Genomic DNA, 46,894 nt, shown 5'->3' with positions numbered 1-46,894 from the left:
CCCCGCCCGGTTCCCGCCGATCCCCGCGGATTTCCGTGGGGATCGGCGGGGTCTGCCTCCGGGCCCCGGCGGGTCGGTCCCTCAGCCCTTCTCCGGGGCCACGGGGTAGGGGACGAAGGTGCTGCTGTTCTCGTCGACCGCCAGGACGCGGCCGAGCGGCGGCACCGCCCGCTGGGGGCAGTCGAGCCGTTCGCACAGGCGGCAGCCCATGCCGATGGGGGTCGCGGCGGAGGCGTTGCCGAGGTCGAGGCCGTCGGAGTAGACCAGCCGCGAGGCGTGCCGGATCTCGCAGCCGAGGCCGATCGAGAAGGTCTTGCCGGGCTCGCCCCACCCGCCGCGGTGGCGGGTCACGGCGCGCGCGGTCCACAGGTACCGCTGCCCGTCGGGCATGGCGGCGACCTGGACGTGGACACGGCCGGGCGCGACGAAGGCCTCGTAGACGTTCCACAGCGGGCAGGTGCCGCCCGCCCGGGAGAAGTGGAATCCGGTGGCGGACTGCCGCTTGGACATGTTCCCCGCCCGGTCGACGCGTACGAAGGAGAAGGGCACCCCCCGCAGCCTGGGACGTTGCAGGGTGCTGAGGCGGTGGCAGACGGTCTCGTAGCCGAGGCCGAAGTGGTCCGCGAGCCGCTCGATGTCGTACCGGAACTCCTCGGCGGTCGTGTGGAAGGTGCCGTACGGAAGGACCAGCGCCGCCGCGAAGTAGTTCGCGATGCCGATCCGGGCCAGGCCGTGGGCGGGGGAGTCCTGCGGGAAGTCCTCGGCGGCCAGCCGGTCCAGCTCCGCCCCGTACTCCAGCAGGGCGAGCTGGGTGGCCATCCGGAACGCCTGCTGGCCCGGCCGCAGCCGCCCGGACAGGTGCAGGACACGCGCCCTCGCGTCGAAACGGTGGAGGCGGTCGGAGCCGGCCGCCAGCCGGACCCCGTGCCGGCCGGCGAGCCGGTCCGCCAGCACGCGCAGCACGTCGCCCCGCCGGATGCCGATCTCCCGGGCGAGGTCCTCGGCGGCCAGGTCGGTGTCGTGCAGGTAGTTCTGCCGCCGGTAGAAGAACTCGCGGATCTCCTCGTGGGGCGAGCGCGGTGCCCCACCGTCGGCTCCGTCCCTGCCGTCCGCCGTCTCCGCCAGCCGCTCCGCGAGCAGTTGGCTGCGCCGGCCCAGCTCCAGGAGCACGGACGCGACGGCCGGCATCCGCCGGGCCAGCTCCGCGAGGTCCGAGGGCGACACGCGGGCCTCGGCGACCTCTCCGGCGAGGGCCTCGCGCAGGTCGGCCACGAGCCGGCCGGTGTCGCGCTCGGAGAAGAAGCCGGGGTCGACGCCGAAGGCCTCGGTCAGCCGGAGCAGCACGGGGACCGTCAGCGGACGCGACTCGTGCTCCATCTGGTTGAGGTAGCTGGGCGAGATGCCGAGGACCCTGGCCAGTTCCGCCTGGCTCATCCGGCGCTCCTCGCGCAGCCGCCGCAGGCGCGCCCCCGCGTACGTCTTGCCCACCCGCACCCCTCCCCTCACACGGCCCCCTCGGCCGGGCTCCACAGTACGCGCCACCGCACCGTCGACGACCTTTGCAAACGTGGCAGAAGACCGCCGGAAGATTCGCAGAACTTGGCAAACGGCACTCCTTGATGGCACGGGGTGCCAGTGACAGAGTCGTCGTGCGGCCCGCCGGACCCAGGTGGCCGAGACGGACGGTCGGGGCGCGATTCACGCCCTGATGTCGGAGATCCCGGCAGCCCGAACTCGACTGCCCGGCGCATTGCTCAGCTCCACCCCACGGTGGGATCCGGCGGCCGCTACCCAAGACTCAGGCACACAGTGCCAATGCCCTGCCGTGCCCGGCGACAGCATTGGCAGCTCAGGCGACTCACGGAGACGGTGACGGTCATGGCAGACGCGAAAGCGACCACGGCAGCGGCACAGCAGCTCGAGCAGCGCTGGTCCGGCGACCCGCGATGGGCGGGCATCGAGCGCACCTACACCGCCGAGGACGTGGTGCGGCTCTCCGGCAGTGTCCGGGAGGAGCACACCCTGGCCCGACGCGGCGCCGAGCGGCTGTGGAGGCAGCTCCACGAACTGGACTACGTCCACGCCCTCGGCGCGCTGACCGGCGGGCAGGCCGTGCAGCAGGTCCGCGCGGGCCTCCAGGCCGTCTACCTCTCCGGCTGGCAGGTGGCTGCGGATGCCAACCAGGCCGGCCACACCTACCCCGACCAGAGCCTGTACCCCGTCAACTCCGTCCCGCAGGTGGTCCGCCGCATCAACAACGCCCTGCTGCGCGCCGACCAGATCGCCACCGCCGAGGGCGGCGGCGACGCGACGGACTGGCTGGCGCCGATCGTCGCGGACGCCGAGGCCGGCTTCGGCGGCCCGCTCAACGCCTTCGAGCTGACGAAGGCGATGATCGCGGCGGGCGCGGCCGGCATCCACTACGAGGACCAGCTCGCCTCCGAGAAGAAGTGCGGCCACCTCGGCGGCAAGGTCCTCGTCCCGACCTCGCAGCACGTCCGCACCCTCAACGCGGCCCGCCTCGCCGCCGACATCGCGGACACCCCGACGCTGATCATCGCCCGCACGGACGCGTTGGCGGCCACCCTGCTGACGAGCGACGTCGACGAACGGGACGCGCGGTTCACCACCGGGGAGCGCACCGCCGAGGGCTTCTACCGCGTACGCAACGGCATGGCCCCGGTCATCGCCCGCGGCCTCGCCTACGCCCCGTACGCCGACCTCATCTGGGTGGAGACCGGCACCCCGGACCTCGCCCAGGCCCGCGAGTTCGCCGAGGCCCTCCACGCGGAGTTCCCGGAGAAGATGCTGGCCTACAACTGCTCGCCCTCCTTCAACTGGAAGGCCGCCCTCGACGACGACCGGATCGCCAAGTTCCAGCGCGAACTCGGCGCCATGGGCTACAAGTTCCAGTTCATCACCCTGGCCGGCTTCCACTCCCTCAACCACGGCATGTTCGACCTGGCCCGCGGTTACGCCGACCACGGCATGACGGCCTATGTCGACCTCCAGGAGCGCGAGTTCGCCGCCCAGCAGCACGGGTTCACCGCGGTCAGGCACCAGCGGGAGGTCGGCACGGGCTACTTCGACCTCGTCGCCACCGCCGTCAACCCGGCCTCCTCCACCACTGCCCTCGCCGGCTCCACCGAGGAAGAGCAGTTCCACTAGCCGGTCGGCCCGGACGCCGTGGCCGCCCTCGCCGAATCCCGTCCACGACGGGTTCAAGGGACCCTTCTACGCCCCGCCCCGCTGCTGTCGCGGGGGGCGCGGGCGGGACTGCTGGGCCGCAGGAGCGGCCGCGGGTTCCCCACATACGGCCGGGCCGATGAGGGGCCCGGTCCGCCGCCGGGCTGAGGGGCCCGGGGGCGCGCGGTGAGCGGGGGTGCGGCGGGGTAGTGTCCGCCGCACCCCCGTCCGGGGCGTCGGCGCGTCGGAGGAGCCCGTGCTCAGGGGGCGCGTAGGGGCGCGCGGTCAGGGGCGCGCGGTCAGGTATCCGCCCATGGAGGTGAAGTACTCGGCCGCGGGCAGCTCGCGGCCGTCCTCGGTCCGCACCCGGGTGATGGCCAGCCCGTGGTTGCGGCCGTAACGGGCGTCGGCGCCCGCGACGATCACCACGCCGTCGCCCTCGCGGTAGAAGACGCGGCCGGGTGTGCCGCCGTACCGGCCCTGGGACACGAAGGCGGCCAGGACCTCGATCCGCCTGCCCCGGTGGAAGGTGAAGGCGCTCGGGTACGGCTCGGACTGGGCGCGGACCAGGCGGTCCAGCTCCTGCGCGGACCAGTTCCAGTCGATGCGGCTGTCCTCGACGGAGCGCTTGTGGAAGAAGCTGGCCTGCGAGCGGTCCTGGCGGACGAACTCCCGCCGGCCGGAGGCGATGATGTCGAGCGCGCCGACCGTGACCGGAGCGATGAGGTCGACGGTGCGGTGGAAGAGGTCGGTGGCGGTGTCCTTCGGCCCGACCGGCACGACCTCCTGCCGCACGATGTCGCCGGCGTCGAGCTCGTCGTTCATCATGTGCGCGGTGACACCCACCTCGGTCTCGCCGTTGATCAGTGCCCAGATCAGGGGCGAGAAGCCGGCGTACTTCGGCAGCAGCGAGTCGTGCACGTTCAGGGTGCCGTGGCGCGGGAGGTTGAAGACGCGCGGCGGGAGCCAGGTCCGCCAGTTGTTCGCCACGATGATGTCCGGGTCCGCCTCCTTCAGGCGCGCCGACAACTCGTCGTCGTCGGGCCGGTTGCGCAGCAGTACCGGGACCCCGTGCTCCTGCGCGAGGTCGGCGACGGAGTCGCTCCAGATCTTCTCGTAGACGTGCTCGCTCTTGGGGTGCGTCACGACCAGGACCACGTCGTGCTCGGAGTCCAGGAGGGCTTGCAGGGTGCGGTGGCCCCAGGTCTGGTAACCGAACATGACGACCCGCATGGGGTTCCTCCTCGGGGCAGGCGGTTGGCCATGTCGAGTAAAGCAAGGCTTGCCTAAGCGTGCAATGACCCCTATTTGCAAGGGAGTTGGAGATCACCCAGACGGGTGACCGTCCGCTTTGCCTATCGACAGCCTCCTCCGAATGAGCTTAGCCTTGCCTAAGTCTCATGGTCGCGGCTTCGTCGCCATGCCCGATTTGCGTGCTCGGCGGTCGCGCGACCCACGGCCGCGCGTCCCCACGGCGCGGCGGCCGCCCTCGCAGGATGGGAGTGACATGGCACAGGTTCGTCCTGGCGAAGCCCCGGCGGTCCACGACCTCATCGGAATCGGCTTCGGGCCGTCCAACGTGGCCATGGCCATCGCGGTCAGCGAGCACAACTCACGCGTCGGCGGACAGGAAGCGGTCAGCGCCCACTTCTTCGAACAGCAGCCGCGCTTCGGCTGGCACCGCGGGATGCTCATCGACGACGCGACCATGCAGGTGAGCTTCCTCAAGGACCTGGTGACGCTGCGGAACCCGGCGAGCGAGTTCAGCTTCCTGTGCTACCTCAAGAGCAAGGGACGGCTGATCGACTTCATCAACCACAAGAACCTCTTCCCGCTGCGCGTGGAGTTCCACGACTACTTCGAATGGGCCGCGGGCAAGGTCGACGGCATGGTCTCCTACGGCCACGAGGTCGTCGGCGTCACGCCCGTCGTCCGTGACGCGGTGGTGGAACACCTGGACGTCACGGTCCGGTCCGGGGAGGGGCTCGCCCTCCACCGGGCCCGCAACGTCGTCATAGGCACGGGCCTGCGCCCCGTCATGCCGGACGGTGTCGAGCGCACCGACCGCGTCTGGCACAACTGCGACCTGCTGACGAAGGTCGAGGGCCTGGACGCCGCCGCCCCCTCCCGGTTCGTCGTCGTCGGCGCCGGGCAGAGCGCCGCCGAGAACGTCGCCTACCTGCACCGCCGTTTCCCGAAGGCCGAGGTCTGCGCCGTCTTCTCCCGCTACGGGTACAGCCCCGCCGACGACAGCGGCTTCGCCAACCGGATCTTCGACCCGGATGCCGTGGGCGAGTTCTTCGCCGCGCCCGAGGACGTCAAGCGCCGGCTCATGGACTACCACGGCAACACCAACTACTCCGTGGTGGACATCGACCTGATCGACGACCTGTACCGCCAGATGTACCAGGAGAAGGTCCTGGGCACCGAGCGCCTCCGCTTCCTCAACGTCTCCCGGCTGACCGGCGTCCGGGAGACCCCGGCGGGTGTCCGCGCGACCGTGCAGTCCCTCGTCACGGGTGAGGAGACCCCGCTGGACGCGGACGTCGTGGTCTTCGCGACCGGGTACCGCCCCGCCGACCCCCTCGGCCTGCTCGGTGAGGCCGCCGAGCGGTGCCTGCGCGACGACGAGGGGCGCGTGCGGGTCCGGCGCGACTACCGCGTCGCGACCGACCCCGCCCTGCGCTGTGGGATCTACGTGCAGGGCGGGACGGAGCACACCCACGGCATCACCTCCTCCCTGCTGTCCAACACCGCTGTCAGGGTCGGCGAGATCCTCGACTCGCTCCTCGGGCGCGGCCTGAAGTCCGGTTCCGACGAGGCCCGTTCGCTCGCCGGGGACGCCGGCAGCGCGGCCGCCCGCTGACCGGCGCCGATGCCACCGGCTCCGTCCACCGGTGTTCCGAAGGGATGACGTACGGCGACATGGTCACGATTGCAGTGGAACGCCCCGCGCCCCTGGGCACGGCGCGGGTGCGCAAGCGGCGCGTCGTCGGTTCGATCGCGCTGGTGTCGATCCTCCTGGCCGCGATGGTGGTGTCGTTGGGCGTCGGTGCGCGCGGGCTCAGCCCGTCCGAGGTCTGGTACGGGCTGACGGCCGGGCCGAGCGCCGACCACCGGCTGACGGAGATCCGGCTCATCGTGCAGACGGTACGGGTCCCCCGCACGGTGCTCGCCACCGTGGCCGGGGCTGCCCTCGGGGTCGCGGGGGCGCTGATCCAGGGGTACACGCGCAACCCGATCGCCGACACCGGCCTGCTGGGAGTGAACGCGGGCGCCTCCTTCGCCGTCGTCTCGGTGATCGCCGTCCTCGGCTTCGCGAACCCGTTCCAGTACGTCTGGTTCGCCTTCGCCGGGGCGGCGGTCGCGGGCGTCCTCGTGTTCGGGCTCGCCAGCATCGGCCGCGGAGCCGGCAACCCGCTGACCCTCGCGCTGGCCGGACAGGGGGTCACCGTGTTCCTCGCCGCCATGACGACGGCGGTCGCGCTGTCCGACAAGGCGTCGCTGAACGCGCTGCGCTTCTGGAACGCGGGCTCGGTGGCCGGCGTCGGATTCGGCGTCATCTGGCCGGTGACCGCTTTCGTCGCGGCCGGCCTGCTGCTGGCGCTGACCACGCTGCCCGCCCTCAACCTCCTCAACCTGGGCGACGACGTCGCCCGGGGCCTCGGCGTCAACATCGCCCTGCACCGGACCCTCGGCATCGTCGCCATCACCCTGCTGGCGGGCGCCGCGACGGCGGCGTGCGGCTCCATCGCGTTCCTGGGCCTCATGGTGGCCCACATGGCCCGCCACCTGACCGGGCCGGACTACCGCTGGCTCGTGCCCTGCGCAGGTTTCCTCGGCGCCGTCGTGCTGCTGGTCTGCGACATCGTCGGGCGCCTGGTGGTGCGGCCGGGCGAGCTGGACGCGGGTGTCGTCGTGGCGCTCCTCGGCGCCCCCTTCTTCGCGGCCCTGGTGTGGCGTGGGAAGTTCAAGAGCGCATGAACGGGGCCGACATGGACGGGACCGGCGTGAACGTGACCGGCGTGAACGTGACCGCAGCGGACGTGAGCGACGTGGAGCGGGCCCGGGGGAAGCCGTCGGTGGCCCCGGGCGTCCGGCTCGGCCGGGTGTCGTTCGTCTGGCGGCCGTGGCTCGCCGGCGTCACGCTCCTGCTGGCGGCGGCGGCGTTCCTCGCCTTCTGCCTGTCCATCGGCGTCGGGGACTTCCCCATCGCCCTGCCCCAGGTGATCTCCACGATCCTGGGCCGGGGCGAGCAGGTCGACGAGTTCGTGATCATGGACCTGCGGATGCCCCGCGCCCTGGCCGGGTGCGTCGTGGGCGTCGCCCTGGGCGTGTCGGGGGCGATCACCCAGTCCATCGCGCGCAACCCGCTGGCCAGCCCCGACATCCTTGGGATCACCTGGGGCGCCGGCGCGGTCGCGGTGTTCCTGGTGACGGTGTCGGGCGGGACCGCCACGGCCGTCGTCAACTCCGTGGGGCTGTCGGGTGCAGCTCTTGCGGGTGGTCTCGGCACGGGCCTGCTCGTGTACGTCCTGGCGTGGCGGCGCGGGATCGACGGCTTCCGGCTCATCCTCATCGGCCTCTGCGTGAGCGCGGTGATGGAGGCCGTCACGACCTGGCTGCTGGTGACCGCCGACATCAGGGACGTGGCCCGGGCGCAGGCCTGGCTGATCGGCTCCCTGGACAACCGCTCCTGGGACGACGTGCGGGTGGCACTCTGGTGCACGCTCGCCCTCACCGTCGTCGTGGCGGCCGTCGCGTTCCAGTTCAAGCCGCTGCACCTCGGCGACGACGTGGCCGCGGGCCTGGGCGTCCGCCACACGGTGGTGCGCGCCGTCCTGCTGCTGTGCGCGGTGCTGCTGGCCGGGGTCGCGGTGAGCGCGGCCGGGCCGGTCTCCTTCGTCGCGCTGGTGGCACCGCAGGTGGCGATGCGCCTGACGAGGTGTCCGACACCGCCGTTGGCGGCCTCGGGCCTGACCGGGGCCCTGCTGCTGGTCGGCGCGGACCTGGTCGCGCGTACGGCGCTGCCGATCACCCTGCCGGTCGGCGTGGTCACCGCCGCGATCGGCGGCCCCTTCCTCGTCTACCTCCTGGTGCGGGCCAATCTTCGCTGATCGAGACATGTTCGGGCAGGCAGGAACCAAGGGGGAGCGTGGCCATGGAACACCTCACCGGGAGCGCGGCCGGGGGTGGGGACACCGCACGGCTGGCGGCCAGGGGGATCACGGTCGGGTACGGGGGCCGGATCGTCATCGACGGCCTCGACGTGTCCGTCCCGCCCCGGGTGATCACCACGATCATCGGCGCCAACGGCTGCGGGAAGTCGACCCTGCTGCGGACCCTGTCGCGGCTGCTCAAGCCGGTCCGGGGGTCCGTCGTCCTCGACGGCGACGACATCGCCAGGCTCCGGACCAGGGACGTGGCCAAGAAGCTCGGCCTGCTGCCGCAGGCCCCGGTGGCGCCGGAGGGGCTCACGGTGGCCGACCTGGTCGCCAGGGGCCGGCATCCGCACCAGAGCTGGCTGCGGCAGTGGTCGTCGGACGACGCCGCCGTCGTGGAGCGGGCGCTGGCCATGACCGGGGTGTCCGACCTGGCCGACCGCCCCGTCGACGCGCTCTCCGGCGGCCAGCGCCAACGCGTGTGGATCTCCATGACCCTGGCCCAGGGCACCGACCTGCTGCTGCTCGACGAGCCGACCACGTACCTGGACCTGGCGCACGCCATCGACGTACTCGACCTGGTGGACGACCTCCACGAGTCCGGGTGCACGGTGGTCCTCGTCCTGCACGACCTGAATCTCGCCACCCGTTACAGCGACAACCTCATCGTGATGAAGGCGGGGGCGATCCTCGCGCAGGGGCACCCGCGCGACGTCATCACCGCCGATCTGCTGCGGGAAGCCTTCGGTCTGCGGGCCGAGGTGATCGACGACCCGGTGGGGGACAGGCCCCTGATCGTGCCGATCGGCCGGGCCCACGTGCGGCCCGATCGGATGGACAAAGATACGGTTCAAGTAAGGCTAGGCTAGCCTCACTTGAGCGCGCTACTGTGTGCCTGCCCTCGGCCGGGGGCGCAATGGACAGCACGAAAGCAAGGGATTGCGGATGCTTCTCCATCGAACGACAGTCACGCATCCCTGGGCGCGGATCACGGCGACGGTGTCCGCCGCCGCGCTCGGGGTGGGCCTCCTGGCCGGCTGCGGATCCGACCCGGCGGACCCGGCCGCGAAGAAGAGCGATGACGCCCCGGCCGCCGCGGCCGGGACCTTCCCGGTCACGGTGGAGCACGCCTTCGGAACCACGAAGATCGACAAGGCCCCCGAGCGGGTCGTCTCCGTCGGCTACACCGACGACCAGGCCGTCCTCGCCCTCGGCATCAAGCCGGTGGGCATGGTCGACCAGTACCCCAACCCGCCCGGCACGAGCCCCGACATCAACACCCAGTGGCCCTGGACGAAGGACAAGTGGGGCGACGCCCGCCCCGAGGTCGTCATGAACAACGGCGACGCGGGCCCGAACTACGAGAAGATCGCCGCCCTGCGGCCGGATCTGATCATCGCGGTCTACTCCGAGATCGACCAGGCCGGCTACGAGAAGCTCACCAAGATCGCCCCGACGGTGGGCCGGACCAAGGCCGAGAAGGAGCCGTTCAGCGCCCCCTGGCAGGACAACGCCGTCCACATCGCCAAGGCCCTGGGCCAGGAGGCCAAGGGGACCGAACTGGTCAAGGGCATCCAGGACAAGCTCGACGCGGCCAAGAAGGCCCACCCCGACTTCGCGAACCAGACCGCCGTCGCACTGTCCTGGTACAAGGACTCGGTCGCCCCCTTCACCACCACCGACGTACGCGGCCGACTGGTCACCGGCATCGGCTACAAGGGCCAGACCGAGATCGACAAGATCGCCGGCGGCAAGTTCTACACCACGCTCTCCCCGGAGCGCATGGACCTCGTCGACGTCGACCGCATCTTCGTCATCGCCGACAAGGCGGACCAGGAAGCACTGAAGAAGTTCGAGCTGTTCACCAACCTCAACGCGGTCAAGAACGGCAAGGTCTCCTACCTCCTGGACAGCGAGGGCCCCGCCGTCGGCGCGGCCATGTCCCAGGGCACCCTGCTCTCCCTGCCGTACGCGATCGACGAACTCGTCAAGTCGGCCGGCTGAGTGTGAGCGCCACGGACACGCCCGCCGCCCAGGCCACCCTGCGCACCACGACCGGACGCGAGGCCGCCCGCTGGGTGGCCGCGCACTGCCGGGAGGTGCCCTGGCTGACGGCCACCGCCATCCTGACCACGGTGGCCGGGGCGGCGCTCCAGGTACTCCCGCTGCTCCTGCTCGGCCGGGTCGTCGACGCAGTGGTCGCCGGCGGACCGCGCTCGGTCCTGGTCACCACGGGCGTGTGGATGGCGGCCGCCGCGCTGCTCGGCGCGGCGGCCACCGCCCTGTCCACCTACCTGGTCGGGCGGCTCGGCGCGGACCTCCTCGCCAGGCTCCGGGAGGGCGCCGTCCGGGCGGTGCTGGCAATGCCCAGCGCCCGGATCGAACAGGTCGGCCGGGGAGACGTGCTGTCCCGCGTCGGCGACGACGTCGCCGTGCTCTCCCGCGGCATCCGCACGGCCGTCCCCACCGTGTTCTCGGCGGGCGTGCTCGTCGTCATCGCCACGCTCGGCATGTTCGGCCTCGACTGGCGGCTCGGTCTGGCAGGAGCCGGCGCACTGCCCGCGTACGCGTTCGCCCTGCGCTGGTACCTGCCCCGCTCCGCCCCGCTCTACAAGCAGCAGCGGGCCGTCCAGGCCGACCGCGCCCAGGCGCTGATCAGCGGCCTGAACGGGATCGACACGGTCCGCGCCTACCGACTGGAAGGCGCGGTCCGGGAGAAGGTCACCACCGAGTCGTGGCGGGTCCGCGAGCTCGGCATCGAGGTGTTCCGGCTCTTCGGCCGGTTCGTCGGCCGCGAGAACCGCGCCGAGTTCATCGGACTCGTCCTCATCATCGTGGTGGGGTACGCCCTGCTGGAGGCCGACGCCGCCACCCTCGGCGAGGTCTCGGCGGCCCCGCTGCTCTTCCACCGGCTGTTCACCCCGCTCGGCTCCATCATGTTCACCTTCGACGAGGCACAGAAGTCGGGCGCGAGCCTGACCCGGCTGGTCGGAGTGCTCGGGGAGGACGCCGAGGACCGCCTGGTCGGCACCCCGGCCGACGCGCCGGCGGCCGACGCGCCGTACCCCGTGGCCGTGAAGGGCCTGACCTTCAGCTACCCCGGCACCGAGCAGCCGGTCCTCCAGGACGTCGACCTGGCCATCCCGGCCGGCGGTTCGCTCGCCCTCGTCGGGGCGACGGGCGCCGGCAAGTCGACGCTGGCCGCGCTGATCGCGGGCATCGGCACCCCGCAGGCCGGATCGGTGCGCATCGGCGGGACCGACCTCGCCGGGCTGGACGAGGCCGGCGCGCGGGCGCTGGTGAGCATCCTGACGCAGGAGACGCACGTGTTCTCCGGTCCGCTCGCCGACGACCTGAGGCTGGCCGCACCGCAGGCGACGGACGCCGAACTGGCCGACGCCCTGCGCACCGTCGGCGCCGACGGCTGGGTGGACGCGCTGCCCGCCGGCCTGCACACCCCCGTCGGGGAGGGCGGCGAGCGTCTGGACGTCACCAAGGTGGCCCAGATCGCGCTCGCCCGGCTGCTCCTGGCCCGCTCACCCGTGGTGGTGCTCGACGAGTCCACGGCGGAGGCGGGCAGCGAGGGCGCGGCCGAGCTGGAGCGGGCCGTGCTCGCCGCGTGCGCCGGCCGCACCACGCTGTTCGTCGCGCACCGGCTGACACAGGCCATGGCGGCGGACCGGATCGCCGTGCTCGACGCGGGACGCGTCGTCGAGCACGGCACGCACAAGGAACTGGTCGCCCTGGGCGGCCGCTACGCACAACTGTGGCGCGCCTGGCGCGAGGGAAGTCAGGACACGGCCTGGGCCCGCCCCACCCGCAGCCGGGCGGGCGACCCGCGGACACCGAAGGGGCGTTGAGTCTTCGATGACGGAACCGACCGCTCGTCTCGTGCGGCTTTCTCCCGGACGCCTGGCCGGAGTGCGCCGGCGAACGGGCGACCACTGCGACCGGACCATCGCCGCGGCCTGCTCGATCGGGCTGGCCTACTGGGCGACGGGCCGCAGCCCCGACGGCATGGAACTCACCCCCGCCACCCTCTTCGCCGACGTCCTCGGACGGGTCGCCGACGGCGGCGCCGGCGCGGCCGGCTGGGAGGTCGGCGCGGACGCCCGCAGCATCGCCGTCCCGGAAGGAGTCTTACCGGCCGAGGCGCAGCTCGCCCTCGACGACCTGGCCGACTTCCCCGACCGGCCCCTCGGCACCATCGCCCCCTCCAGCGTGGCGGCGCGCATCGAGACCCTGGCCGAGTGGAACGACACCGGCGCGGACCGGATCCGCCCGACCGTCGTGGAGATGTTCCGCGAGCAGGCCCGCAAGCGCCCCGACGCCGTCGCCGTCGTCGACGAGCGCCGCTCCCTGACGTACGGCCGGATCGCCGAACTCTCCGGCCAGCTGGCCCACCACCTCCTCGAACGCGGCATCACCGCCGAACAGGTCGTCGGCATCTCCCTGGACCGCTCCGCCGACATGGTCGTCGCACTCCTCGGCGTACTCCGGGCGGGCGCCGCGTTCGTACCGCTCGACCCGCAGTGGCCCGCCGCCCGCAGGGCCGTCGTCATCGAGGACGCCGGCGTCGTGCTCCAGCTCAACGGCTCGGGCGAACACACCCCGGGCGAACCCGCCGCCGTCGCCGTCGACCTCGACGACTGGCGCCACGGATCCCACCCCGGCGGGGACACCGGCATCACCACCCCCGGCGACTCCCTCGCCTACGTGATCTTCACCTCCGGTTCCACCGGCCGGCCCAAGGGCGCGATGATCCGCCACGAGGCGATCAGCGAGCGCCTGCTGTGGCAGGTCGAGGAGATCCTGGGCTTCGGCCACGACGACGCCTCGCTGTTCAAGGCGCCGCTGTCCTTCGACATCTCCATCAACGAGATCTTCCTGCCGCTGGTCTCCGGCGGCAGGCTGGTCGTCCTGCGGCCCGGCGGCGAACGCGACCCGCACCACCTCCTGAGCGTGATCGCCGAACAGCGCGTCACCTTCACCTACCTGGTGTCGTCCATGCTGGACGTGCTGCTGGAGATCGCGGGCGACTCCGGCCGACTGGACAGCCTGCGGCACGTCTGGTGCGGCGGCGAGGTACTGACCCCCGAACTGTACGAGCGCTTCCGCACCCGGCTCGACATACCCATGTACCACGGCTACGGCCCGGCCGAGACGACGATCGGCGTCTCCCACGTCATCTACCGGGGCGCCGCGGAACGCCTGTCCACGTCCATCGGCAGGGCCAACCCCAACACCCAGCTCTACGTCCTCGACGACGAGCTGCGCCCGGTTCCCGTCGGCGTCGGCGGCGAACTGTACGTCGGCGGGTTCCTCCTGGGCCGCGGATACGCCGGCGCCCCCGGCCTGACCGCCTCCCGGTTCGTCGCCAACCCCTTCGCCGCGGACGGCTCACGGCTGTACCGGACCGGTGACCTGGCCCGGTACGCGCCCGACGGATCGCTGGACTTCCTCGGCCGGGCCGACAACCAGATCAAGATCCGCGGCATGCGGCTGGAGATCGAGGACGTGGAGGCCGGCCTCGCGGAGCACCCGCAGGTGCGGCACAGCTGCGTCGTCGCCCGGCAGAACACGGCCGGCGGCACCTACCTGGTGGGCTACGTGATCCCGGCGGCGGGCAGCGAAGACCTGCGGGCGGAGGAGGTCCGGGACTGGGCCACCGCGCACATGGTGGACTACATGGTGCCCGCCCGCGTCGTCGTCATGGCGGAGTTCCCGCTCACCGCCAACGGCAAGCTCGACCGCGGCGCGCTGCCGGAGCCCGCGTCCTCGTCCGGCGCCGGCCCGCTCGCCCCGCCCGTCACCGACAACGAGCGCCACGTGTGCGCGGCGGTCGCGACGCTCCTGCGACTGGACCGGGTCGGCGTCGACCAGGACTTCTTCCGGCTCGGCGGCGACAGCCTGCTCGCCATCTCACTGCTCGGCGCGCTGCGCAGGGCGGGCCTGCACGTCACACCCCGGCAGATCTTCACCCACAGCGTGATCGGCGCGCTGGCCGCGGTGGCGACCCCCGCCGACACCGCCGCCGAGGACCACGACGACATCGCGACCGGTCCCGTCACCGGCTCGCCCATCGTGCGCTGGCTCGGCGAGGCCACCGACGCGGTCGACGGCTTCGTGCAGTCCGTGGTGGTGAACACCCCCGCGGACCTGACCTCCGTCGCCCTCGACACGATCCTCTCCGCCCTCGTCGAACGCCACGACATGCTGCGCGCCCGGCTCGTCCGCGGCGACCGCTGGGGCTTCGACGTCCCCGCCCCCGGGGACCGCACCGCCGCCGGGTGGCAGGAGAGCGACCGGCCGCTCGACGAGTGCGTCACGCTCGCCACCGAGGCACTCGACCCCGACGGCGGCGTCATGCTGCGCGCCGTGTGGCGCCGCGACGCCCGGCAGCTCGTCCTCGTCGCCCACCACGTGGTGATCGACGGCGTGTCCTGGCGGATCCTGATGGAGGACCTCGCCACCGCCTGGCAGCAGTACTCCGCCGGAGCACCGGTCCGACTGCCCGCGGTGGGCACCTCGTTCCGCCGCTGGACCCAGCTGCTGGAGCGCGCCCCGTTCAGCGACGACCGCGCCCACTTCCGGCGCGCCCTGCCGGGGACGGACGCACCACTGGGCCGGCGCGCGCTCGATGCGTCCGACACCGTCGCCCGGGAGCGGACGACGACCGTCCGCGTCGACCCCGACGTCACGGCCGCCCTGCTCGGCGACGTCCCCGCCGCATTCCACGCGGGCGTCAACGACGTACTGCTGACCGCGCTCGCCGTCACGCTCGCCCGCCGGCGCCGCGACCTCGGCCAGGACCAGACCTTCGCCCACATCGAACTGGAGGGCCACGGCCGCGAAGCCCGCTTCGTGGCGGACGGCACCGGCTTCGAACCGGAACTGTCCCGGACCGTCGGCTGGTTCACCACCCTGTTCCCCGTCACCGTCGACCCCGGCACGGCCGCCGACCTCGGCGACCCCGCCTACCTGACCGCGGCCCTCAAGGCCGTCAAGGAAGACCTCGCCCGCGTCCCCCGGGGCGGCCTCTCCTACGGAGTCCTGCGCCACCTGGCCGGCGACCGGTTCGACGCGCCCGCACCCCAGGTGCTCTTCAACTACCTCGGCCGCTTCGGCGCAGGTTCCGCCCGGGACTGGGAACTCAGCCGCGCCACAGCACACTTGGGGGAGAGGCGGGACCCGCGGATGCGCCTGCCGCGCGCCCTGGAGTTCAACGCCATCGCCGAGCCCGGCCCCACCGGCGCCTACGAACTGGCCACCACCATCTCCTGGCCCGACGGACTCTTCACCGACGAGGACATCGCGGCCATCGGCGCGTACTTCCGCCGAACCCTGGCCGCGATCGCCGCACTCGACACCGGCGGTCACTCTCCCGGCGACTTCGACCTGGTCGCCCTCACCCAGGCCGACGTCGACGAACTCGACGGCCCGGACCTGCACGACGTCCTGCCGATGACCCCCCTCCAGGAAGGCCTGTACTTCCACTCCGTCTTCGACGACGACTCCGCCGGCACCTACGTCGAACAGCAACTGCTCACCCTCGCGGGAGAGATCGACGCCGACCGGCTCGCGGCCGCGGCCACCCGCCTGCTCGCGCTCTTCCCCAACCTCGCCGCCCGCTTCGTGCCCCTCGCCGACGGCCGCGTCGTCTCCGTGCTCGACAGCGGCGTACGCGCCCCCTTCACCGTCCTGGACCGGCCCGGCATCACCGACGAGGAGATCCGCGACCACGCCGAACGCGACCGCCGCGCCGGATTCGACCTGGCCGCCGGCCCCCTCATGCGGTACACGCTGATCCGGGCGGGAGCCGACCGGACCGTCCTGGTCCAGACCGTGCACCACATCATCGCCGACGGCTGGTCGGTGCCGCCGATGCTCCGCGCGCTGCTCGCCGAATACCACGCGCCCGGCACCGTGCACCCGGTCGGCGGCTTCCCCGACTACGTGCGCCGGCTCGCCGGACGCGACGAGCACGACAGCGACCGGGTGTGGCGCGAACAGCTCGCCGGCCTGCCCGGCCCCTCGCTGGTCGCCGAAGGACACACACCGTCGGACCGGTTCGCCGACGCGGCCGTGGAAGCCGACGGCGACCTCGACGAGGCGGTCCGCTCGGCCGGGGTGCCCCTCAGTGTCGCCGTGCACAGCGCCTGGGCGCTGGCCCTCGGCGGCCTCCTGCACGACCGGGACGTCGTCTTCGGCTCCACGGTGTCCGGGCGCGACGCCGACGTGCCCGGCATCGAGGACATGGTCGGGCTCTTCATCAACACCATCCCCGTGCGGGCCCGGTGGACCGCCGCCACCACCGCCCGCGACCTGCTCGCCTCGGTGCGCGAGCACCAGAGCGCCGTCCTGCCCCACCAGCACGTCTCGTTGGCGCGCATCAGCCGCCACGCCGGTGCGGGCCCGCTGTTCGACACCCTCGTGGTCTTCGACGTCGCGACCGACACCGCCGCCCTGCGGGAACCCGGCCACTCGCTGTTCATCACCGGCATCGTCAACGAGGGCGCGCCGCACTACCCGCTGACCCTCGTGGTGGAACGCACCGTGGACGGCCGGCCCCGCTTCAACCTGGTCCACGACGGCGCCCTCCTGCGGGAGGCCAGCGCGCGCACGTTCCTGTCGGCCTTCACCCGGACCCTCACCGCCCTCCTCACCCGGCCGGAGGCCCTGGTCGCGGACCTCGTCGGCGATCTGGTGGAGGACCTGGCACCCGACGGCGCCCGCCGCCCGGCACGGACCGCGGCGCCGGCCCCCGCCGCCCCGGCCACCCTCGGCGCCCTCTTCGACGCCGCCGCCCGCCGGGACCCGCAGGCCACCGCCGTCACCCAGTGCGCCCTCGACGGCGCCACCCGCTCGCTGACCTACGGCGAACTGTCCGCGGCCCGCGACGCACTGGCCGCCGCCCTGCGCGCCGCCGGCGTCGGGCCGGGAGAACGCGTCGCCGTCGCCGTGCCGCGCTCCCTGGAACAGGTCGTCGCCCTGGTCGCCGTCGTCACCGCGGGCGGAGCCTACGTACCGCTCGACCCGGCCTACCCGGACAGCCGCCTGGAGTACGTCCTCGCCGACGCGGCTGCGCAGGTCGTCCTCGTCGCCCCCGAGCAGCGGGACCGCTTCACGCGGCTGCTGGCCCGGGCGGGCGTCCCCGCCCGTGTGCTGGTCCAGGGGGAGCGGCTGCCGCGGGCCACCGCGGTGCCCGCCACGTCCGCGGCCGGCCCGCGGGACCCGGCGTACGTCATCTACACCTCCGGCTCCACCGGCCGGCCCAAGGGCGTCGTCGTCCCGCACTCCAGCGTGGTGGCCCTGCTCGCCAACACCCGCCCCGACATGGACTTCGGCCCGCACGACGTGTGGGTGCAGTTCCACTCGTACTCCTTCGACTTCGCGGTCTGGGAGCTGTGGGGCGCCCTGGTCCACGGCGGCGAGCTGCTGGTGCCGGAGTACGCGCTGACCCGCTCCCCGGTCGACTTCCACCGGCTCGTGCGCGAACGCTCGGTCACGGTGCTCAACCAGACCCCTTCCGCCTTCCACCAGTTCATCGAGGCCGACCGGCACGCCGGCGAGCCGCTGCCCGCACTGCGCCGGGTCGTCCTCGGGGGCGAGGCGCTGGACCTTGGACGGCTGCGCGGCTGGGTCGAGCGGCACGGCACCGCCTCGCCCCAGCTCGTCAACATGTACGGCATCACCGAGACCACCGTCCACGTCACCCACCGGGTCCTGACCGACGAGGACTTCGACCGCGGCGACGCCAGCCCGATCGGCGGTCCGATCCCCGGCCTGGCCGTCTATCTGCTCGACGACCGGCTCCGGCCGGTGCCGCCGGGCCGGGTGGGCGCGATCTACGTCGCGGGCGCCCAGGTCTCGCTCGGCTACCTGAACCGGCCGGCGCTCACCGCCGGCCGGTTCGTGGCCGACCCGTTCGCGGGCGACGGCTCCCGCATGTACCACACCGGCGACCTCGCCCGCCGCACGCTCGACGGCGAGCTGGAGTTCACCGGCCGCGCCGACGACCAGGTGCAGCTCAAGGGATTCCGCATCGAGCCGGCCGAGGTGGAGGCCGCGATCAGGGAACTCGACGGCGTCGTCGACGCGGCCGTCACGGTGGCCGGCAGCGGCGACCACCTCGTCGCGCACGTCGTGGGCCGCCCGCCGGGCGACCTCGCCGTCCCGCTGGCGTCGAAACTTCCCGCGCACATGGTGCCCGCCCGGGTACTGCGGGTCGACGCCCTGCCGCTCACGGTCAACGGCAAGCTGGACCGCAAGGCCCTCGCCGAACAGGCCGAACAGGCCGAGCGGGCCGAGCGGGCCGAGCGGGCCGAGCGGGCCGAGCAGGCCGAGCGGGCGGGTGCGGCGGGCGCGGAGCTGGACGCGCCGCCGGTGGCGCCCGGCACCGCCGTCACGGCACTGGTCGCCATCTTCACCGCGGCCCTGCCCACCGCCGCCGTGGACGCGGACTGCGACTTCTTCCGGGCGGGCGGTGACAGCATCCTCGCCATCACCGTCGTCAACCGGGCCCGTTCCCTCGGCCTCGCGATCACGCCGCGGGACGTGTTCCTGTTCAGGACACCGCGCGCCCTCGCCGCACACCTGGCGGCGACCGCACCGCGGGCCGCGAGGCCCGCACCCGCCGCCACACCCGCCGCCCACCAGGACGGCCCGCTGGCCCCGACCCCCATCATCCTGCGCCGGCGCAGCCTGGGCGGCTCGCTCGCCCGGTTCGCCCAGGCCCGGGCGGTGGCCGCGGACGAGGGCACCGCATTCGCCGACGCGGAGCGGGCCGCGAACGCCGTCGTGGCCGCACACCCGGCCCTGCGGCTGCGGCTGAGCGTCGAGCACGGCGTGTGGGCCCTGCGCACCGAACCCGCCCGCGAGGTGGACGTCGTACGCGCCGACACCACCGACCCGGCCGCCGCGGCCGACGAGGCCGCCGGACGCCTCGACCCCGAGGCCGGGGACGTCGTCGCGTTCACATGGCTGGAGGCCACCCGCACCCTCGTGGTCGCCGTGCACCACCTCGCCGTCGACACGGTGTCCTGGCTGATCCTGCTGGACGACCTGAGCGCGGCCCTGCGCGGCACGCCCCCGGCGCCGCCGACCACCCCCTACGCCGAGTACGCCCGGGCCGTGGCGGCCCCCTCGACCCACCCGGCCGACGCCGGGCTCGGGCACTGGATCACCACGCTCCAGGCGCCCCCGCTGCTGCCCGCCGTCCGGGCGCCGCGCGACACCACCGTCGTCCTCCCGCCCCACGTCGGCGACCTCGTCACCCGCACCGCGCCCGCCGCACTCGGCGTCGGCCTCACCGAGCTGCTGTGCGGCGCGCTGCGCACCGCGCTGACCCGTGTCCAGGCCGCGCCCACCGACCTCGCGGTCGACCTGGAGCGGCACGGCCGCGACCCGATCCTGCCGCACCACGACTACACCCGTACCGTCGGCTGGTTCACCTCCGTCGCACCCGTGCGGCTCACCGCGCACACCGACCCCGTGGCCGCGGCCCGCGAAGTCGCCGCACGGCGGCCGGACGAGCGCGCCCACCTCGCCTACGGCCGCCTGCGCTACCTCGACCCGCAGACGGCCCCGCTGCTCGACACCCACCCGCAGGTGCTGTTCAACTACCTCGGCAGGGGCGACGAGTCGCGCGCCCTGCACATCACCGGCGGCGACCGGGACAGCACCCCCTACGCCGTGGAGGTGAACGCCTGGACGGACGCGGCCACCGGCGGCCTGCACGCCGTGTTCACCCTCGCCGAGGGCGTCCCCGACGAGATCACCGGGCACTGGCGCGACGCCCTGGAACACATCGCGCGGACCGCGGCGACCGCCGAGCGCACCGCACCGGTCACCCCCCTCCAACGCGGCCTGTTCTACCAGGCCCAGCTGGCCGGACCGGCCGGACACTACGTCGCACAGAGCTGGTTCACCTTCGACCGGCGGCTGGACACCGGCGCCCTGGCCGAGGCGATGGCCTGGGTGATCGCCCGCCACCCGGCGGTGGGCGCCGGCTTCGCCACCGACGACGACGGCAACGCCGTACAGGTCCTCGCGGCCGGCCGCCGCGTCGGCGTCCGCACGCTCGACCTCACGACGGACGCGGAGGTCGACGACCTGCTGGCCCGCGACCGCGATACCGGGTTCGACACGGGCCGGCCGCCGCTGATCCGGCTGACCGTCGTGCGCCGGCCCGACGGACGCGACGGCCTGCTGCTGAGCTACCACCTCCTGCTGTGGGACGGCTGGTCCCGGGAGATCGTGCTCCGCGACCTCTTCGACGCCTACGAGGCGGCCCTCGCGGGCACCCTGACGCCGCCGGCCCCGGCCTCCCCGAGCTTCGAGGACCACGCCCGGGCGCTCGCCGCCAAGGACCCGGCGGCGGCCGAACGGTTCTGGGCCCGGCACCTGACGGGCCTGCCCGGCCCGACCCTGCTGGCCGGACCTGCCCCGGCCCTCGCCGACGGCCTGCCCCGCACCCTGGTGCACACGCTGTCCTCGGAGCGGTCGCAGCGGCTGCGGGACGCCGCCCGCAGCCACGGCGTCACCCTGAACTCCGTGCTGACCGGCGCCTTCGGCCTGCTGCTGGGCGCCCGTACGGGCCGCGGCGACGCCGTGTTCGGCGTCACCGTCTCCGGCCGCGAGGGCGAAGGCCTGTCCGGCATCGTCGGCGTCCTGCTCAACACCGTGCCCCAGTGGACCCGGGTACGGCCGGGCGACAGCGTGCGCGCGTACCTGTCGGCCGTGCAGGCCGACCGGGTCGAGGCGATGGAGCACGAGCACATCGGGCTCGGCGAGATCCAGCGGGCCGGCGGACACGACACGCTCTTCGACAACCTCTTCGTGCTGCAGAACTTCCTGGACATGGACGCCTTCGCCGAGATGAACGCCCGCCACGGCATCACCGCCGTCCGCGCGGACGACTCCACCCACTACCCGTACACCTGGGTGGTCACCCCCGGCGACCGGCTCACCGTCAAACTGGAGTACCGCGACCACGACACCCCGGCGGCCCGGCACCTCCTGGACGACTACCTGCGCCTGCTCGACGAACTCGCCCGCGCCACGGGACCGGTGGGCGCCCTGCCGGGCCTCGCCCCGCCGCCCCGGCCCGCCGCACGCACCGACGTCGGCACGGACACCGTCGTCGACCGGTTCGACCGGGCGGCCGACCGCCACCCCGGCCGGACCGCGCTCGTCGCCCGCGGACACACCATGACCTTCGGCGACCTGCGCGACCGCAGCCGCGCCGTGGCAGGCGTCCTCGCCGGACGCGGCATCGGCCCCGAGACCACCGTGGGCCTCGCCGTCCCCCGCTCCCTCGACTCGATCGTGGCCCTGTTCGCCGTCCTGCGCACGGGCGCCGCGTACGTGCCGCTGGAGCTGGACCACCCCGACGAGCGGATCGCCGCGATCGTCGCGGACGCCCGCCCGGAGGTGATCCTCACCGTCGCCGCCGTGTCACCCCGGCTGCGCCGGCTGCCCGGCGACCTGATCGAGCTGGACCGGCCCCTCCCCGACGCCGCGCCCTTCACCACCTTCGCCCCCGACGACCCGCACCGCCTGCGGCACTGCGCGTACACGATCTACACCTCCGGATCGACCGGCAGGCCCAAGGGCGTGGTGACCGAGTACGCGGGCCTGACCAACATGCTGATCAACCACCAGCGTCGGATCTTCGAGCCGGTGCTGGCGGAACACGGCCACCGGATCTTCCGGATCGCGCACACCGTGTCCTTCGCCTTCGACATGTCGTGGGAGGAACTGCTGTGGCTCGCCGACGGCCACGAGGTGCACATCTGCGACGAGGAACTGCGCCGCGACGCCCCCCGGCTGGTCGAGTACTGCCTCGGGCAGGGGATCGACGTCATCAACGTGACCCCCACCTACGCCCAGCAGCTGGTGGCCGAGGGCCTGCTCGACGACCCCGGCCGGCGGCCCGCCCTCGTCCTCCTCGGCGGCGAGGCCGTCACCCCCGCGCTGTGGCAGCGGCTCGCCCGGACCGAGGGAACCGCAGGCTACAACCTGTACGGACCCACCGAGTACACGATCAACACCCTCGGCGTCGGCACCTTCGAATGCGAGGACCCGGTGGTGGGCGTGGCCATCGACAACACCGACGTGTACGTCCTGGACCCGTGGCTGCGGCCCCTGCCCGACGGGGTCCCCGGCGAGCTGTACGTGGCGGGCGTCGGCATCGCGCGCGGCTACCTCGGCCAGGCCGCCCAGACCGCGCACCGCTTCGTCGCCTGCCCGTTCGGCGGGCCCGGCGAGCGCATGTACCGCACCGGCGACCTGGTGGCGCGCCGGCCCGACGGCCATCTGGCGTACCTGGGCCGCACCGACCAGCAGGTCAAGATCCGCGGACACCGCGTCGAACCGGGCGAGGTGGAGGCCGCGTTCACGGCCCACCCGCAGGTCCGGTTCGCCGCCGCCGTCGCCCAGCCCGACCCGCAGGTCGACGGCGCGTACCGGCTGGCGGCCTACCTCGTGCTGGACGGCGGCGGGGACCTGGCGACGATCGCGGCCGAAGTGGGCTCCGCGCTGCCGGACTTCCTGCGCCCGACCCACTTCGCCCAGGTCGATGCCATCCCGCTGACGGTGAACGGCAAGGCCGACACCAAGGCACTGCCCGAGGCCCGGCCGCTGGGCGCGCTGACCACGGCGGGGGAGCGCGGCCCGCGCACCGGGACCGAGACCGCCGTCTGCGGGTTCTTCGCCGAGGCCCTGGACCTGGACGACGACGAGGTGAGCGCGGTGAGCGACTTCATGTCCCTCGGCGGACACTCCATGCTGGCGGTGCGGCTGATCGGGCTGCTCCGCCGGCAGTACGGTCCAGTGATCACGATCCGTGATCTGTTCACCCTGCGCACCCCGGAAGCGATTGCCCGCCACCTCGATGACAACTCCTGACACGCAGCGGCCCCGCTCGGGGTCCGACATCCTGCGCACCGCCCTGCGCCGCAACGTCGGCGCCATGGCCTGGGGCACAGTCCTCATGGGCCTCTACCAGGCCGGCGAGACCGCCTTTCCCATCGCGCTCGGCCTGATCGTCGAGCACACGATGCGGGACCGCAGCCCCGGCGCCCTGATGCTGTCGATCGCCGCGCTGGCCGTGATCATCACGACGGTGTCGCTGTCGTGGCGCTTCGGCATGCGCATCCTGCAGAAGGCCAACACGACCGAGGCGCACCGCTGGCGGGTGCGGGTCGCCGACTGCGGCCTCCAGCCCGTGGCCCGTGACGTCGGCCTCAAGTCCGGCGAGGTGCTGACCATCGCCACCGAGGACGCCGACCAGACGGCCGACATCATCGAGGTGGTGCCGCTGCTGATCAGCTCGCTGATCGCGGTGCTGGTGGCCGCCGTGGCGCTCGGGCTCGCGGACCTCAGGCTCGGCCTGCTGGTGATCGTCGGCACCGTCGCGATCCTGTCGGTCCTGTCGGTGATGTCCCGGCGGATCGGCTCCAGTACGCGCGAGCAGCAGGCCCGGGTGGCCCGGGCGGGCGCGAAGGTGGCCGACCTGATCACCGGCCTGCGCCCGCTGCACGGCTTCGGCGGCAACCACGCCGCCTTCGGGTCCTACCGGAGGGTCAGCACCGAGGCGAAGCGCCAGGCGGTGACCGTGGCCGGGGTGAACGGCGCGTACGCGGGCACGGCCGCGGCCCTCAACTCGGCCCTGGCCGTCACGGTCACGCTGACGGCGGGCTGGCTGGCGTTCGACGGCCGCATCACCGTCGGCGAACTCGTCATGGCCGTGGGGCTGGCGCAGTTCATCATGGAACCGCTCAAGATGTTCTCGGACATGCCCAAGTACGTGATGATGGCGCGGGCGTCGGCCGAGCGGATGGCGCTGGTGCTGACCGCGCCACCGGTCGCGGTACCGGGGACGCGGCGGCCTGCCGCCGGCGGCGGCCTGGAGGTCGACGGCATCCGCCACGGCGCCCTGCGCGGCCTGAGGTTCCACGTCCCGGCGGGCGGGTTCACGGCGATCGCCGCCTACCGGCCGCGCGCCGCCGCCGACCTCGCCGCGGTCCTGGCCGTGAAGGTCCCGCCCCACCTCTACGAGGGAGCGGTACGGGTCGGCGGGCGGGAGGTCGCCGAGCTGTCGGTGGAGGCGGTCCGCGAGCACATGCTGGTGAACCCGTACGACGCGGAGATCTTCGCGGGCACGCTCCGCACGAACATCGACCCGTCGGGCCGCAGCCGGCTGGTCCCCGAGGCAGTCGAGGCGTCCATGCTGACCGATGTCGTCGCCCTCCACCGGGAGGGACTCGACCACCCCGTGCGCGACCGCGGCGCGAACCTCTCCGGCGGCCAGCGCCAACGGCTGTCCCTGGCCAGGGCCCTGGCCGCCGACAGCGACGTCCTCGTCCTGCACGATCCGACGACGGCCGTCGACGCCGTCACCGAACAGCTCATCGCGCGCAACATCGCGCGGCTGCGCCGGGGCCGGACCACCCTCGTGATCACGAGCAGCCCGGCCCTCCTGGACGCCGCCGACCGGGTCCTCGTCCTGGACGACGGCGTGATCACCGCCGAGGACACCCACCGCAACCTGCTCGCCACCGACCAGGACTACTGCCTGGCGGTGGCGAGATGAGCGGGCGGGTCGGCCCGCGCAGGGGCGGCCGGAGAGACCGGCGCGAGCGGGCGGCCCGGATTCCGTCCGGGTGAGCGCCACCCGGCAGGCGCCGGTGAACTTCCCGAAACCGGCGTCGGTGCTCTGCGCGCGCCCGGTGGGCCCCCGCCCACGGGCCGCGCACCGCGGGCTCTCAGCCCAGAGCCCACGCGACGTCCCTGAGGAGGGCGTGGCGCCAGGACGCGCGGTCGTGGCCCGACGGGGAGCGTGACACGCGCACGGTCGCGCCTGCCTGGGCGGCCAGGGTCTCGACGTAGGCGCAGTGAGGCAGCATCCGCGTCTCGTGTTCCCCCACGTCGAAGGCGACCCGCAGCCCCGACAGGTCCACGCGCTCGCGCAGGCGCGCCGCGACGGCGCCGCCGAGCGGGCCGGCCAAGGGGTCCGCGAGGTCCGCCGCGCCGGGCGCCCACCACAACGACGGGGACTGGCAGGCGACCCGGGACACCAGGTCCGGGAACTCCACCGCCGCGTACATCGCGCTCAGCCCGCCGAGGCTCTGCCCGGCGACCACCAGGCGGTCCGGGTCCGCGGGCAGGCCCGTCTGCGCGACCAGCGGCAGCAGTTCGTCCCGTACGGCCTCCCACAGCCCGGGCCGACACCCGAACTCGCCCTCCCGGTCCCTGGTCGGCAGGAAGACGAGGGTGACGGGCGGCAGGTCGCCGGCCGCGACGGCCGCGTCGAACGCCGTCATCGCCGGGTGCAGGTACAGCCAGTCGTCCCCGTCGAGCAGCAGGACCACCGGTCCGCCGCCGCCCGCCGGGTGGACCCGTACGGTGCGCCGCCCGCCGAGGCGTCCGCTCGTCCAGCGCAGCCGGGTGCTCGGCAGGGGCAGCACCTGGTCGGCGCCGGCCCCGAGGACGGGCCAGTGCGGTTGGACCGGCGCGTCCGGCGTCGCGGCGATGGACCGGTCCCCGCCCGCGCCGAGCGGGTTGAACGGGTCGGCGAACGCCCCGCCGTCCGTGAGGAACTGGTAGGTGACCCGCAGCCGGGCGGGCATGCGGACCTGCGCGTACCAGCAGTCCGTCCCGCCCCACCGGTCCAACGCCACCGGTGGCGACCAGCTTTCGAAGCCGATGCGCGCCGGAGAGCCGCGCCACAGGAACAGGGTCGCCCAGCCGCCGCCCTCCGCCGGGACGGACGCGGGCGTTCCCACCGCCGCCCAGAACCCTTCGGAACCCGGCTCGCCGGGCAGTCCGTACGCGGCGAAGGCGTCCTCGGGCAGGCGCATGCGGGTCTCCTTGTGAGCGGCAAGGGGAGAGTCTAAGCTCGTCGCAATGAGGCGAGCCTAACCTAACCATGACGTTCCGGGGAGGCAACGACCATGAGCACCAACCCCTTCGACGACGCAGAGGGCCGATTCCTCGTCCTGGTGAACGACGAGGGCCAGCATTCGCTCTGGCCGTCCTTCGTCGACGTGCCCGGCGGGTGGACGATCGCCCTCGGCGAGAACACCCGAGAGGCGTGCCTGGACTTCGTCGAGGCCAACTGGACCGATCTGCGCCCCCGTTCCCTCGCCCGCTCGATGGACGCCTGAGCCTTCACCGCCCGTCCGCCGCGCCGCCGGCCACCACCCCCGGGGACTCGCACGATGCTCTGCACCAGGCTGACCAACGCCCGCTTCCTCACCATGGACCCGGACCATCCCGTCGCCCACGAGCTCGGCATCTGGCGGGGCCGGATCGTCGGCCTGGACGAGGCCGCGGCCTCCCTGCCCGCACGCGAGGTGATCGACCTCCAGGGTGCCACGGTGCTCCCCGGGTTCATCGACTCCCATGTGCACCTGCCCTGGACCGGGTTCAAGCAGAACACCGCCGACATGGCGGGCTGCACGCGGGTCGAGGACGCCCTCGCGGTCGTGGCCGAGGCGGTCGCGGCCCGGGACTCGCCCGGATCCTGGGTGAGCATCGTCGGCTACGACCAGCGGGCGCTGGGCCGTCACCTGACCGCCGCCGAGCTCGACCAGGTCAGCCGGGGGCACAAGCTGTACGTGCTGCACGACTCCGGCCACGGCTGCGTCGTCAACACCGCCGTCCTGGACCTGCTCGCCGCGGACGTCCCGCACGAGAACGGCTTCCTCACCGAGGGCGCCATGGGCGCCGCCCGCGCGCTGCGCCTGCCCTACTCCCAGCAGGAGTTGGCCGAGTCCATCGGGCGGGCGGCCCGCACCTGCGTGGCCGAAGGCATCACGGCCTGCGCCGAAGCGGGCATCGGGGGAGCCCTCTTCGGACACTCCCCGGTCGAACTGGGGGCCTACCAACTCGCCCGGGAGAAGGGCCTGCTGCCGCTGCGGGTCCAACTGATGGTCTCCGCCGACCGGCTGCGGCCGGTCGGCGCGCACGAGGCCGACGGCATCCCCAAGGCCCTCGACCTCGGCCTGCGCACCGGCTTCGGCGACGACTGGCTGTCCGTGGGCGCCCTCAAGATATTCACCGACGGCGGCATGATGGCCCGTACCGCCGCCCTGAGCGCCCCGTACGAGGGCATGGACCACGCCGGCCAGTTGCAGGACGACCCCGAGGTCCTCGCACGGTCCATCGTCGACGGCCACCTCGCCGGATGGCAGCTCGCCGTGCACGCCATCGGCGACCGCGCGGCCGACGTGGCACTGGACGCCCTGGAGGAGGCCCAGCGGCGCAGGCCCAGGCCCGACGCGCGGCACCGTATCGAGCATGCCGGCCTGATCCGCCCCGACCAGCTCCCGCGCCTCGCCCGACTGGGGATCAGCGCGGTCGTCCAGCCCAACTTCCTGCGCTCCTTCGGCGACGACTACGCGGCGATCATGGGCGAGGAGCGGGCGCCGTGGCTCTACCGCGGACGGGGGTTCCTCGACCACGGCATCACCCTGGTCGGCAGCTCCGACCGCCCGGTGACGGACGGCTCCCCGCTGCGGGCCGTGCAGTTCATGGTGGAGCGCGCCTCCGCGTCGGGCCGGGCGATCGGTCCGGACGAGGCCATCGGCGTCGACGAGGCCCTGTACGCCTATACGGTCGCGGGCGCGTACGCCTGCCGCTGGGAGCACAGTGCGGGCAGCCTCACCCCGGGCAAGCGCGCCGACCTGGTCGTACTGGGCGACGACCCCCGGCGCGTCGACGTCTCGGCGATCGGCGGCATCGAGGTGGTGGCGACGTACGTCGACGGCCGGGAGGCCGGCAAGCCGGCCGGGTGAGCCGGCAACGGGACCGTCAGCAGGGGCGGACCGGCCGGTGGTCGTGGACGAAGCGGGCCGAGACCCAGCCCTTGGAGCCCTGGAGGCGGTACCACAGGGGGTTTCCGTCCACCCACCCGCCGCGGGTCTGGCAGGTGAGGAGCACCCGCTGCCCCGGGCGGAGCGTCTTGACGACGCCGGAGTACACCGTCGGCTTCTGGCGCACGTGGAGCGGCGCGTCCGAGACCACCTCGCCGACCGGGTACGCCGCCCGGGGCGCGGCCGGGGCCGGCGCGGGGGCCCCCGGCTGCTGGGCGGCCCATCCCGCGCCGCCCATCGGGCCGAGTGCCAGCCCCGCCACCAGCGCGCACGTCACTACGGACTTCTTCATCTCCGGCCCCGCTCTCCACGACATCGTCGGACGGGCGTGCCACGACGGACCGCGGCCGGCCGAGAGCACCCGGTACGACTATCCGCCCGGAGGCGGGAGCTTCCCGCCCGACACGTCCGCCGTTCCCCCCAATGGCCCGCACGGCTGTTTCGGAGCCGGACGAACGAGCAGACGCGCCATGGCACCCGGTGTTGCCGGTGCCGCTCCGGCCGGACGGTGCCGTCCCCGGCCCCGGCCGCCCCCAGCCCTCCTCCAGAGACGAGTCGCCATGGACCACCGGCCCCGCTTCCCCGAGCAGGAACTGACCTGGACGACCGGGATCCACCAGGTCCGCACCCGGCTGCGGTTCCCGCTCCGGGCCACGTTCCACTGGTCCGCCCGTTCCCCGCTGGCAGTCGGGCTCACCTTCCACCAGGTGGGGGCCGACGACGTGACCTGGGTGATCGGCCGCGACCTCCTGGCCAGGGGGCTGCGCACCCTGGCGGGTACCGGAGAGGTGCGGATCCGGCCGACCGCCGGACCCGGCCGCACGGCTGAGGTCCTGCTCCGGCTGGGGGCGGCGCCGCCGTACGCGCTCTTCGTGCTGGACCGGGCGGGACTCGCCTCATGGCTGGAGAAGACCTGGGCGGCGGTACCGGCCGGCACCGAAGCGGAGCGCCTGGACTGGGCGTTCTTCGAGGGTCTGCTCGCGGACCGCTGGGGGGCGTGACGGCCCCCACCGCGGGTCACAGCAGGGGCAGGGCCCCGTCGCCGTCGGGTACGCCGTCCGCGGCATCGCGGGCGGGCGCCGCCGCCGGCGTGCTCAGCGGCCCCGCGAGATAGGCCAGGAGGCCGGCGATCTCAAGGCCGGCCTCCGCCGGGTGGCGGAAGCGCGCGCCGGGGGCGATGGCGTAGCGGTTGCGCCGGCCGTCCCGGGTCCGTGTGAGATACCCGTCGGTCTCCAGGTCCGTGACGATCGCCTGCACGGTGCGCTCGGTGAGGTCGCAGCCCGCCGCGATGTCGCGCAGCCTGACTCCCGGGTCGCGCGCGATGGCGATCAGGACCCGGGCGTGGTTCGTCAGGAAGGTCCAGTGGTTCCGGCGGGAACCCGTGTGCTCGTTCTCCACTCCGACATTCTTGAGTGGCGAATCGCGAAAGGCAAATCCAGAAAAGCTTTTCCGGTATAACTTGACGTGTGTCCGGGCTCCCGGCAGGGTGCAGGGAAGCGGAAGGGGACTTCCGCACCGACCGAGCAACGAGCGAGCAATCGCGCAACGCGCCGCAAGCACCTGTGCCCAAGGAGCGAAGACGATGACCATCACGGCCACGACCGAGGCCACGACCTCGACGACGTCCCCCCCTACGGCCGCCGCCCCGGACGGCGGCGCCGTGGCCGCACCCGCGCTGAGCGGGCTGCCCGAGGTGCCCTGCCCCCGGGAGCTGTCGACCTGCGACGCCCGCGAGCTGACCCGGGTGTTCTTCGAGCGGCTGCGGAGCCTCGAAGAGGGCACCCGCGAGTACCAGTACGTCCGCGGGACGCTGATCGAGATGAACATCTCCCTGGTGAACTTCGCCGCACGGCCGTTCCGCGACCGCCCCGGCGGCCCCGAGAACGAGGACATCGTCCAGGTCGGCATCATCGGCCTGATCAAGGCCATCGACCGGTACGACCCCGAGCGCAACACCCAGTTCACCACGCTCGCCGTGCCCTACATCACAGGTGAGATCAAGCGCCATTTCCGCGACACCACCTGGGCCGTGCGGGTCCCCCGCCGACTCCAGGAGCAGCGCCTGCTGCTGGCCAAGGCCACGGAGGAGCTGACCTCCGAGACGGACCACGCGCCCACCCCCGCGGAACTCGCCGCCCACCTCGGCCTCACCGAGGACGAGGTCCGCGAGGGCCTGATCGCCGCCAACGGCTACTCCACCCAGTCCCTCGACGCGCCCCACCAGGGCGAATCCGACGGTACGGGGACCCCCGCGGGCGCCCGGCCCGCCCGCTCCCTGGCCGACACCGTCGGCGGCGTCGACCCCGCCCTGGAGGCCGTCGAGGACCGGCACGCCCTCGCCCCCCTGCTCGCCGGCCTGGACGAGCGCAGCACCCGCATCCTGGAGCTCCGCTTCGGCCAGGAGATGACCCAGGCGGAGATCGGCGAGGCGGTCGGCCTCTCCCAGATGCACGTCTCCCGCCTGCTCAACCGCACGCTGGAGACCCTGCGCGAGGAGATGCTGCACGACTGACCGCGGTCCCGAGGACCTCAGGGGGCCGGGCGTCCCCTCCGCGCCCGGCCTCCCCGACCCGTTCCCGAGACCGGACACCGGGGAGTCATGAACAGTTTCGTCCGACTGCTGGCCGTCCTGGGCGGCTCCGTCGTGCTCACGCTCGTCGTGGGCCGCCTCACCGACCTGCTGCTGCGGCGGGCGGATGCCCGCCACCCCGAGACACCACTGTGGAACATGCTGCGCCGCTGCGGACCGTCGGTGCGGGTGCTGCTCTTCACCGCCGTGCTGCGTGCGGCGTACCGCCAGATCGCATGGCAGCCGCTGCGCGACCACGAGGCCGCCGTGGGCCGGACCCTGACGCTGGTCCTGATCGGGGCGGGCGCGTGGTGCGTCGTCGGCGTCGCCTCCGCGGTGGTCGAATCCTCCTACGCCCGCTACGCGTTGGGTACCCGCGACCCCTCACGCGTGCGCCGCGTCCGCACCCAGGTGACGCTCATCAGGAGGATCGTCACCGCCGTCGTCGCCGTGGTCGCGGCGGCCGCGATGCTGCTCACCTTCCCCGCCTTCCGGGCCGTCGGCACGTCCGTCCTCGCTTCGGCCGGCATCATCGGCATCGTTGCGGGCGTGGCCGCCCAGTCCACCCTCGGCAACGTCTTCGCCGGATTCCAGATCGCGTTCGGCGACATGGTGCGCCTCGGCGACACCGTCGTCGTCGAGGGGGAGTGGGGCGTGGTCGAGGAGGTGACGCTCACCCTGATCGCCGTGCGCACCTGGGACGAGCGCCGGATCACCATGCCCGTCTCGTACTTCACCTCGCGGCCCTTCGAGAACTGGTCCCGCGGCGGCATCCAGATGACCGGCACGGTCTTCCTCCACTGCGACCACACCGCGCCGGTGGCCCTCATGCGCGAGAAGCTGAGGGAGATCCTGGACGGCTGCGAGGCGTGGGACGGCCGGGGCTGGGACCTGTCCGTCACCGACACCACCCCCACCACCATCGTGGTGCGGGCGATCGTCACCGCCAAGGACCCGGACGGGCTGTGGACCGCCCGCTGCGAGGTGCGCGAACAACTCGTCGCCTGGCTGGCCGAGAAGCACCCCTACGCCCTGCCCCGCGTCGCCACCTCCACGGCCGTCCCGTCGCCCCGCACGGAGGCCCGCGCGGACCTCAGGCCGCCAGCGGGGTGAACGGGTACAGCCCGTCCGCACCCGGCTTCACCACGCCGTAGCTGCTCTCCGGCACCTCGTTCCACGCGCCGGGCAGATCGCCGAGCGGCTCGGACACCACCAGGCGGGTCTCGTCGGACGCCTCCTGGAGGAACCGGATGTCGGGGTGCAGCCTGCGCAGCGTGTCCACCCGGCTGCTGTAGAACAGCGAGCGCGACGCGCCCTGGCTGGAGTAGCGGAAGGCCCATACGGCGGTGCCGTCGGTGACGGCCACCGTCATCTGCATCGGGTACTCCACGCCGTGCTCGCGGCCGACCCGCTCCACCACGCCCACCATCCTGGCGACCGCGCCCGGGGGGTCCTCCTCCAAGCCGTAGGTGAGCGCCAAGTAGAACATCACCTCGGAGTCCGTCGTCCCCTCGATCTCCCCGAACAGCACGGGGTCGACGAGCAGGGCGAGGTCGCGCCGCATGGCGTGGAAGCCGGCGATGGCCCCGTTGTGCATCCACATCCACCTGCCGTGCCGGAACGGGTGGCAGTTCGTCTGCTGCACCGCCGTCCCCGTCGACGCCCGGATGTGGGCGAAGAACACGGGGGAGGTGACGTGGTCGGCGAGCTCCCGCAGGTTGCGGTTGTTCCAGGCGGGGCCGACGTCCCTCATGAGGGCGGGCGTTCCGTCGCCGCTGCCGCCGTCCGGATACCAGCCGATGCCGAAACCGTCGCCGTTGGTCGTCTCCACACCCAGCTTCGAGTGCAGGCTCTGGTCGATCAGCGAGTGGGCGGGTTTGTACAGGATGGTGTCGAGCAGCACGGGGGTTCCCGAATACGCCAGCCACCGGCACATGTGCATCACCTGACTCGTCCGCCCCGTCCGGTCGGCCGTGCCGCGGGCCGGCCGGGGCCGTACCCGCCCGCGTGGGCGCCCCGTCGCCCCTGTCATTCTCCCGCCGCCCGACGGGCGCCGCACGTGGGACGGCCGCCCGCCGGACGGCGCGGCGGCTACCAGCCGAAGCGGCGGTCGACCACGGCCGCGAACTCCTCGAAGGTCAGTACCCGGTCGCCGTTCTGGTCGGCGGCGTCGAAGAGCGCCGAGGACTCCTCGGTGTCCCCCACACCCCAGAAGGGGATCGCCCCCTGCGCGGCGAGGGTCGGCCCCTTGGAGCGCAGGGCGCCGATGACCTCGGCCCGTGTCAGGGTGCCGTCCTGGTCGAGGTCGAGGGCGTCGAACAACCGACGGGCCTTCTCACTCATCACATGTCCTCTCCGCGGTGCACGCGCCGTCCGGGCCGGCGGGTCCTGTCATCAAGGACGCGGCGGGCCCCCGGCAGGTTGCCGCGCCCGGGGCCGGACCTGGAACCGGCTCCGGGGCGGACGGGGGCGGACGGGGCGGACCGGGGCGGACCGCGCCAGTGCGCCGCCGGGGTACTCCCGCGCGCGGGTCGGCCGCCCAGGCCTCCGTGCCGCCCGTGAGGCCCTGACGCGGGGATGCCGTGGGACGCCGGCGTGCGGGCCGCGCCGGGCCGGACACGGCCGGCCCCCTCCTCCTCACCAGGTGACGTGCAGCGTCTCCGGCGAGCGGTGGATCAAGGTGGGCCGCATCCGCGGCCGCGGCCGGCCGGGAGCCGGCCGCAGCCCCGGCAGGCGGCTCGTGAGCAGTTCGAGCGTCAGGCGCAGTTGTTCGCGCGCGAGCCGGGATCCGGGACAGCCGTGCGGACCGTGCCCGAAGGCGAGGTGCTGCCGGTTCACCGGGCGCGTGATGTCGAACTCGCCGGGCCGCTCGTAGCGTTCCGCGTCGCGGTTGGCCGCCCCGTACGCCACCAGGACGGCGGCCCCGGCCGGCAGTTGCGTGCCGCCCAGGGACACCGGGCGGGTGGTGGTCCGCCGGAACGCCTGGATGGCGGTGTCGTGGCGGGCGGCCTCCTCCACCGCCGCCGGGATCAGCGAGGGGTCGGCGCAGAGCATCCGCCACTGCCGCCGGTCGTCGTCGAGCAGGTGCAGCAGGGTGGTGCCGATGAGGGCGCCGGTGGTGAGGAATCCGGCGATCAGCAGGTTCTGCAGGCTCGCCACCAGCTCGTGGCGCTGCTCCAGGGTGAGCTCGCCCGTACCGGGGGCGAGGGCGGCCACCATGATCGAGCACAGGTCGTCCCGGGGATCGGCGCGCCGGTCGCGCACGTACCCGTCCAGCAGGTGCTGGAGGGCGACCACGTCCTCGGCGGCGGCCGCCTGTCCCTCCGGCGGCAGCGGCCGGAAGAGCAGCTCCTCGGCCCGGTGTCCGCCGTGCACGGCCGCGGGCACATCGGCGGGGTCCAGCCCGATCAGCCGCCCGACCACCATCCCCGGCAGCCGCTGCGCGTACGCCTCCACCAGCTCCGCGAACCCGTCCGCCGCGAAGCCGTCCACCAGCTCGACGGCGCACGCGCGCACGTACGGGAGCAGCGCCGCCACCCGCGCGGCCGACAGACCCCGGTTCAGCGGGGCCCGGTGCCGGCGGTGGGCGGCGCCGTCCGAGGACACGACCGTGGGCCGGGGCCCGAAGCCGCGCGGCAGGACGCCGAGCGCCGCCTCCGAGAGCGGGACGTCCGGCAGCAGGGAGTTCGCGGAGGAGAAGTCCTCCGCCCGCAGGAGCACCTGGCGTACCTCGCGGTCGCGGGCGACCAGCCACGCGTCGAACTCGGGCACGTACGTCAGCCCCTCGGCCCGGCGGGCACGGTCGTACAGCGGGTACGGGTCGCGGTAGAGCTCGTCACGCCGCGCCTGGTCGTCGTGCCACCCCAAGAGGACCTCCGGATCACGGTCGGGTCGGGTCGGGGCGGGCGCCGCAGTGGGCGGCCTCCGCCGCGCCGGGCCATCCTGCCCGAACCCGACCGTGCCCGGTAGGGCGCAAGGCCCCCGCTACGGCCTGGCGTTGAGCTCGGCGACGATCGAGGCGGGGGTGTGGCCGCTGCCGTCCGAGAGGCGGTGGAAGTCGACCGAGACGAAGTTCGGGTCGCGGCCCCCGGCCGCCGGCCGGCACCGCTCGGCGATGCGGTCGCGCAGCTTCGCGCCGTTGTCCAGGGCCGCCGTCAGCACGGTGGGGACGTTGCGGTGGTGGCTCATCGTGAACAGGCGCCGGAAGCCGGGCTCCTGCCGGTCCAGGGGCAGGTCGGACCACCGGCTGACGCAGGTCAGGTCGTTGCCCAGGTCCCCGAGACTCCAGAAGTTGCTCACGGTCCACGACCGGTCGTACATGACGCCCAGGTTCTCGCGGTCGGACCGGTCGGAGAAGATCAGCAGCCGCTTGCCGGAGGTGACGAGGTCGGCGACCTTCGGCCACCCGTTCTGCCGTACGCCCCACTCGTCGGGCCGGAACACCATGTCGGACAGCCCCCGGACCCGGCCGAGGGACTGCCGCAGCTGCTCGGCGCTCACGTAGTCCTCCAGGAAGACGGTCACGACCTCCTCGGGGTGGGTGGCGAGGAAGTCCACCACGGTCTGCATCGTGCCGTGGAAGGACTGGCGCGGCAGGGCGTAGGTGGCACCGGCGAAGGTCTTGCAGTCGCCGTGGCACAGGTACACGTCGCTGGGGTAGCAGTCGCTCCCGAAGCTGATGACGCACAGCCAGGTGCTGCGCTCGTACCAGTGTGTGTCCAGGCTCAGGCCGCGCACGCCGCCTTCGAGCTGGGCGCGCACCGACTCGGACTGGTTCACCGAACTCCAGCGGGAGTCCTCGTAGTTGGTGAAGGCGTTGTGGGTGGTCAGGAAGGAGACCTCGTCGAGGCGCCGGTCGCCCCAGCGGGCGGCCGCGAGGCCGGTCGGCGCGCCGGCCGCGGCCGCCGCCCGGGCCGGGGCGGCCGGGGCCGGGGCCGTGGAGGCGGTCGCGGTGGTCGCCGTCCCCAGCAGTGCCAGGAGCAGGAGGCCCACCAGGGTGCGCCGGGCGCGGCCTCTGCGGAAGAGGCCGGCCAGGCGGCCGCGGAAACCCGTGCGCTGCATGTCCATGTCAATCATGGCGGGAGGGTAGCGCGGGGCCCGTCGCGCCGCCCCCCTGCGGACGCGTACGGCCGGTAAACGACGGCGGCGGCGCACAGCCGCGCCCCCGGACGGCCGCACCGGGCGGGCGGGCCGTCCGGGACGCGTGGCCCGCCGCGCCGTCCGGCCGTCAGGTCGGCGGCGTGCACTCCCGCAGGGTGCGCCCCGGGCCGAAACCGCAGGGCAGGACCAGCGGCTCCTCGGGGCCGGCCGCGGCCTCGGCGTCCCACCCGGAGGGGGCCGGTGTGCCTGCCGGGCGACGCGCACCGCGGCCGCCCGCCCGCACGCCCGCATGTGTACGCGAACTGCTGCGGCCCCCGGTGGCCCGCGGGCCAGAGCGGATCCGGCCATTCGACGGCCGCCACCCGGGACCGCGCACGGCCGCCCGCACCGAGGGGCGGACGCCGGGCTCCGGTCACCGCTGCGGCGGTCGTCGACCTGCCGGGGGTCAGTAGCGCAGGGCCGTGCCGGTCTGTGCCGTCACGGTGCCGGACAGCTTGTGCGTACTGCGGGCCGTGCCCTGTCCGGTGCCCTTCCCGGCGACGTCGGAGACCGTCACCACCACGGTGTCGACGAGGTTGCCGCTCGTGTCCTTGAACTCGACCTGCACCGCGAAGGACTTCGTGGCGTCGTCGGTGTTCCGCACGGTCACGGGCACCGCCGTGTACCCGTCCGGGTCGGTGGCCACGGTACCCAGGGACACCTGATCCTTCGCGTCGACCCCGTCCTTGACCTCGGCGAGCTTGTCCTTGGCGACGGCGGCCGCGGACTCGGCGGCCTTCGCCGCCTCGGAGGCGGCCGACGAGACGGCCTCGCCGGCGGACCTCACCGCGGACGCGGCACTGGAGACCGCGCCGGACGGGTCGCCGTCCCCGCCCGAACAGCCCGCGGCGCCGAGCACCGCCGCCGCCAGCACCACACCTGCCGCGCCACGCGTCCACGCGACCGCCGCCACCACGCCTCCTAGGGATGTTCGGGCCTCCCAGTCAACGGCTCGGCGGCCCGGATGCCCACTGGACGGCGCATCCGGGTGAGCGGCGGTCCCGGCTCCGCGCGGCGGGCCTCAGGGGCGGTCGCCTTTCGTGGGAGCGAGCGGAGCGCCGTCGACGGGGGCGGCAGGGGTGCGGGGAGTGCCCGCGGTGCGCGGTGCGTACCGGGAGACCGCCACACCGGCCAGGCACAGTGCCCCGCCGAGGAGCGTCAGCCAGGCCGGCACCTCGGCCAGCAGCGCCCAGCTGAGCAGGACGACGATGGCCGGGACGGCGTACGTCGTCGCGCCCAGCCGGCCGGCGGGCATACGGGCCAGGGCGTAGGTCCACGTGGTGAAGGCGAGGGCGGTGGGGACCACGCCCAGGTAGACCATGTTCAGGGTCGCGGAGGCCGGCGCCCGGGGGAGTTCGTCGAGCAACTGCCCCGTGAAGGGCAGGCAGACCGCGGCGCCCGTCATGCAGCTGTAGGCGGTGATCTGGAGGGGCGTGCCGTAGGAGAGGGCGGGCTTCTGGGCGATGACACCGGTCGCGTAGGCCACCGCCGCGAGCAGGCAGAGGACGACGCCGAGGAGCGAGGTGGAACCGCCCTGCCCGGACGACATGGACAGGCCCACGACCACCGCTCCGACGAAGGAGACCGCCATGCCCGCCAGCAGTCGCGGCGGCAGCGCCTCGCCGAGCAGGCGGGCCGCGAGCAGCGCCATCAGGATGGGGCCGGTGTTCACGAGCAGGGAGGCCGTGCCCGCGTCGACCAGTCGTTCACCCCAGTTCAGCGCAATGGTGTAGCCGCAGAACCACACCACGCCGGAGACCAGGATCCCGCGCAGGGCCTCGCGGGGCGGCAGGCCCTGGCGGCGGATCAGGAGCAGGACGCCGAGCACCAGCGAGGCGGCCAGCAGTCTGCCGAGGGCCAGAGCGCCCGGGGAGTACGCGGCACCGGCGCTGCGGATGGAGACGAAGGCGGAGGCCCAGGCGAACACCGTGAAGGTGACGGCGCCGGCCGTGAGGACGCCGGGAGGTACCGGACTCGAGCGGAACGTCATGCCGCCACTCTACGACCGCAACATTTCGGCGTCGACCGAAATATCGGGGGAGTGTCGACCGGCATGGCCACCGCAGTGCCCGTCGAGATCACGCCGCTCGGGGACAGGGCCTACGCCCAGGCCTGCCGGGTGATCCCCAACAGATCACCGAAGGCCCGCTCGCCCGCCGCGGTCACCTCCAGGGCACGCCCGCCGCCCGCCGGACGCACCACCCACCCCTCCTCCAGCGCCCGCGCGCACAGCCGCGCCCCCGCCAGGCCGCCCAGGTGGCGGCGCCGCTCCGTCCAGTCCAGGCAGGAACTCGCCGGCCGTCTGCGCCCCTCGCCGGCCAGGGCGATGCCCGCCTCCGCGCACCACTGCCGGCCGGCCTCCGTCAGCTCGAACACGCCCTCCGTGCGCAGCAGGCCGCGCTCCTCCATCGCGTCGGTCACCGCCATGCCCAGCCGTCCGGCGAAGTGGTCGTAGCAGGTCCGGGCCCGGGCGAGGGGATCCGGTGCGCCGACCACCGGCACGGCGTGGGCGGCGTCCCGGTCCGGGACTGCGTAGGTGGCGAGTCCGTCGAGCAGACGGGCCGTCGCGGCGTCCGCCACGCGCACGTAGCTGTGCCGGCCCTGCCGCTCGGTCACGCAGATCCCGGCATCGAGCAGCCGGGTGAGGTGGCCGGAGACGGTGGACGGAGCCACCCCCGCGACCCGGGCCAGCTCGCCGGCGGTCCAGGCGCGCCCCTCCAGCAGCGTCATGCAGATCGCGGCCCGCGTCTCGTCGGCCAGCGCGGCGGCGAAGGCCGCCAGGCGGGCCGCGGGGGCCGGGGCGTCCGCCGCAGCCCCCGGAGGCAACTCGTTCATGCATCCAGGATGCCCCATGATTTCGGCATACGACGAACAATGCGCCGCCTGGGTTCAGTGGCCGGCCGCGGCCTTCACCAGGGCGACGGCCAGGCCGATCGCCGCGTCGAGCGCGCCGGCCAGCACGGCGACCACCGCCCCGCTGCCCATGCGGACGCCGCCGTACCAGCCCCAGCCGAAGAGGCCGGCGACACTCACGCCCGCCGAGGCGTACAGGGCGGTCTGCAGGGCCATCACCCCGAGGGCGGAGGCGGCGATCAGGATCAACGGCCCGACGGCGGACAGCAGCAGGGGACTGCTGACCCACAGCATGTGCCGCAACTCGCCTCCGGTGGCGAGCCGGGAGTGGACCACGCGGTGGGCCTGCTGATCGGCGACGAGGGCCGCCAGCCACAGACCGACGGCGGCGGTCAGCACCGTCGCCGCCGCCCCGGCGGCGCCGGCGTGCTCCGACACGGCCAGACCGATCACGACGGAGATCATGGTGATGGTCGCGTACCGCCGCTCCTTCAATCGGGCGGTGGCAGCGGCCGCCTCCTCGGCGGGTGAGGCGGCGGCATCGGCATGATCCATGCTGCCAGCCTAGGAGCGCTGCGGCCGGGCGCGGGTGACCGCCGGACCCCGGGCGTGCCCTCTGTCGTGGCGGCTCTCCCCGGGCCACACTGGTGGCTCCGGGGCGCAAAGCCCCCGTCACGAGGAGGCGGTGACGCGGTGTCGGAAGACCCAGTGGAGCAGCCCGCTCCGGTCGTACGGCCCGAGGTCTGGGAGACGTACGGACCGGCCGACCTCAGCGCCGTGCCGGTGTTCGCCGGAGGGTTCATCAACTTCGGGTACTGGCACGGTGTCGACCTCGACCGGCCCCTGTCCCAGGACGACCGGATCCGCAGCGAGCAGGACCTCTACCGGCACGTGCTCGACGCCGTCGCCCCCCGCGGCGGCCGCGCCGTGGAGATCGGCTGCGGCCTCGGCCTCGGCTGCGCCCTCGCCCTCGACGAGTACGGACCCGCCGCGGTCACCGGCGTCGACATCCACCCCCAGCAGCTCCGGCGGGCCCGCGAGGCGAACTCCCCGCTCCTCGCCGCGCGCCCGCAGCGGCTGCGCTTCGTCCTCGGGGCCGCGGAGAGCCTGCCGCTCGCCGACGCCGAGTTCGACTGCCTGTACAGCGTCGAGGCGGTCCAGCACTTCCCGGACCTGTCGGCCTTCGCCCGCGAGGCGGCCCGGGTCCTGCGCCCCGGCGGACGGGTGGCGGTCGCCGGCTTCTTCAGCGTCGACGGCGTGCCGGCGCCCCAGGAGCGGCTCGCCGGCCTGCTCGAGACGTTCGCCAGCGGACTCGACATCGCCCGGCCCGTCTCCCGCCTCGCGCAGGCCCTCACCGGAGCCGGCTTCGCCGACGTCAGGGCCGACTCCATCGGCCCGCAGGTCTGGCCCGGCTGGGACCGCTGGCTCGCCCGCCTCTGGGCCCCCGGCACCTGGCCCCGCAACTTCATGACGGCCTGGGAGCAGCAGATCCTGGACTACTACCTGGTCACCGCCGCCCGCCCGGAGGCGGCGCAGGGGCCGTGCCCTGCCCCGCCAGGGTGATCGCCGACCCGCGACGTTCACCATGCGGACGCATGTGCGGATCTTCCGGCCGTAACGAAACCCGCGACGGAGGTGTCAAAGCAGTGGAGGTCGGAAGGAGCCCGGGTGTGAGTGCTCAAGGGGACCCCGGCGGTGCGGGCGCCGACGGTGCGTCCGGCGCAGGGGACCGGCTGCTGGCCGTGCGGGCGGCGGAAGGCGACGAGGAGGCGTTCGAGGTGCTCGTCCACCTCCATGGAGCGGCCATGCTCCAACTCGCCGAGCGCCTCATGGGAACCCGCACGGAAGCCGAGGACGCCGTACAGGACGCCTTCGTCAGCGCCTGGCGGAAGCTACCCGAATTCCGGGGCGAGGCGGAATTCGGCACATGGCTCCACCGCATCGTCACCAACCGCTGCCTGAACCTGCTGCGTGCCCGCAGACCGGCCGCCGACCTCGACGCGGTCCCGGAGCCGGCCGCTCCGGAGCACCAGTCGTCACCCGTCCGGGCCGCCGAATCGCATGCGGCCGCACATGACCTCGACCGTGCGATGCGCTGCCTGTCCGCGGAGCAGAGGGTGTGCTGGGTCCTGCGCGAGATCGAGGGCAGGCCCTACGAATCGATCGCCCGGACGGTCCGCATCAGCCCGGAGGCGGTCCGCGCTCGCGTCTTCCGGGCCCGGCGCGTGCTGACGGAGGCGATGGCCGCATGGCGATGAACCACCCCGAACCCGTCGGGCCGCCCGACGAACACCCCGACGAACACCCCGACGAGAACCCCGGTGCACGCGCCGGTGAACGCCCCGGTGACCACCCCGGCGAGGAACACGCCGAACTCCTCGCCTGCGGCCGCGACCTGGCCGCCGTGTGGGAGCAGACCGAGTACGCCGGGCGGCCCGGGCACACCGGGCGGGCCCAGGCGGACGCGCACACCCTCGGCTGCGCCCACTGCCGCGAGGCCGTGGCCGACCTGGAACGGCTCCGCACCGCCGCACTCGCCCCGACGACGGCCGACGCCGGCGGCCCCCCGGACGCGTCGGCCCTCGTCCGCAGAGTCATGGACGTGGTGCGCCTGGAACTGCGCCCCGGCCGGACCCTGCCGCTCGGCGAGGCGGACGAGGACATCTGGATGTACGAGTCCGTCGCCGCCCGCACCGTGCGCGCGGCCGCCGAGGAGGTCCCCGGCGTCCGAGCCGGCAGCTGCCGCATCGCCCCGCCCGGCGGCGGCGTCCGCGGACCGGTCACGGTGCGCCTCGAGGTCACGGTCGAATACGGACACGACCTCCGGGCCACGTCCGAAGCCGTACGCCGGGGCGCCGTCAGCGCCGCCCGCGACCGGCTCGGTCTGACCGTCTCCGCGCTCGACGTCACCGTCACCGATCTCCACGACCCTGCGCACCGGCCGCAGGGGGCCACACCATGACGACGTCACCGGCCGACGCCGTCTGCGGGGCGGTGACCGACGCCGTGCTGGCCGTGCCGGGCGTGGCCTGCCTGCGCCCGGGCCTGCGCGGCCTGCTGCAGGCGGCCGGGCGCAGGCCTGGCGCGGTGCGCGTCGCCCACGACGCCGCCGGCGCCGTCCGAGCCGTGCACATCGAGATCGTCGCCCGGGCGCAGCACCGGACCGCGGATGTGGCCCGTGCGGTACGGACGGCAGCGGCCGAGGCGGCGGCCGCGCCACCGGCGGCGGTGACGGTCACCGTCACCGGCATCGTGTGACCGGCCGCCGGGCACCCGCTACAGCGGCGGCGGACAGGTGAGGACCACCCACAGGGCGGCGAGCGACCACGCGCAGGCGGCCGCCCCCAGCACCCGCAGCCGGCGGGCCCGCCCCGGCGGGACCGGGTCCACCGGCCCCACGACGCGCACCGGCGGCGGGGCGGGCGGCACCGTCTTCCGCGGCACCGTCTTCCGCGGCACCGTCCTCGGCGCCGCCGGGCGCGGTGCCGCCTCCGCCGCGGCGGGCGCGGCGGGTCTGCCGCCGGCGGCCTGCGGCTCCTGCGGGGTGGTGCCGGTCGCGGCGGTGTGCTGGGCGAGACCCGCCAGGAACCTACGGTAGGCCTCACGCCGGACACCCCGCGGAGCCGTGCGCCCGCATTCCCAGGACCGCACGGTCGCCGGGGTCACCCCGAACGCCACCGCGACCTGCCGGGTCGTCAGGCCCCACTGCTCACGGAGCCGGCGCCGCTCACCGGGCTCCGGCAGCCCCGGCCCCGGTGCGCGCCGCGCAGAGGTCCTGTCCGCCGGGCGGGCGATCTGACGAGGTAGAAACTGATCGACTGTCATATCGGTCTGACAATCCGCTCATCCTGTCCGTGACGCGCTGTTCCGCCCGTTCATCCGAACGGCCGCTCCCGGCACCCGTACCGTGCCGGCCGGTTTCCTCGCGGTCCCTCGCGGCCGGGGAGCGGCGGGGGTCAGGGGGTGGGCGGCTCCTCCTGGAGGTAGGCGGCGATCATGGCGAGGTCGTTCGCTATGGCCACCACGTCCTGGGTGTTCGGGCCCGGGGTGGAGGCGCCGTTGACCCCGGCGTAGAAGGGGTCGAAGCGGCCGCCGCCGCGGTCCAGGTACCCGGCGATGGTGATGGCCCCGACGGCCAGCCGGTCGTTGAGGGCGTCCTCGCCGACCGCCGCCCCGGTCTTGCCGAACACCTTCCCGCGCGCCGGGCAGTCGCGGCAGTTCTCGGCCAGCAGCCCGTCGACGCCGAGGATGGGCAGGGCCTCGCGGAACAGCCGTGCGTCAGGGGTGCGCTGCCAGTACGTCAGCATCTGCACCAGCGCCTCGGGCGTGGCACGGTCGGCCGGGTTCCCGCCCCGGCCGTCCGTCAGCTGGAGCTGCCCGCGGTCGACGCCCGCCTCGTCCAGGAAGTCGGCGAGCACCGGGAAGCCGGCCTCGCACTGGCGGCTCCCGGTCGCGACGGCCATCAGGCAGATGCCCAGGTTGGCGCCCAGGTTGTGGCTGACCTTCAGGATCAGCTTGGCGTACTGGGCGTAGGGCGGGGAGGTGTACGCGGCCACCCGCGGCCGGCCTTCGTAGTCGCGGGGCAGCCGGGCGACCGGGTTGGGGCCGGCCGGGTCCGCCGTGACCTGGACCCCGGTCCGTTCCAGTGCCTGGATCAGCGCGGCACGGCCGAAGGCTGCGGGGTCGCCGATGGGGGAGGTGCGCAGCAGTGGCTCGGCGTCCGCCGCGATCGTGCCCGACAGCCGGATGCGGGTGCCGCCGTCGGTGGCCGTCACCGTGATGCCGGTCGGCTCGCCGGCCGCGACCGTCTTCACCGCCGAACTGACCTGGTACGGGGCGACCTTCGGCCGCCAGTCCAGGCGGGCGGCCGCGCCGGCCCGGTCCCCGGGGGTGGTCAGGAGGTCGATCAGGTTGTCGTTGACGATCATCGGAGTGGGGGTCGGGTCGAGGACGGGGTCGGGTGCGAAGAGCCTGCTGTCGACGATGACGTCCCCCTCCACGCGGGTGATGCCCGCGGCGCGCACCTGGCGGGCGAGTTCGTCGATGCCGGCGAGCGGGTTCTCCGGCGTCAGGGTCGCCCCCGTGAAGTCGTTGGCGTAGGTGTGGTCGAGGTCCGTGTACGCGACCGTGCCGTCGGGGCGCGTCCTGCCGCCCATGGTGAGGTCGCCCTGGGCGACGAGGTCGAGGTCGCCGGTCAGGGTGGCGCCGTTGCGCTCGCCGACCGCGTAGAGGGGGGTCACGAAGCGGTGTTCGGAGCCGAGTGTGTGCCACGGGCCGGAGACGCTGACCAGCTTGGCGGTAGAGCCGGGGATGAAGAACTGGTCGGGGAACATGCTGTGGACCACACGGCCGCCGTCCGGCCCGGTCTGCAGCAGGCCCCACTGGGCGTTGCGGTACTCCGGCTTGCGCATGATCTCCGTGATGCGCGGGTCGAGCCCGCCGGCGGGGGTCGGGGAAGGGGAGGGCGTCGGGGACGGGGCCGCCCCGGCCGCGGTACCGGTGGACGGGGCGAGGAACAGGAGCGCGGCGCAGGCGGCGGCGAGGCCGCGGCGCAGCGGTGCGGAGAGGTGCGGACCGTTCACAGCGCGCTCCGTTCGTCGCGGCTGTCTCCCCGAGGCCTGTGACCAGCGTGGCACGACCGGTTCTCGCCTGCACGTCCCCCCGTGCTCGTTCCCGCGCATGTCCGGGGCCGCGGTGTCACCGTGGGGCCGCGCCCGAACCGGTCACACGGTGTGACCTCCACCGGGCAAGATCGTTCTCAGGGCATGCGTCTGAACGTACGAACCGCCGCCCTTGCCCTGGCCCTCGCGGGCTGCGCCCTCTCGGCCGCCACCGCCGCCCACGCCGCGGGGCCCGCCTCCGGATCGGCCGCCGGCGCGGTGTCCGCGCCGGCCGACGACCCGGCCGACGAGCTCACCGACGACCTGACCGACGACGTCACCGACGTGGTCGAGGACCTGGACCTGTTGGGGGAGGACTGACAGCCGCCCCCCGAGAACGGCCGAACGGCCGACCCGCTTCGGCGGGCCGGCCGTTGTCGTCGCCCCGGAGGGCGGGGTCTCAGCCGTTGCCGTCGGGGGCGGGGCGGACCGCCTCGACGAGGGTGGCGAGCATGTCGACGGCGCTGCCGTCGTGGTCGCTGCCCGCCGTCCCGCTCCCGCTCTGGAGGTTGGCCGCGCGGTCGATCTCGACCACGGAGTCGGAGTGCGAGTTGTCGATGACGGTGATCAGGCTGCCGCTCGCGGCGGCCGGTGCCGCACCGCCGCCGATGAGGGCCACCGCGAGCGCCGCGGCGGCCCGGACACGGGCGCCGGTCACACCTTCACGCTCTCACGTGCCACGGGTACGGGGCGGTGCCGCGAGATGTTCTTGGTCAACAGCCTCGTGGACTCGCCGACCCCGATCTCCTCGCCCCCGTCCGCCGCGGGCAGCCGCCCGTCGGAGAGCCGCAGCTCGGCCAGGGCGGTGTCCATGGCCTTGTGCGCGGCGAACAGGCACGGGGTGCTGTAGATGGCCAGGTCGACGCCGAGGTCGGTCAGTTCGGTGAGCGAGAGCCGCGGCGACTTCCCGCCGGCGATCTGGTTGAACAGCAGCGGCTTGCTGCCGACGGCCTCCCGGATCCGCTGGATCCACTCCACGCTGCGGACCCCGTCGACGAGTACGACGTCCGCGTCGGTCGCCGCCAGGGCCTGCGCCCGGTGGATGATGTCGGCCTCCTCCGTCGCGTCGGTCCGCGCGACGACGACGAGGTCCTTGCGGGTCGCCAGCACCATCTCCAGCTTCTCCAGGTACTCGCCGAGGGGGAGCACCTGCTTGCCGTCGGCGTGACCGCAGCGCCGGGGGCGCTTCTGGTCCTCCAGGATGACGCCGGAGGCGCCCATCCGCTCCAGGCCCTCCACGACGTGACAGGCCACTTCGGGATCGACGTAGCCGTCGTCGATGTCGACGAGCAGGTGGTGACGGGGGAAGGCGCCGCGCAGTCGCTGGACGAAGGCCACCATGTCGGGCCAGGCGATGAATCCGATGTCGGGCAGCCCGTAGTAGGAGGCGGCGAACCCGAACCCGGACACGAACATCCCGTCGTAGTGCGCGGCCGCCACCGAGGCCGAGTACATGTCGTACACCCCGATGAGCGGCGTGGTGCCCGGCTTCGCGATCTGTTCCCGCAGCTTGTTCCCGTAAGTCATCGTTCGGTTCCTCCGAGGGGCGCATCGGCACAGGGACGGCAGAGAACCCGCGCCACCAGGGCTCTTTACCCAAAGAAGATCCTTCCTTGGGGAAGAGCAGAACTTTCACGGATGAAGCCTTTACTCACCCCTACGGCGTAGCCGGTTCACCACAGAAACGTCACTCGAGGTGCGCAGACGGCGGCGGGAACACCGCCCGGCCGCGGCGTGCCGGCCCGGCCTCAGGCCCCGGAGGGCGGCGGCATTCGGGGCCGGCGCACGGCGTCGTACCCGCCCGGAGCAGGTCCCCCCGTCCGGTCTCGGGCCGGGGGGCGCGGGCGGGGGGCCGGGCGCACGTGCCGGAGCGGGCTGCGCGCCCAGCCGCCCGGGCCCGTACGGGCAGGTCAGGCGGGTGCGAAGAGATCCGCGTGCGCCTCGTCGAGGACGAAGCCGTTGTCGAGGCGGACACGGACCGTCACCCGCGGCCCGTGCTCCCGGTGGGCTGCCCACGCGGGCTCGAGGGAGGCCACCTGCTCCTCCAGCTGCCGCCTGCTGGCAGGGGGCATCTGGTGGCCGAAGTCGTCCAGGAGCGCCTTGAGCCGTTCGTACTCGCGCACCTCGTGGCTCTGCTCCCGCTCCCGGGGCGCGTCCACCCGCTCGACGGTGCCCGCGACACCCGACGCGAGGGAGAGCGAGGCGGCGACCGCGTCCTCGCCGGCCGGGGAGCCCTCGGCCGGGACGACCGTCCCGGCGAGCCTGAGGTCTGCCGCCAGCGTGACCCGCTGGCCTTCCTGGAGCGTCATAGGTCGTTCACTTCTCCGGTCGGGACTGGGGGCGGGGCGCCCGCCGTGTCGGTGGCGCCGTCTAAGGGCTGTCCCGTAATCCCCGGTGGATGAGCGCACGGCGTCAGATGCGGTGCATCGCAAGGCGGAGGGGCGT

The 46,894-nt window shown here is 73.8% G+C and carries 37 protein-coding genes; 20 read left to right on the top strand and 17 right to left on the bottom strand.

All coding sequences use genetic code 11. From position 1 onward, the window contains the following. Positions 1-81 precede the first annotated feature (81 nt). Positions 82-1,488 (bottom strand): short-chain fatty acyl-CoA regulator family protein, encoded by a 1,407-nt coding sequence (locus AVW11_RS24315; protein WP_076045900.1) that lies wholly within the window; start codon positions 1,486-1,488, stop codon positions 82-84. Between the two features lie 390 nt (positions 1,489-1,878). On the opposite strand from AVW11_RS24315, the gene aceA reads away from it, so the two are divergent. Next, positions 1,879-3,168, top strand: coding sequence for an isocitrate lyase (gene aceA / locus AVW11_RS24310; protein WP_060177488.1), 1,290 nt, complete (start codon positions 1,879-1,881; stop codon positions 3,166-3,168). Between the two features lie 303 nt (positions 3,169-3,471). Here aceA and AVW11_RS24305 read toward each other — a convergent pair whose 3' ends face one another. After that, complete coding sequence (locus AVW11_RS24305) at positions 3,472-4,419, bottom strand: methionyl-tRNA formyltransferase (RefSeq protein ID WP_076045898.1); 948 nt, start codon at positions 4,417-4,419, stop codon at positions 3,472-3,474. A gap of 274 nt (positions 4,420-4,693) precedes the next feature. On the opposite strand from AVW11_RS24305, the gene AVW11_RS24300 reads away from it, so the two are divergent. The 8 genes from AVW11_RS24300 to AVW11_RS24265 all read left to right on the top strand — a co-directional run bounded on the left by AVW11_RS24300 (position 4,694) and on the right by AVW11_RS24265 (position 24,945). Further along, positions 4,694-6,052 (top strand): lysine N(6)-hydroxylase/L-ornithine N(5)-oxygenase family protein, encoded by a 1,359-nt coding sequence (locus AVW11_RS24300; RefSeq protein ID WP_076045896.1) that lies wholly within the window; start codon positions 4,694-4,696, stop codon positions 6,050-6,052. 59 nt (positions 6,053-6,111) lie between these two features. Then, entirely contained in the window at positions 6,112-7,170 is a 1,059-nt protein-coding gene (locus AVW11_RS24295) for a FecCD family ABC transporter permease (RefSeq protein WP_060177600.1), read from the top strand. After that, positions 7,167-8,303, top strand: coding sequence for a FecCD family ABC transporter permease (locus AVW11_RS24290; protein WP_060177491.1), 1,137 nt, complete (start codon positions 7,167-7,169; stop codon positions 8,301-8,303). The genes AVW11_RS24295 and AVW11_RS24290 overlap by 4 nt, the downstream gene beginning before the upstream one ends. 44 nt (positions 8,304-8,347) lie before the next feature. Continuing rightward, positions 8,348-9,217: an ABC transporter ATP-binding protein gene (locus AVW11_RS24285; protein WP_167389249.1), complete on the top strand. Its 870-nt coding sequence runs from the start codon at positions 8,348-8,350 to the stop codon at positions 9,215-9,217. Between the two features lie 76 nt (positions 9,218-9,293). Continuing rightward, positions 9,294-10,352 (top strand): iron-siderophore ABC transporter substrate-binding protein, encoded by a 1,059-nt coding sequence (locus tag AVW11_RS24280; protein WP_060177493.1) that lies wholly within the window; start codon positions 9,294-9,296, stop codon positions 10,350-10,352. 2 nt (positions 10,353-10,354) lie between these two features. Then, entirely contained in the window at positions 10,355-12,208 is a 1,854-nt protein-coding gene (locus AVW11_RS24275) for an ABC transporter ATP-binding protein (RefSeq protein ID WP_079250762.1), read from the top strand. Between the two features lie 7 nt (positions 12,209-12,215). Beyond that, positions 12,216-23,258, top strand: coding sequence for a non-ribosomal peptide synthetase (locus AVW11_RS24270; protein WP_076045894.1), 11,043 nt, complete (start codon positions 12,216-12,218; stop codon positions 23,256-23,258). Beyond that, entirely contained in the window at positions 23,245-24,945 is a 1,701-nt protein-coding gene (locus tag AVW11_RS24265; RefSeq protein WP_076045902.1) for an ABC transporter ATP-binding protein, read from the top strand. Before AVW11_RS24270 ends, AVW11_RS24265 begins: the two co-directional genes overlap by 14 nt. Before the next feature lie 172 nt (positions 24,946-25,117). On the opposite strand, the gene AVW11_RS24260 is transcribed toward AVW11_RS24265, so the two are convergent. Continuing rightward, the gene (locus tag AVW11_RS24260) at positions 25,118-26,212 is read right to left on the bottom strand and encodes an alpha/beta hydrolase-fold protein (RefSeq protein WP_076045892.1); all 1,095 of its coding nucleotides are present in this window, start codon (positions 26,210-26,212) and stop codon (positions 25,118-25,120) included. A gap of 93 nt (positions 26,213-26,305) precedes the next feature. Here AVW11_RS24260 and AVW11_RS24255 point away from each other — a divergent pair, with 93 nt between their 5' ends. Further along, complete coding sequence (locus tag AVW11_RS24255) at positions 26,306-26,518, top strand: MbtH family protein (protein WP_060177497.1); 213 nt, start codon at positions 26,306-26,308, stop codon at positions 26,516-26,518. A 54-nt stretch (positions 26,519-26,572) separates the two neighbouring features. Further along, positions 26,573-28,150 (top strand): amidohydrolase, encoded by a 1,578-nt coding sequence (locus tag AVW11_RS24250; RefSeq protein WP_076045890.1) that lies wholly within the window; start codon positions 26,573-26,575, stop codon positions 28,148-28,150. A 16-nt stretch (positions 28,151-28,166) separates the two neighbouring features. Here the strand turns inward: AVW11_RS24250 and AVW11_RS24245 are convergent, their stop codons facing one another. Beyond that, complete coding sequence (locus AVW11_RS24245) at positions 28,167-28,520, bottom strand: SH3 domain-containing protein (protein ID WP_060177499.1); 354 nt, start codon at positions 28,518-28,520, stop codon at positions 28,167-28,169. A gap of 268 nt (positions 28,521-28,788) precedes the next feature. Here AVW11_RS24245 and AVW11_RS24240 point away from each other — a divergent pair, with 268 nt between their 5' ends. After that, positions 28,789-29,229: an SsgA family sporulation/cell division regulator gene (locus AVW11_RS24240; protein WP_076045888.1), complete on the top strand. Its 441-nt coding sequence runs from the start codon at positions 28,789-28,791 to the stop codon at positions 29,227-29,229. A gap of 16 nt (positions 29,230-29,245) precedes the next feature. Here AVW11_RS24240 and AVW11_RS24235 read toward each other — a convergent pair whose 3' ends face one another. After that, positions 29,246-29,626, bottom strand: a complete 381-nt coding sequence (locus AVW11_RS24235) for a helix-turn-helix transcriptional regulator (protein WP_030843601.1) — start codon at positions 29,624-29,626, stop codon at positions 29,246-29,248. A gap of 184 nt (positions 29,627-29,810) precedes the next feature. Between AVW11_RS24235 and AVW11_RS24230 the strand changes: the two genes are divergently transcribed. Both AVW11_RS24230 and AVW11_RS24225 read left to right on the top strand, forming a co-directional pair. Continuing rightward, positions 29,811-30,740, top strand: a complete 930-nt coding sequence (locus AVW11_RS24230; protein WP_060177501.1) for a SigB/SigF/SigG family RNA polymerase sigma factor — start codon at positions 29,811-29,813, stop codon at positions 30,738-30,740. Positions 30,741-30,827: 87 nt separating this feature from the next. Beyond that, positions 30,828-31,910 carry a mechanosensitive ion channel family protein gene (locus AVW11_RS24225; protein WP_076045886.1) on the top strand — a complete coding sequence of 361 codons (1,083 nt, stop codon included), beginning with the start codon at positions 30,828-30,830 and terminating at the stop codon, positions 31,908-31,910. Here AVW11_RS24225 and AVW11_RS24220 read toward each other — a convergent pair. The 8 genes from AVW11_RS24220 to AVW11_RS24185 form a co-directional block, all read right to left on the bottom strand. Next, on the bottom strand, positions 31,891-32,733 hold the full coding sequence (locus tag AVW11_RS24220) for a class II glutamine amidotransferase (RefSeq protein WP_060177602.1): 843 nt from the start codon (positions 32,731-32,733) through the stop codon (positions 31,891-31,893). The genes AVW11_RS24225 and AVW11_RS24220 overlap by 20 nt on opposite strands. A 155-nt stretch (positions 32,734-32,888) precedes the next feature. Then, positions 32,889-33,140 carry an EF-hand domain-containing protein gene (locus AVW11_RS24215; RefSeq protein WP_030843592.1) on the bottom strand — a complete coding sequence of 84 codons (252 nt, stop codon included), beginning with the start codon at positions 33,138-33,140 and terminating at the stop codon, positions 32,889-32,891. A gap of 294 nt (positions 33,141-33,434) precedes the next feature. Then, positions 33,435-34,664 (bottom strand): cytochrome P450, encoded by a 1,230-nt coding sequence (locus tag AVW11_RS24210; protein ID WP_076045884.1) that lies wholly within the window; start codon positions 34,662-34,664, stop codon positions 33,435-33,437. Between the two features lie 117 nt (positions 34,665-34,781). Next, positions 34,782-35,873 (bottom strand): PI-PLC domain-containing protein, encoded by a 1,092-nt coding sequence (locus AVW11_RS24205; protein ID WP_143568885.1) that lies wholly within the window; start codon positions 35,871-35,873, stop codon positions 34,782-34,784. 469 nt (positions 35,874-36,342) lie between these two features. Further along, a complete protein-coding gene (locus tag AVW11_RS24200; RefSeq protein ID WP_107423328.1) occupies positions 36,343-36,849 on the bottom strand; it encodes a hypothetical protein in 507 nt (168 codons plus the stop codon). Positions 36,850-36,957: 108 nt separating this feature from the next. Then, the gene (locus AVW11_RS24195; RefSeq protein WP_060177506.1) at positions 36,958-37,926 is read right to left on the bottom strand and encodes a DMT family transporter; all 969 of its coding nucleotides are present in this window, start codon (positions 37,924-37,926) and stop codon (positions 36,958-36,960) included. A gap of 110 nt (positions 37,927-38,036) precedes the next feature. Further along, complete coding sequence (locus AVW11_RS24190; RefSeq protein WP_076045878.1) at positions 38,037-38,771, bottom strand: ArsR/SmtB family transcription factor; 735 nt, start codon at positions 38,769-38,771, stop codon at positions 38,037-38,039. 54 nt (positions 38,772-38,825) lie between these two features. Continuing rightward, positions 38,826-39,344, bottom strand: coding sequence for a hypothetical protein (locus tag AVW11_RS24185; protein ID WP_076045876.1), 519 nt, complete (start codon positions 39,342-39,344; stop codon positions 38,826-38,828). Positions 39,345-39,482: 138 nt separating this feature from the next. Here AVW11_RS24185 and AVW11_RS24180 point away from each other — a divergent pair, with 138 nt between their 5' ends. From AVW11_RS24180 to AVW11_RS37495, 5 genes are all read left to right on the top strand, one after another. Then, positions 39,483-40,352, top strand: a complete 870-nt coding sequence (locus tag AVW11_RS24180) for a class I SAM-dependent methyltransferase (protein ID WP_076045874.1) — start codon at positions 39,483-39,485, stop codon at positions 40,350-40,352. A 107-nt stretch (positions 40,353-40,459) separates the two neighbouring features. Beyond that, on the top strand, positions 40,460-41,047 hold the full coding sequence (locus AVW11_RS24175; protein WP_051699801.1) for an RNA polymerase sigma factor: 588 nt from the start codon (positions 40,460-40,462) through the stop codon (positions 41,045-41,047). Continuing rightward, entirely contained in the window at positions 41,038-41,751 is a 714-nt protein-coding gene (locus AVW11_RS24170; protein ID WP_076045872.1) for an Asp23/Gls24 family envelope stress response protein, read from the top strand. The genes AVW11_RS24175 and AVW11_RS24170 overlap by 10 nt, the downstream gene beginning before the upstream one ends. Further along, positions 41,748-42,047 (top strand): hypothetical protein, encoded by a 300-nt coding sequence (locus AVW11_RS37190; RefSeq protein WP_030843566.1) that lies wholly within the window; start codon positions 41,748-41,750, stop codon positions 42,045-42,047. The genes AVW11_RS24170 and AVW11_RS37190 overlap by 4 nt, the downstream gene beginning before the upstream one ends. A 37-nt stretch (positions 42,048-42,084) precedes the next feature. Next, positions 42,085-42,387, top strand: a complete 303-nt coding sequence (locus tag AVW11_RS37495; RefSeq protein WP_158076163.1) for a hypothetical protein — start codon at positions 42,085-42,087, stop codon at positions 42,385-42,387. A 358-nt stretch (positions 42,388-42,745) separates the two neighbouring features. Here AVW11_RS37495 and dacB read toward each other — a convergent pair whose 3' ends face one another. Further along, positions 42,746-44,371 (bottom strand): D-alanyl-D-alanine carboxypeptidase/D-alanyl-D-alanine endopeptidase, encoded by a 1,626-nt coding sequence (gene dacB, locus AVW11_RS24155; RefSeq protein WP_076045868.1) that lies wholly within the window; start codon positions 44,369-44,371, stop codon positions 42,746-42,748. A gap of 183 nt (positions 44,372-44,554) precedes the next feature. On the opposite strand from dacB, the gene AVW11_RS37180 reads away from it, so the two are divergent. Continuing rightward, on the top strand, positions 44,555-44,770 hold the full coding sequence (locus tag AVW11_RS37180; protein WP_076045866.1) for a hypothetical protein: 216 nt from the start codon (positions 44,555-44,557) through the stop codon (positions 44,768-44,770). Between the two features lie 79 nt (positions 44,771-44,849). On the opposite strand, the gene AVW11_RS24145 is transcribed toward AVW11_RS37180, so the two are convergent. The 3 genes from AVW11_RS24145 to AVW11_RS24135 form a co-directional block, all read right to left on the bottom strand. Next, a complete protein-coding gene (locus AVW11_RS24145) occupies positions 44,850-45,107 on the bottom strand; it encodes a hypothetical protein (protein ID WP_076045864.1) in 258 nt (85 codons plus the stop codon). Beyond that, positions 45,104-45,976 (bottom strand): isocitrate lyase/PEP mutase family protein, encoded by an 873-nt coding sequence (locus tag AVW11_RS24140; RefSeq protein ID WP_060177513.1) that lies wholly within the window; start codon positions 45,974-45,976, stop codon positions 45,104-45,106. Before AVW11_RS24140 ends, AVW11_RS24145 begins: the two co-directional genes overlap by 4 nt. Positions 45,977-46,359: 383 nt before the next feature. Beyond that, entirely contained in the window at positions 46,360-46,758 is a 399-nt protein-coding gene (locus tag AVW11_RS24135) for a hypothetical protein (RefSeq protein WP_060177514.1), read from the bottom strand. Positions 46,759-46,894 lie beyond the last annotated feature (136 nt).

The organism is Streptomyces amritsarensis (genome assembly GCF_001953875.1).
Taxonomy (GTDB): domain Bacteria; phylum Actinomycetota; class Actinomycetes; order Streptomycetales; family Streptomycetaceae; genus Streptomyces; species Streptomyces amritsarensis.
Note: the sequence above shows the minus strand (reverse complement) of the source record. Positions and strands in the feature narration are given on the sequence as shown.

Bases quoted from the DNA above. Each gene is read 5' to 3' on its own strand.
- AVW11_RS24205 (WP_143568885.1), bottom strand. From the start codon at position 35,873: ATGATTGACATGGACATGCAGCGCACGGGTTTCCGCGGCCGCCTGGCC.
- AVW11_RS24295 (WP_060177600.1), top strand. From the start codon at position 6,112: ATGGTCACGATTGCAGTGGAACGCCCCGCGCCCCTGGGCACGGCGCGG.
- AVW11_RS24265 (WP_076045902.1), top strand. From the start codon at position 23,245: ATGACAACTCCTGACACGCAGCGGCCCCGCTCGGGGTCCGACATCCTG.
- AVW11_RS24135 (WP_060177514.1), bottom strand. From the start codon at position 46,758: ATGACGCTCCAGGAAGGCCAGCGGGTCACGCTGGCGGCAGACCTCAGG.
- AVW11_RS24185 (WP_076045876.1), bottom strand. From the start codon at position 39,344: ATGGATCATGCCGATGCCGCCGCCTCACCCGCCGAGGAGGCGGCCGCT.
- AVW11_RS24225 (WP_076045886.1), top strand. From the start codon at position 30,828: ATGAACAGTTTCGTCCGACTGCTGGCCGTCCTGGGCGGCTCCGTCGTG.
- AVW11_RS24245 (WP_060177499.1), bottom strand. From the start codon at position 28,520: ATGAAGAAGTCCGTAGTGACGTGCGCGCTGGTGGCGGGGCTGGCACTC.
- AVW11_RS24305 (WP_076045898.1), bottom strand. From the start codon at position 4,419: ATGCGGGTCGTCATGTTCGGTTACCAGACCTGGGGCCACCGCACCCTG.
- AVW11_RS24260 (WP_076045892.1), bottom strand. From the start codon at position 26,212: ATGCGCCTGCCCGAGGACGCCTTCGCCGCGTACGGACTGCCCGGCGAG.
- AVW11_RS24290 (WP_060177491.1), top strand. From the start codon at position 7,167: ATGAACGGGGCCGACATGGACGGGACCGGCGTGAACGTGACCGGCGTG.
- AVW11_RS24170 (WP_076045872.1), top strand. From the start codon at position 41,038: ATGGCGATGAACCACCCCGAACCCGTCGGGCCGCCCGACGAACACCCC.
- AVW11_RS24140 (WP_060177513.1), bottom strand. From the start codon at position 45,976: ATGACTTACGGGAACAAGCTGCGGGAACAGATCGCGAAGCCGGGCACC.
- AVW11_RS24280 (WP_060177493.1), top strand. From the start codon at position 9,294: ATGCTTCTCCATCGAACGACAGTCACGCATCCCTGGGCGCGGATCACG.
- AVW11_RS37190 (WP_030843566.1), top strand. From the start codon at position 41,748: ATGACGACGTCACCGGCCGACGCCGTCTGCGGGGCGGTGACCGACGCC.
- AVW11_RS24230 (WP_060177501.1), top strand. From the start codon at position 29,811: ATGACCATCACGGCCACGACCGAGGCCACGACCTCGACGACGTCCCCC.
- AVW11_RS24240 (WP_076045888.1), top strand. From the start codon at position 28,789: ATGGACCACCGGCCCCGCTTCCCCGAGCAGGAACTGACCTGGACGACC.
- AVW11_RS24285 (WP_167389249.1), top strand. From the start codon at position 8,348: ATGGAACACCTCACCGGGAGCGCGGCCGGGGGTGGGGACACCGCACGG.
- AVW11_RS24270 (WP_076045894.1), top strand. From the start codon at position 12,216: ATGACGGAACCGACCGCTCGTCTCGTGCGGCTTTCTCCCGGACGCCTG.
- AVW11_RS37180 (WP_076045866.1), top strand. From the start codon at position 44,555: ATGCGTCTGAACGTACGAACCGCCGCCCTTGCCCTGGCCCTCGCGGGC.
- aceA (WP_060177488.1), top strand. From the start codon at position 1,879: ATGGCAGACGCGAAAGCGACCACGGCAGCGGCACAGCAGCTCGAGCAG.
- AVW11_RS24195 (WP_060177506.1), bottom strand. From the start codon at position 37,926: ATGACGTTCCGCTCGAGTCCGGTACCTCCCGGCGTCCTCACGGCCGGC.
- AVW11_RS24215 (WP_030843592.1), bottom strand. From the start codon at position 33,140: ATGAGTGAGAAGGCCCGTCGGTTGTTCGACGCCCTCGACCTCGACCAG.
- AVW11_RS24255 (WP_060177497.1), top strand. From the start codon at position 26,306: ATGAGCACCAACCCCTTCGACGACGCAGAGGGCCGATTCCTCGTCCTG.
- AVW11_RS24300 (WP_076045896.1), top strand. From the start codon at position 4,694: ATGGCACAGGTTCGTCCTGGCGAAGCCCCGGCGGTCCACGACCTCATC.
- AVW11_RS24250 (WP_076045890.1), top strand. From the start codon at position 26,573: ATGCTCTGCACCAGGCTGACCAACGCCCGCTTCCTCACCATGGACCCG.
- AVW11_RS24190 (WP_076045878.1), bottom strand. From the start codon at position 38,771: ATGAACGAGTTGCCTCCGGGGGCTGCGGCGGACGCCCCGGCCCCCGCG.
- AVW11_RS24220 (WP_060177602.1), bottom strand. From the start codon at position 32,733: ATGTGCCGGTGGCTGGCGTATTCGGGAACCCCCGTGCTGCTCGACACC.